This window comes from Actinacidiphila sp. bgisy160 (genome assembly GCF_965342435.1).
In the GTDB taxonomy this organism is placed as follows: Bacteria; Actinomycetota; Actinomycetes; order Streptomycetales; family Streptomycetaceae; genus Actinacidiphila.
This window is the reverse complement of the sequence record NZ_CBDRCM010000018.1, coordinates 1-55,953: the sequence shown is the minus strand read 5'-3', so window position 1 is coordinate 55,953 and position 55,953 is coordinate 1. Positions and strand designations below refer to the sequence as shown.

Genomic DNA, 55,953 nt, shown 5'->3' with positions numbered 1-55,953 from the left:
CAGGGGCTGGCCGTCAGCTCGGGCGACCACGGCAACGTGGCGGCGGGCGGCCTGGCCACCGCGGGCGGCATCGGATGGCTCGCCCGTACGTACGGGCTCACCGTCGACCGCGTCCGCGCCGTCGAGCTCGTCCTGGCCGACGGGACCGCCCTGCGCGCCGACGCCACGCACCACCCGGACCTGTTCTGGGCGGTGCGCGGGGCGGGTGCGGGCGTGGGGATCGTGACCGCCTTCGAGATCGAGGCGATGGAGCTGGGGGACATCGGTGTGGCCCAGCTGGTCTTCGAGGCCGACCCTGCGGGCGGGGCGCTCGCGCAGTGGGCGGCCGCGATGGCCGCGGCCCCCCGCACGCTCACCTCCGCCGCCCACATCCTGTCCAACGGGTCCGCCCTGGCGCTGTCCGTCACCGTCGCCACGGCCGACGACGACCCCGGCCGCGTTCGTGAAACCCTCGGCCCCCTGCTGGCCGGGCGGCACCGGCCGCTCCAGGCGACCGCGCAACTGGCCCCGTACACCGCGCTGGTCTCCACCGCCCACCAGCACGCGAACACCGGCCAGCAGCCCGTGGTGAGCACCAACTCGCTGCTGCCGGCCATGGACCGGGACGCGGCGCGCGCCGTCATGGCGACGGCCGGCGACCGGCGGCGGCCGGCCTTCGTCCAGCTGCGCTCGCTCGGGGGCGCGATCAACGACGTCCCGGCCGGCGCCACCGCCTACGCCCACCGCACCCAGCAGGTCCTGGCGCAGGGCAACCTCTTCCCGCCGCACGGGCCGGACGACCTGCACCGCCTGTGGGAGCCGGTGCGTGAGCTCGGAACCGGCAGTTACGTGAACTTCGAGAGCGGCACCGGCCCCGGCGTCTTCGGCCGCGCCTACCCGGGCGCCACCGGCGTGCGGGTGCGCGAGCTGTGGCGGCGCCACGACCCGGACGGCGTCCTGCGCCCGCTCACCCCCGGCTGACCGGGCCGGGGCCGGGCCGGCGGCGCTCCGCGAACGGCCCGCCGGGCCCGAAGGCCAGTGCCGCGAAGCGCCGGCCCATCCGTCGGTAGCCCGCGGCGTTGGGGTGCAGGTCGTCGGGCAGGTCGGCGACGTCGCCGGGCCCGAACAGCCGTCGGCCGTCCAGATAGTGCAGTCTCCGGTCGCCGGAGGCGGCCCGGGCGGCGACGATCCGGGCGAGCTCGGCACGGATGACGGTGAGCGTGAGCGCGCCGCCGGGGACGTCCGCGGGAGAGCCCATGGCCACCACTCGCGGGACGGGGGCCGACAGGTCGGGCGCGGTGGGGCCGGGGGTGGTCTCCACGATCGGGCAGCTGATGGGCGAGACGACCAGCAGCGGCGTGTCCGGGTGACCGTCGCGGACGGTGTCGAGGAAGCCGTGCACCGCCGGGCCGAAGGAGCGCAGCCGGAAGGCGTCCCGGTTCACGATGTTGATGCCCAGCTTGAGGCTGATCAGGTCGGCCGGCAGGTCCCGGATGGTCCGGGCGACGTACGGGTCGAGCATGGCGTTGCCGCCGAGCCCCAGGTTGAGCAGTTCGGCCCCGGCCAGGGCCGCGGCCAGCGCGGGCCAGGTGGCGGTCGGGGACTCCGCCGCCGCGCAGTGGCTGATGGAGCTGCCGTGGTGGATCCAGCGCCGCCGGCCGGTCGGGCGCGGCGGCAGCACGTCGGCGTCGGCCCACAGCCCGACCAGCTCGGTGCGGGTCTGCTGCGGCAGCCACAGCTCGACGTCCTTCTCGCCGCCGGGCAAGTCGCGGAACCGGACCCGCCCCGGCGCCCCCGGCTCGCGCCGGGAGGGCTCGGCGAAGAGGTCCGGCTTGTGGAGCACGTCCCCGGGCGGGGCGGGGGCGCTGCCGGCCCGCCTGCCGTCGACGACCAGGTCGACGACCCCGGCGGGCAGTGGTTCCGAGGTCCCCGCCAGCTGCCAGACCGAGGTCAGCAGCTCCAGCTCGACCACCCGGGCCGCGGTGCGGAACGCCAGCCGTACGCCGGAGGGCAGGGCGGTCATCTCGTCCATGAAGACGTCCGGGTACTGCGCGCGCGTCCAGGCCGGGAGACGGCGCGGCAGCAGTCCGGCGATCGTCCGCTCCAGGTCGAGCGCGCCGCGGATCTCCACCGGGCCCCCGGTCAGTGGGACCGGGCGCAGGGCGTGCGTCGCTGTTGTCACGTTTTCTCCCTGCCCGGGACGAGCCGTGGGCACACGGCCGCGCCATCGGATCCCACGCCCGGCGCCGCGCCCGCGCCGATGGGCATGGGCACCGGCAGGCCTTCACGGGACCAGGACGACCTTGCCCATCGTGCCCCGGCCCTCCAGGGCCGTGTGCGCGGCGGCGGCCTCGGCGAGCGGGAAGCGCTGCACGACGGGGGTCAGCCGCCCGGCCGTCCACGCGGCGAGGGCCTCCTCCTCCAGCGTCCGCAGGCCGATCCGCAGCATGGCCGGACCGAGGACGACCCCGGAGGTGATGCCGCGCGCGGTCAGTTCCGCGGGCGTGAATTCCAGTGGCCCGCCGGACGCCCAGCCGTAGACCACGTGCCGTCCGCCCGGGCCCAGCAGGTCCACCGCCCCACGGCCGAGGTCCCCGCCGACCGCGTCGAGGACGACGGTGCCCGGCCGCCCGCCCAGGGCCGCCCGGGCCGTGCCCGTCCAGCCCTCGGCGGAGTAGTCGACGGCGGCGTCCGCGCCCAGCTCCAGGACGCGCGCGGTCTTGGCCGGCCCGCCCGCGAGGCCGAGGACGGCGGCGCCCGCGTTGTGCGCCGCCTGTACCAGCAGACTGCCCAGCCCGCCCGCCGCCGCGGTGACCACGACCGTGTCGGCCGGGCCGAGCGGTGCCTGGCGCAGGATGCCCATGGCCGTGCGGCCGGTGCCGATCATGGCGACGGCCTCGGCGGCGTCCCGGCCGTCCGGCAGTACGTGGAGCTTCTCGACGGCGGTGACGGCGAGTTCGGCGTAGCCGCCCGGCACCATGCCCAGGTGGGCGACGACGCGCCGGCCGAGCCACTCGGGGCCGACGCCCTCCCCGGCGGCCTCCACGGTGCCGGCCACCTCGCGGCCCGGGACCGTGGGCAGTTCGGGCAGCGGGTAGGGGCCCTTGGGGTCGCCGGAGCGGATGGCGGTGTCGATCACGTGAACGCCGGCGGCGGCGACGGCGATGCGCACCTCGCCGGGCCCCGGCTCCGGGTCCGCGGTCCTCTCGTAGCTCAGGTTTTGGGCCGGGCCGAACGCGTGGAGACGGATGGCGTGCACGGTGCTTCCCCCTGGACACGGAACAGTGGGCGGTCGGATGATCCGCACCGCCCACTGTTCAACCTCAAGCGGGGTTGAGGTCAAGCAGTCGCGCTGGCCGCCCGGTCGCCCACGCCGAGCAGATCGGGCGGGTCAGGCGAGGAGCTTCGCCTTCGCCTTGGTGTACTCCTCCTCGGTGATGTGGCCCTGGCTCTTGAGCTCGGCGAGTCTGGAGAGCTGGTCGACGTTGCCGCCCGCCGCTCCGCCCTCGCCCTTGGCGGCCTCCCTCACGTACTGCTTGAAGGCCGCGTCCATTTCCTTCGCCTGCTTCTGGTCGCGTTCGGCCATGCCCTTGCCCCTGGCGATCACGTAGATCAGCACGCCGATGAAGGGCAGGAAGATCAGCACGATGATCCAGCCGGCCTTGGCCCAGCCGCCGACCGTGTGGTCCCGGAAGAGGTCCCCGATGATCCTGAAGAGCAGGAAGAACCACAGTACCCAGCAGAAGATCAGGAGCATCGTCCAGAAGAGGTTCAGCAGAGGGTAGTCGTCCATGCCCCAAGTGGACGGCGGCCGAACGGGTCCCGCACGCGGGCTTGCGCCGTTCGGGCTACAGCCGGGGGAAACGCGCGGCCAGGTCCCAGATCACGGGGTTGGCGTCCAGGCCTTCGTGCATGTCGGTCAGGTCGGCGATCAGGTCGTGCAGGAAGTCGCGGGCCTCGCGGCGCAGCTCGGCGTGGGCGAGCGAGAGCGGCCGCTCGTCCGGCGCCCAGTCGGCGCTGACGTCCACGAAGCCGAAGCGGCGCTGGAAGCGGATCCGGTCCGTGGACTCGGTGAAGTCCAGCTCGGCGTACTGGGGGCGGGCGGAGCGGCTGCCGAGCGGGTCGCGGTCCAGCTGTTCGACGATGTCGCACAGCGCCCACGCGAAGTCCAGGACCGGCACCCATCCCCAGGCTGTGGACAGTTCACGGTCGGCCGACACGTCCGCCAGGTAGACGTCCCCGCAGAACAGGTCGTGGCGCAGCGCCCGCACGCCGGCGGTGCGGTAGTCGGTCTGCGGGGGGTCGGGGAAGCGGCGGGAGAGCGAGTAGCCGAGGTCGATCACTCGCCGATGGTACGCGGCGGCGCCGACGGCAGGTCCTTGTGGAGGACGGAGCAGGGGCGGCCCATCTGCCGGTCCTCGCGATGATCGATCACGCGGTAGCCGAGCGTCCGCCAGAACGCCAGTGCTCCCGGGTTGGCGTCGAGCACCGCCAGGCGCACGCCGTCCCGTCCCTGCGCGCTCAGCCGCTCCTCGACCAGCCCGGCGAGTTGGCGTCCCAGGCCCGAGCGGTGCCGGCCGCCGTGCACCATCAGCAGGCCGATCCAGGGGTACGGGTCGAGGGGATCCGGGTGCTCGGCGAGCGTGACGGCGAGACCGGCCAGGCTCCCGTCGGCGTCGTCGCGGGCGAGCAGCACTTCCGCGGCCGGGTGGGTCAGTTCGGCGTTGACGCTGCTCGCGACCTGCTCCGCGGAGACGGCTTCGGGGTCGGGGAAGTCGCCGGTGGCGCGGTGGAAGCCGGGGTTCGAGGCGTACAGCTGCGTCAACCCGGCGAGGACGCCGGGCGGGAGGGAGCCGTCCACCGGGACGAGGGGTTCGAGCACCAGCATGCCCCGCACGCTAGTCGCTTGCGGGGCATGGGGCGCCTTATTGACTGGGGTTCGTCAGGCTCTCGGGGGCCCTCGGCGTCAGATCCCGACACCGAAGTCGGTGGCGATGCCGGCCAGGCCGGAGGCGTAGCCCTGACCGACCGCGCGGAACTTCCACTCGGCGCCGTTGCGGTAGAGCTCGCCGAAGACCATGGCGGTCTCGGTGGCGGCGTCCTCGCTCAGGTCGTAGCGGGCGATCTCGGCGCCGCCGGCCTGGTTGACGATGCGGATGTAGGCGTTGCGGACCTGGCCGAAGTTCTGGCTGCGGGTCTCGGCGTCGTAGATCGAGACGGGGAAGACGATGCGCTCGACGTCGGCGGGCAGTGCGGCCAGGTTGACGTTGATCGCCTCGTCGTCGCCCGCGCCCTCGCCGGTGCGGTTGTCGCCGGTGTGGACGATGCTCTGGTCCGGCGTCTGCTTGTTGTTGAAGAAGACGAAGTAGGCGTCCGCGTAGACCTTGCCGCTCGGGTTGAGCGCGATGGCGCTCGCGTCGAGGTCGAAGTCGGTGCCGGTGGTGGTGCGCACGTCCCAGCCCAGGCCCACCGTGATGGCCGCCAGGCCCGGTGCTTCCTTGGTGAGCGAGACGTTGCCGCCCTTCGACAGGCTTACAGCCATGGGAGTCCCCTCCGTGATGTCGGTCATTCGTGCCGACGACGACGCTACCTTCACAGGGGAGAACGTCGTGAGAGGGCGGCACGGTTCCTTTGCGGCGAAAACCGCCTCCAGTGCCATGTCCCGGAAAATCCTGTGACTCCGGCGGCCGTCGGCGGGATCATGGGAGGCATGTCCGGGCCGCCCCCTCTCGTCGTCCGCGGCTCGGTCTCCCTGCCGGAGGCCGAGCTGACGTGGCGTTTCTCCCGGTCGTCCGGACCGGGCGGCCAGCATGTGAACACCTCCGACAGCCAGGTCGAGCTGCGATTCGATCTCGCCAATTCCGAGTCGCTGCCCGCGGTGTGGAAGAAGCGCGCCCTGGAGCGGCTCGCCTCCCGCCTGGTGGGCGGCGTCCTGGTGGTACGGGCCTCCGAGCACCGCTCGCAGTGGCGCAACAGGGAGGCGGCGATGACGCGCCTGGCGGTGCTGCTCGCCGAGGCGACGGCGCCGCCGCCCAAGGCGCGCAGGCCCACGAAGATCCCGCGCGGGATCAACGAGCGGCGGCTGAAGGAGAAGAAGCGCCGCGGCGAGACCAAGCGCGGCCGCGACCCGCGGGGCTGGTCCTGAGCCCTGGCGGCGTCCCGCGCGGCCCGGCCGCGCGCCTCAGCCGAGGTGTCGGTAGCGGCCCCGGAAGTACAGCAGCGGCGCGCCGTCCGCACTGGGGGTGCGCGCGGTGAGCACGCGGGCGATCACCAGGGTGTGGTCACCGGCCGGGACGCGCTGCTCGGTCTCGCACTCGAGCACGGCCAGGCCGCCGCCGAGAATCGGCGCGCCCGAGACCTCACCGCGGTAGTAGGCGACGTCCTCGAAGAGCAGCCGGTCGCTGATGCGGCCGCGCAGGGCGAAGCGACCGGCGATGTGCCGCTGGCTCTCGCTCAGCACGGACACCGCCCAGCGGCGCCGACGCTCCAGCAACTCGTCCATGCGGGATCCCTCGCGCAGGCTCACCATCACCAGGGGCGGCTCCAGCGAGACCGAGACGAAGGCGGTCGCGGTCATGCCCACGTCCTCGCCCCGCGGGCCGTCCTCGGGGTCGTGGGCGGTCACCAGGACCACCCCCGCGGCGAGGCGGCTCATGGTGGCGCGGAAGGCATCGCTGTCCACGCCGGGGAGGGGTGGCTCGGAACCGTCGGGCACGGTCCCAGGATGCGGGATGCGGGGCGCGGAGGTGATTGACTGTGACACGCCCCGACGCTAGCCGGACTGCCGGAACATCCGCATCGGACTTCGGATCGAGCCAGGTCCTAGGACCTCCCGGCCATACCCGCTTCCGGTCGTGCAACCCCCGCTCACCTGCTCGATTGTGTTCAATGGGTGAAGGGAAAGTACCGGCCTGCTCTACGCTGCGTGATCGGAACACGACAATCAGATGTGACTTGAGTCACAAGGGGCATGAATTGTTGACCCTGTGTACCGGTCGAACTGCTCGCTGTGATTCAGTTGCGGTGGGAATTGGACCACAACGGACCACAAGCAGTCTCAGGAGTTGTCGTCGAGGGCCCGGGGAGAGCGCATGGACACCGAGTCGGAGCCGTATGTCCGCCTCGCGACCCTGCGCCAGGTGCACCAGGTCGTGGCGGACCTCAACTGCGCGCGCAGCCTCGCCGACACCCTGCAGGCCGTGGCCGACGGCGTCGTCAGGGGCCTCGGCTTCGAATTGGCCGTGGTCAACCTCGTCCGTCCGGACGGTGACCTGGTCGTCGCCGCCGTCGCCGGGAGCGCTGCAGCGGAGGCCCTGATGGCCGGCCGGGTCGGCTCGCGCGCCTCCTGGGAACGCCGGCTCACCATGGGGGAGCGCTGGGGCACCCTGCGCTTCATACCCCACCACGAGGGCTGGGTCCTGGACGGCGACGACGTTCCCAGCTGGCCCGGCGACGGCCCGCTGCCCCGCTTCCCCGACGAGTGGCATCCCGAGGACCGCCTCCTCGCCCCCATGCACGCCAATCCGGCCGGTGGCGGCGAACTGATCGGCGTCATCTCCGTCGACCGTCCCGTCGGCGGCCGCCGGCCCGGCCCGTGGGGCCGCGAGGCCCTGCAGATGTACGCCTTCCAGTCCGCCATCGCCATTAGCAACGCGCGTCTACGTGCAAATATGCAACGCGCCCTGGTGCGTCTGGAACGCGAGCAGCAGGCGCTGCGGGCCAGCGAGGAGAGCTTCCGGCAGGCCTTCGAGTACGCCCCCAGCGGCATGGCCATCGCCGAGATGGGCGGCGACCAGCACGGCAAGCTGGTCCGCACCAACGACGCGCTGTGCCGGCTGCTCGGCCGTCCGGCCGCGGTGCTGCGCCGCCACTCCTTCTCCGACCTCGTCCACCCCGAGGACGTCGGCGTCCTGCTGCGCACCAGCGCCGAGGGCGGCCGCGCCGAACTGCGGCTGCAGCGCCGCGACGGCAGTTACGTCTGGGTCAGCCTGCGCAACTCCGTGGTCGCCGACACCGCCGACGGGCCGCGTTTCCTGCTCACCCACGTCGAGGACATCGAGGAGCGCAAGGGCCGCGAACTCGCCCTCGCCCACCGCGCCAGCCACGACTCGCTCACCGGACTGCCCAACAGTGCCGAGCTGCGCGCCCGGCTGTCCGGAAAGATCTGCGCGCGTCCGCAGGCCCCGGACGCCGACGGCCACACCGCCGCCCACGCGGGCGCCGACGAGTTCGCCTACACCTACGACTACGACCCGGTCGAGAGCGCCGCCCGGCTGAGCGGCTTCGACCACCACACCCACACCGTCCCGCCGTCCGACGAGGCCGACGGCAAGGGCCTCGCCGTCCTCTTCTGCGACCTGGACGGGTTCAAGTCGATCAACGACCGCTTCGGCCACCACACGGGCGACGCCGTGCTCATCGAGGTCGCCCGCCGCCTCACCAGCGCGGTGCGCGACGGCGACACCGTGGCCCGGCTGGGCGGCGACGAGTTCGTCGTCCTCGCCGACGGCCTGGGCCGGGAGGACGCCGAGGACCTCGCCGTCCGCCTGCGCAACGCGATCATCCCGCCGATCCGCTTCGAGGGCCGAGCGGTCCGGGTCGGCGCCAGCTTCGGCATCGGATGGGCCGGCTGCGGCATGACCGCGGACGAGGTGCTGCAATCCGCGGACCAGCGCATGTACATCGAGAAGCGCTCCCGCAACGGCACCCGCAGCCACCGCCGCGCCGCGGGCTGACCGCGCGGCGGACGCACCCCGGGCGGCCCCGCGCCTCCTCCTCGACGGAGGGCTCGGGTCCACCTTGGGGAGTACCCCGGATCGCTCCTCCGGTTGACTCCCGCACGCATCCGGGATGCCTACGCTGGGTTACGTGCAGCGTCTCTACGATTTCCTCCGCAGGCACCCGACCTGGGTCGACACCTTCTGGGCCCTCGTCCTGCTCGGGTTGTCCTCGCTGTGGATCGCCGCCGACGCGAGGCACGCGCACACCCGGGTCGCCGCCCTGCCGCTGGCGCTCGCACTGTCCGCCGTGATCGCGCTGCGCCGCCGCATGCCGGAGAAGATGCTGCTGCTCGCCGTCCTCGTCGGCGCGCTCCAGCTGGTGCTGGACGTCCAGGTCAACCCGGGCGACTTCGCCATGCTGGTGATCATCTACACCGTCGCGGCCAACGGTGCCCGCTGGGCGTCCCGGCTCGCCCTCGTCGGCGGCCTGTGCGCCTCCACCATTTCCACGCTGCGCTGGCCCAACGAGAGCGAGGGCCACTGGGCCGACGCCGTCGCGACCGTCTTCCTCGCCGTCCCCTTCCTGCTGGCCTGGGTGATCGGCGACAGCCTGCGCACGCGTCGCGCCTACTACGCAGAACTGGAGGAGCGCGCCGCCCGCCTGCAGCGCGAACGCGAGGCCCAGTCCAAGGCCGCGGTCGCCGCCGAACGTGCCCGGATCGCCCGCGAACTGCACGACGTCGTCGCCCACAACGTCTCCGTCATGGTCGTCCAGGCCGACGGCGCCGCCTATGTGCTGGACGCCTCCCCCGAGCAGGCCAAGCAGGCCCTGGAGACCATCTCCACCACCGGCCGCCAGGCACTCACCGAGATGCGCCGCCTGCTCGGGGTGCTGCGGGCCGGCGACGACGGTGGCGGGGAGTACGTGCCGCAGCCGGGCGTCGACCAGCTGACCGACCTCATAGAGCAGGTCCGGGGCGCCGGCCTGCCGGTCGCCTTCGAGCTCGAGGGGGAGTCCCGGCCGCTCGCCAGCGGCGTCGAGCTCACCGCGTACCGCATCGTCCAGGAGGCGCTCACCAACACCCGCAAGCACGGCGGGCCCGAGGCGCGCGCCACGGTCCGCCTCACCTTCGGCGACAGCGACCTCAGCCTCCTCATCGAGGACGACGGGCGCGGCGCCCAGCAGGAGCTCTACGAAGGCGGCGGCGAGGACGGCCAGGGCCAGGGACTCATCGGTATGCGCGAACGCGTCGGCATGGTCAGCGGCACCCTGGACGCCGGGCCCCGCCCCGGCGGGGGCTTCCGCATCAACGCGGTGCTCCCGGTGAAGGCGTCCCGCTAGCGGGAACAACCGACCACAGGCAAAGGGAAAGAGGACCCGACCCATGGCGATCCGCGTGATGCTCGTCGACGACCAGGTGCTGCTGCGCACCGGCTTCCGCATGGTGCTGCAGGCCCAGCCCGACATGGAGGTCGTCGCCGAGGCCGGGGACGGCGCCCAGGCCGTGGAGACGCTGCGCACCACCCCGGTGGACGTGGTGCTCATGGACGTCCGCATGCCCCGCCTGGACGGCGTCGAGGCCACCCGCCAGATCTGCGGCGCCCCCGACCGCACCCCCGACGACGGCGGCCCGCGAGTGCTCATCCTGACCACCTTCGACCTCGACGAGTACGCCTTCTCCGCCCTGAAGGCCGGCGCGAGCGGCTTCATGCTCAAGGACGTCCCGCCGGACGAGCTGCTCACGGCGATCCGCGCGGTCCACAGCGGCGACGCGGTCGTCGCCCCCAGCACCACCCGGCGCCTGCTCGACCGCTTCACCCCGCTGCTGCCGAGCGCGAGCCAGCCGACGCACAAGGAGCTGGACCGGCTGACGGACCGCGAGCGCGAGGTGCTGATGCTGGTCGCCCAGGGGCTGTCGAACGGGGAGATCGCGGCGAAGCTGGTGCTCAGCGAGGCGACGGTGAAGACGCATGTCGGGCGTATCCTCACGAAGCTGGATCTGCGGGACCGGGTGCAGGCGGTCGTCCTCGCGTACGAAACGGGCCTGGTCCGCGCGGGCAGCGGCGGCGCCTGAGCGTGCCGCGTGTGCGGCGCGGTGGTGGTTGCGGTCCGGTTGCCGTGTGCGGGCCGTTCGCGCCTGCGGCGGGCACCCTCCCGCCCTCCCGCTCCCCCCTCGCGCACCCCCCGCGAGGCGGTCACCGGTCGGGGCGCCGCACGCAACGTCACGCGTCGGCGCGAACCCCCGCGAGGAAGCGCGCGAAGTCCGCCACCGCGTCGGCGACCGCCGCCGCGTCCCACTCCAGCGCCGACGCCCCCACCGTGACCTCCGTCATCGCGACTCCCGGCACGTCCGCCCCCGCCCAGCGCCCGAAGAGCGCCGTCTTGGTCTCCTCGGCCTGCCGCACCGCGGCCTCGTTGAGGACGTCCGGGGACTCCGCGAGCCACACCTGGAACTGGTGCGTGTGCGGCACCTCCGGGTGTACCCGGACCCACCCCGTCCCCGCGAGCGCGTCCCGCAGGGCCGCCGCGACGATCTTCGCGTGGGCCACGTACTCCGGCAGGCGCGGCAACTCGTGGTCGAGCCCGTCGAGCGCGGCCAGCACCGCGGGCCACTGCTGGAAGACGAGCCCGCCGTAGCGGTGCCGCCAGGTGCGGGCCTCGGCGGCGAGGTCGGCCGGGCCCGCCAGCGCGGCGCCGGAGACGCCGCCGAGGGACTTGTAGAAGGAGACGTACACGCTGTCGGCGAGCGCCGCGATCTCGTCCAGGGGGTGCCCGAAGTGCGGCGGGCACTCCCACAGGCGGGCGCCGTCGAAGTGGACGACGGCGTCGCGCTCCCGCGCCGCGGCCACGGTGGCGGTGAGCTCGTCCCAGGTGGGGAGGACGAATCCGGCGTCCCGGAGCGGCAGTTCCAGCATGAGCGTGCCGAAGGGCTCGTCCATGCCGCGCACTTCGTCCGCGTCCGGTATCCGGCGGGCCGTGGTGGGGTGGACGGTCCGCAGTCCGCTCAGCGCGGCCAGCGCGCCGCGCTCGTGCACCTCGGGGTGGGCCAGCGGGTGCAGCCCGACCACCGGGTTGCCCGTGCGGCCCGCCCAGCAGCGCAGGGCGACCTGCTGGGCCATCGTCCCGGTGGGGAACCAGACGGCCTCCTCCGTGCCGAGCAACCCGGCCACGCGCTGCTCCAGCTCGGCGACGATCCCGTCGCCGTACATGTCCAGGGGGCCGTCCAGACCCTCCCGTCCGGCCAGCCGCGCCAGCCGTTCCCGCATCGTGGCGGGTTTCCCGTGGGACAGCACCCGGTCGCAGGAGCGTACGGCGGCGATGCGCCGCGCCTTCTCGTCATCGGCAGAGGTCATGGACCGATCCTGCCGCCCCGGAGGGCGCCGCGAAACATTCGCGTAGCATTGACGAGAACGTCCGGTACCCCCGTGAGGACTGGAACGGAAGGCCAGCGCAGCGTGAACGCATCGCACAACCAGGGGCCCCTGCCCCCCGACGTGGAGGCCCGCCCCGCGCGGCTCACGGTCGGTGTCGTCGGCGCGGGCCGGGTCGGTCCCGCGCTCGCGGCCGCGCTGAGACTCGCCGGGCACCACCCGGTCGCTGCGTCGGGCGTGTCCGACGCCTCACGGCGCCGTGCGGCCGCCCTGCTGCCCGACGTGCCGCTCGTGGAGCCGGCCGAGGTGCTGGCCCGCTCCGAGCTCGTCCTGCTGACCGTGCCGGACGACGCGCTGCCCGGGCTGGTGGCCGGCCTCGCCGAGACCGGGGCCGTACGGCCGGGCCAGTTGCTGGTGCACACTTCGGGCCGGTACGGCGCCGGCGTGCTGGGGCCGGCGTTGCGCGCGGGCGCGCTGCCGCTGGCCCTGCACCCCGCGATGACCTTCACCGGCACCTCCGTCGACGTGCAGCGGCTGGCAGGCTGCTCCTTCGGTGTCACGGCCCCAGCGGAGCTGCGGATGGCGGCCGAGGCGCTGGTGATCGAGATGGGCGGCGAGCCCGAGTGGATCGAGGAGTCGGCGCGTCCGCTCTACCACGCGGGCCTGGCGATCGGCGCGAACCACCTGGTCACCCTGGTCGCCCAGGCCATGGAGCTGCTGCGCGCCTCCGGTGTCACCGAGCCCGGCCGGATGCTGGGCCCGCTGCTCGGCGCCGCCCTGGACAACGCCCTGCGCTCCGGTGACGCCGCGCTCACCGGGCCGGTGGCCCGCGGTGACGCGGGCACGGTCGCCGCGCACCTGGCGGAGCTGCGCCTGCACGCCCCGGAGATGGTGGCCCCGTACGTCGCGATGGCCCGCGCCACGGCGGACCGCGCGCTGGCCGGCGGAATGCTGAAGGCGGAGTTCGCGGAGGCACTGCTGGGCGTCCTGGCGGACGGCGCCGAGGGGGAAAAGCGATGACCAGGCTGGTGCACACCGCGAGCGAGTTGCGGGAGGCGGTCGAGGGCCGGCCCGGCGAGGTCGGGGTCGTCATGACCATGGGCGCACTGCACGAGGGGCACGCCACGCTCGTGCGGACCGCCCGCGAGCGGGTGGGGGACGGCACGGTCGTCGTCACCGTCTTCGTCAACCCGCTGCAGTTCGGGCCGAACGAGGACTTCGACCGCTACCCGCGCACCCTCGACGCGGACGTCGAGATCGCCGGGCGGGCCGGCGCGGACGTCGTCTTCGCGCCCGCCGTCGACGAGGTCTACCCCGGCGGGCAGCCGCAGGTACGGATCAGCGCCGGGCCGATGGGCGAGGGCTACGAGGGCGCCTCGCGCCCCGGGCACTTCGACGGCATGCTGACCGTCGTCGCCAAGCTGCTCCACCTGACCCGGCCGGACGTCGCCTTCTACGGGCAGAAGGACGCCCAGCAACTGGCCCTCATCCGCCGCATGGTGACGGACCTGAACTTCCCGGCCGAGATCGTCGGCGTGCCCACGGTCCGCGAGCCGGACGGCCTGGCCCTGTCCAGCCGCAACCGTTACCTCTCCGACGGCGATCGCGTGATCGCCCTCACCCTCTCCCGCGCCCTGTTCGCGGGCCGCGACGCGCTGGACGACGGGCCGGACGCCGTACGGGACGCGGCGCGGACGGTGCTGGAGAAGGGCGAAGGCCTCGCGGTGGACTACCTCGCCCTGATCGACCCGCGCGACTTCACCGAGGCCGCCCCCGGCCACACCGGGCCGGCGGTGCTCGCCGTCGCCGCCAAGGTCGGCACGACCCGGCTGATCGACAACATTCCCCTGGAGTTCGGAGCCCGCCGATGAGCGGCACAGGTACAGGCATACGGCTGCACGCCCCCGCACCCGGCTGGGCGCACGAGGCGGACGTGGTGGTGGTCGGGTCCGGGGTCGCCGGGCTGACGGTCGCGCTGCGCTGTGCCGCGCAGGGCGCCAAGGTCACGGTCGTCACCAAGGCCCGGCTCGACGACGGTTCCACGCGCTGGGCGCAGGGCGGCATCGCCGCCGCCCTCGGCGAGGGCGACACCCCGGAGCAGCACCTGGACGACACCCTCGTGGCGGGCGCGGGACTCTGCGACGAGGAGGCCGTGCGCACCCTGGTCACCGAGGGCCCCGACGCCGTCCGCCGGCTGATCGCGACCGGCGCGCACTTCGACACCAGCGAGGCGACCGGCGAGATCATGCTGACCCGGGAGGGCGGCCACCACCGCCGCCGGATCGCCCACGCCGGCGGCGACGCTACGGGTGCGGAGATCTCCCGGGCGCTGATCGAGGCGGTGCGTGAAGCCAGGATCGAGTTCATCGAGAACGCGCTCGTGCTGGACCTGCTGACCGACGCCGAGGGCCGGGCGGCGGGCGTCACCCTGCACGTCATGGGCGAGGGGCAGCGCGACGGCGTCGGCGCCGTCCGGGCCCGCGCCGTGGTGCTGGCCACCGGGGGCATGGGGCAGGTCTTCTCGGCCACGACCAACCCGGCGGTGTCCACGGGCGACGGAGTGGCGCTGGCGCTGCGCGCCGGGGCGGAGGTCTCGGACCTGGAGTTCGTGCAGTTCCACCCGACGGTGCTCTTCCTCGGCCCGGACGCGGAGGGCCAGCAGCCGCTGGTCTCCGAGGCGGTGCGCGGGGAGGGCGCGTTCCTGGTGGACGCCGACGGGGTGCGCTTCATGCAGGGGCAGCACGAACTGGCCGAGCTGGCGCCGCGCGACATCGTCGCCAAGGGCATCACGCGCCGCATGCAGGAGACCGGCGCCGAGCACATGTACCTCGACGGCCGGCACTTCGGTGCCCGGATGTGGGAGCGGCGCTTCCCGACGATCCTCGCCGCCTGCCGCGCCAACGGCATCGACCCGGTGACGCAGCCGATCCCGGTGGCCCCCGCCGCGCACTACGCCTCCGGCGGCGTCCGCACCGACCTGCACGGCCGCACCACGGTGCCCGGCCTGTACGCGTGCGGCGAGGTCGCCTGCACGGGCGTGCACGGCGCCAACCGGCTGGCGTCCAACTCCCTCCTGGAGGGGCTGGTCTTCGCCGAGCGCATCGCCGCCGACATCGCGGAGCACCCTGCGGCCCCCGGCCCCCCGGTGGTCCCGGACCCGGCCCGCTTCCCGCTGCTGCCCTCCGAGGCCCGCTTCGATATCCAGCGGATCATGACCCGCGGCGCGGGCGTGCTGCGCAGCGCGGACAGTCTGGACGGTGCGGCGGCCGCCCTGAGCCGGATGTACGCCGACGCCGAGGAGCTGCTGGAACGCGACGGCAAGACGGCCGAGCCCTGCGTGGAGAGCTGGGAGGCGACCAACCTCTGCCTGGTCGCCCGGGTCCTGGTCGAGGCGGCCCGCCGCCGTGAGGAGACCCGCGGCTGCCACTGGCGCGAGGACCGGCCCGGGCGCGACGACGCGCACTGGCGCCGGCACATCGTCGTCCGGCTCCCCTCCGGTGGTGCGGGGCTGCCCGCCGCACCCACTAGTCTCACCATCCGCACCACCCCCACAGCGGACCTCCCACCGACCCGTCCTGGAACGGAGCACCTGCGATGAGCACGCCCGACCTCCCCCTCCTGCAGATCGGCGGTGCCGGCGGCGGTGGCTGCGGCGACGGCTGCGGCTGCGGTTCCGGCGGCGACTACGCGCACGACCCGAGCGAGTGCGGTCTCGACCCCGACCTGGCGCGGCTGCTCGTCGACGCAGGGCTGGACCCGGTGCTGGTCGAGGACGTCGCGCACCTGGCCATCGAGGAGGACCTGGACGGCGGGGTGGACGTCACCACCGTGGCCACCATTCCCGAGGACGCCCTGGCCACCGGTGACTTCACCGCGCGCGAGGCCGGCGTGGTCGCCGGGCTGCGGGTCGCCGAGGCGGTGCTGTCCATCGTGTGCACCGACGAGTTCGAGGTCGAGCGGCACGTCGAGGACGGCGACCGGGTCGAGGCGGGTCAAGTGCTGCTCTCGGTGCGCACCCGTACGAGGGACCTGCTGACCGCCGAGCGCAGCGCCCTCAACCTGATGTGCCGGCTGTCCGGGATCGCCACCACCACGCGCCGCTGGGCCGACGCGCTGGAGGGCACCAAGGCGAAGGTTCGCGACACCCGCAAGACGACCCCGGGCCTGCGCGCGCTGGAGAAGTACGCGGTCCGCTGCGGCGGCGGCGTGAACCACCGCATGTCGCTGTCGGACGCCGCCCTGGTCAAGGACAACCACGTGGTCGCCGCGGGCGGCGTGGCGGCCGCCTTCAAGGCCGTCCGCGACGAGTTCCCCGAGCTGGCGATCGAGGTCGAGGTCGACACCCTGCACCAGGTCCGCGAGGTCCTGGAGGCGGGCGCGGACCTGATCCTGCTGGACAACTTCACCCCCTCCGATACGGAGGAGGCGGTCGCCATCGTCGCGGGCCGCGCCCTGCTGGAGTCCTCCGGACGGCTCACCCTGGACAACGCCCACGCCTACGCCGCGACCGGCGTCGACTACCTGGCCGTGGGCGCCCTGACGCACTCCTCGCCGATCCTCGACATCGGACTGGACCTGCGGTCCGAGGGGTCGGAGCGGGACTGATGCTGCTCACCATCGACGTCGGCAACACCCACACCGTCCTGGGGCTGTTCGACGGGGACGAGATCGTCGAGCACTGGCGGGTCTCCACCGACCCGCGCCGCACGGCGGACGAGATGGCCGTCCTCATGCAGGGCCTGATGGGCATGCACCCGCTGCTCGGCGAGGAACTGGGTGACAACATCCACGGGATCGCCATCTGCTCCACGGTCCCCTCCGTGCTGCACGAGTTGCGCGAGGTGACGCGCCGTTACTACGGTGACGTGCCCGCGGTCCTGGTCGAACCGGGCGTCAAGACCGGCGTGCCGGTTCTCGCCGACAACCCGAAGGAAGTCGGCTCGGACCGGATCATCAACTCCCTGGCCGCCGTGCACCTCTACGGCGGGCCGTGCATCGTGGTGGACTTCGGCACGGCCACCACCTTCGACGCGGTCACGGCGCGCGGCGAGTACGCGGGCGGCGCCATCGCCCCCGGCATCGAGATCTCGGTGGACGCCCTGGGCGCCCGCGGCGCCCAGCTGCGCAAGGTGGAGCTGACCCGCCCGCGCAGCGTCATCGGCAAGAACACCATCGAGGCGATGCAGTCCGGCATCCTGTACGGCTTCGCCGGCCAGGTGGACGGCGTGGCCGAGCGGATGGCCCGGGAACTCGCCGACGACCCGGACGACGTGACGGTCATCGCCACCGGCGGCCTGGCGCCGCTGGTGCTGGGCGAGTCGGCGGTCATCGACGTCCACGAGCCCTGGCTGACCCTGATAGGCCTCCGGCTGGTCTACGAGCGGAACGTGTCGACGACCTGACGACAGACGACCTGACGGCCCGGCAGGTGTACGGGGGACGCTCGCGGCGCGCCCGGCCATATCTGGTTACGCGTATTTTGTCCGCTTAGTACGTAAAGTCAGACCATGCCCACGCCACACGGGTCCCGAGGCGGAATGGCGTTCAGCGCGGATGAACTGCGCGTGCTCCGGCGCGCCCTCTCAGCGGCCCTCCAGTCCAGCTCCATGATGCCCACTCCCGACGAGGTCAGGGACTATCTGCGCCTCGCCGAGGACGTCGACGAGGCGGCCCGCGAGGGCGGGCGGCTGCGGACCTTCCAGCTCGCGGAACTCGCCCGGTACCGGGCGGCGCTGCCGGGCAGCGCCGCCGGCTACCTCGAACGGCTGACGGGGGCGCTCGACACGGGCTACGTGCCCCTGCCGGACGACCTCGCCGCGCTGCGCCGACTGCACGACGCGCCGTGCACGGACGCCGAGGCGCACCGCAGGCGGGCCGTGCTGCGCCGCTGCGAGCACCTGGCGGAACTCGACGTGCGCGCCCGCCTGGAGGCTCGCATCCCCGCTCCCTCGCAGCCCTGCGGCACCCCCTCCACCGGCAGGGCCCGGCTGCGCGCGCTGCCCGGCGGACGGGCGGCCTCGGACGATCCCAAGCCGGGACCGAAGCCCGAGCCGAAGACGCCCCCCACCGAGCCGGCCGCGCCGGAACCCGGTGAGGAGAAGCGCAAGGTGCCCACACCGGCCGAGATCTTCCCGCCGCGCCGGCGCACCCCGCCGCCGCCCGAGGAGCGCGCCACGGGCTGACGCGAAGCCACCGCACAACCTGCGGAGACGTCACGGCTCCTTCCCGTGACGTCTCCCGTGCGTTCGGGGGCGCGCCACCCGACTGCCGACTTCCCTCAAGGGGGACCCGGCATGAGCCCCATGGCCCCGCTCGGCCTCGTCCGCAAGGCCCAGGCCCCGGCGGCGAAGGACGCGGGCGGGCCGGCGGCGGCCCGGTCGCTCGCCGCGCAGGAGGGCTGGGACGTCGACTGTGGTGGACCGGATGGGCCAGAAGAACGACGCGGGCGCCCTCGCGATCACGGCCGAGGCGCCGTCCGGTTCGGGGGGAAGCACCTTTGGCGGTTCCGGCGCGGGCCCCGTGCGGCCCCCTGGTGGCCGGCTCGGCGGCGTGCGCGGCCCTGGGGGGCTTCCTGATGGCGGCGGCCCGCCGCAGGGCGCGTACGGCGGCGTAGCCGCCGCGGGTGACGCGCTCGTGGCCGTCCGCACGGCGGCGGGCCGGGGCCACGGCGTGACCGGCCGGGCGGACTGCCCCGGTGGTGGTCCCCCGCGGGCCGCGCCAGGGGACGTGGCTACCCTGGTGCCATGGACTACGTCTCCGCGCTCGTGCCCCCCACCGTGATGGCCATCGCGTTCACCTTCCTCATCCGGACGCTGATCAGGAGCCAGGGCGGGGTCAACAAGGCCAAGGAGGACGCGGTGGTCGACGCCGCGCTGTCCGGGGCCCAGCCCCCGGCCCAGCGCTCGGGCGGCACCGCGAAGCGGGCATGACCTCAATATTTCCGGCATTCCGGGCATTGGGTCAGTCCGTAAGCAACTAGTATTCGGGTGTGCCCCGTCCATTGGGAGACCTCGAAGACGCCGTGATGACCCGGGTGTGGCGCTGGAACCGCCCGGTGACGGTGCGCGAGGTGCTGGAGGATCTCCGCCGGCAGCGTTCGATCGCGTACACGACGGTCATGACCGTAATGGACAACCTTCATCAGAAGGGCTGGCTCCGGCGGGAAGCCGAAGGGCGCGCCTATCGCTATGAGGCGGTTTCCACTCGGGCCGCTTACTCGGCGGCTCTCATGCACGAGGCGTGGGCCGCGAGCGACAACCCCGCGGCGGCCCTTGTCGCCTTCTTCGGCATGATGTCCGCGGAACAGCGAGAAGCGCTCCGTGACGCAATGCGTGTGGTGCAATCCGCTGATCCGGGTGACCCCGGGGACACGGACGGATCGGACGGGCGATAGCGTCCGCACATGCGCGCCGCATCAAATGACGTCACCATCCGCCGGGCCCGGACGGCCGACGTGCCGGCTGTCCGGCGACTGCTCGACGCCTATGTCCGCGACCGCATCCTGCTCGACAAGCCGACCGTGACGCTTTACGAGGACATCCAGGAGTTCTGGGTGGCCGAACACGACCAGGACGCCGAAGTGGTGGCCTGCGGCGCCTTGCACGTGATGTGGGAGGACCTCGCCGAGGTGCGTACCCTCGCGGTCGATCCGGCGCAGCACGGCAAGGGGGTCGGGCATCTGGTGCTGGAGAAGCTGCTGCAGACCGCGCGGTGGCTGGGAGTGCGGCGCATTTTCTGCCTCACCTTCGAAGTGGACTTCTTCGCCAAGCACGGCTTCGTGGAGATCGGTGAGACGCCGGTCGACGGTGACGTCTTCGGTGAGCTGCTGCGGTCAAAGGACGAGGGAGTGGCCGAGTTCCTCGACCTCGAACGAGTGAAACCCAACACCTTGGGCAACAGCCGGATGCTGTTGCATCTGTGAGGCTGCCCAGGGCGTCCGTCCGGCACAACAGTATGTCCGAATCGTTCCGCGGAAGACCGCGGGGATGCCTACCGGGCCGGGAGCAGTTCGGGCAAGGGGTTTGAGTTTTCCGGGAAAAGGCGGTTTGCTTTTACCGGTTATCCGTATTCGATGAAAGGGAAGCCGGTGGCACAGAAGGTTCAGGTCCTTCTTGTTGACGACCTCGACGGCGGCGAGGCGGATGAGACCGTGACGTTCGCACTCGACGGAGTGACGTACGAGATCGACCTCACCACCGACAACGCCGACAAGCTGCGTGGTCTCCTCGGTCCGTACGTGGACAAGGGCCGCCGCACCGGTGGCCGGGCCGGCCGTGGCCGCGCCGTGAAGGGCGCCGCCCGCGGCGGCGCCACGAGCCAGGACACCGCGAAGATCCGCGCGTGGGCCAAGGAAGAGGGTTACGAGGTCAACGACCGTGGCCGCGTGCCCGCGCAGATCCGCGAGGCGTACGAGAAGGCGCACGGCTGATCGGTCCGGGCGAGACGCAGCCGGACCCGGTGGCAGGCGGTCGCGAGCGCGGAGACCAGGGCCGCGAGGCCCACGGTCCCCCCGGAGCGTCCGTCCGCCGCGGGGGCGGGCTGCGTGCCGAACGCCATCCCGGGCAGGGAGAGCGGCGCGCCGGCGTGGCGCCCGCCGTCCGCAACGGGCGGCCGGAGCCAGGCGGGCGCGCCGTCGTCGTAGGCGGCCTCCCGCCCGCGCAGCGGGACGAGGTCGAGCGGGATGCCGCTCCACTCCAGCCAGTCCAGCAGGCCGGGCAGCTCCTCGGCGCTGCCCGGGGCGACGAAGAACCGCATCCGGTGCCCCGCCAGGGCGACCGGACCCGTTTGGGGTGCCGGGAAGCGGCCGAGCACCTCGTGCCCCGCCGCCGCCGGTACGTCGAGCGCGTCCGCGTGTTCCAGGGTCGCCGGGACCCGTGAGGCCTGCATGTCCTGCGCAACGTCCTCCGGGGGCCCCGGGTTACGAGCCGGGTCACCGGGAGTGTCCGGCGGGCCGGATTCGTCACCCTACGTGAATCCACGCGACGCAAGTCTGTTCGCCTATAGCAGACAGCGGGCGTGCTCCCGGCATGGACTGTCCGTGCGGGCGGGTAAGAAATACCTAGTGGGAACGGACGACGGCCATGTCGGACAGGCGGGGCGTTCGCCCTCGGCGTACTGGATAAAGGGCTATCCGCCTGGCCTGCGGGAACATCGTCTCGCACCATCGGGTTGTGGCTGTTGTCGACGGCGCGGGGGTTAACGACCTCGCAAGGTGTCGACGGTTGAAGTGAGCTGCCCCGCTGTGCGGGACTAGCATGCGGAAGGACAGGGAGGGGACACGCCCCTAACTGCCCGACCGCTCTGAGGAGCGATTAACGATGTTCGAGAGGTTCACCGACCGCGCGCGGCGGGTTGTCGTCCTGGCTCAGGAAGAAGCCCGGATGCTCAACCACAACTACATCGGCACCGAGCACATCCTCCTGGGCCTTATCCACGAGGGTGAGGGTGTCGCCGCTAAGGCCCTGGAGAGCCTCGGGATTTCGCTCGAGGCGGTCCGCCAGCAGGTCGAGGAGATCATCGGCCAGGGCCAGCAGGCCCCGTCCGGTCACATCCCCTTCACCCCCCGGGCCAAGAAGGTCCTGGAGCTGTCGCTCCGCGAGGCCCTCCAGCTCGGCCACAACTACATCGGCACCGAGCACATCCTGCTCGGCCTGATCCGCGAGGGCGAGGGCGTCGCCGCCCAGGTCCTCGTGAAGCTGGGCGCCGATCTCAACCGGGTGCGGCAGCAGGTCATCCAGCTGCTCTCCGGTTACCAGGGCAAGGAGGCCGCCACCGCCGGCGGCCCGGCCGAGGGCACCCCCTCGACCTCGCTCGTCCTGGACCAGTTCGGCCGCAACCTCACGCAGGCCGCTCGTGAGACCAAGCTCGACCCGGTGATCGGGCGCGAGAAGGAGATCGAGCGCGTGATGCAGGTGCTGTCGCGCCGCACCAAGAACAACCCCGTCCTCATCGGCGAGCCCGGCGTCGGCAAGACCGCCGTCGTCGAGGGTCTGGCCCAGGCCATCGTCAAGGGCGAGGTCCCGGAGACGCTGAAGGACAAGCAGCTCTACACCCTGGACCTCGGCGCCCTGGTGGCCGGCTCCCGCTACCGCGGTGACTTCGAGGAGCGCCTGAAGAAGGTGCTCAAGGAGATCCGCACCCGCGGCGACATCATCCTGTTCATCGACGAGCTCCACACCCTGGTGGGTGCGGGCGCCGCCGAGGGCGCGATCGACGCCGCCTCGATCCTCAAGCCGATGCTCGCCCGCGGTGAGCTGCAGACCATCGGCGCCACGACGCTCGACGAGTACCGCAAGCACCTGGAGAAGGACGCGGCCCTGGAGCGCCGCTTCCAGCCCATCCAGGTCGCGGAGCCGTCGCTGCCGCACACCATCGAGATCCTCAAGGGCCTGCGGGACCGCTACGAGGCCCACCACCGCGTGTCCATCACGGACGCCGCCCTGGTGGCCGCGGCGACCCTCGCCGACCGCTACATCTCGGACCGCTTCCTGCCGGACAAGGCGATCGACCTGATCGACGAGGCCGGTTCCCGGATGCGTATCCGCCGGATGACCGCTCCGCCGGACCTGCGCGAGTTCGACGAGAAGATCGCCGACGTGCGCCGGGAGAAGGAGTCCGCGATCGACTCGCAGGACTTCGAGAAGGCCGCTTCCCTCCGCGACAAGGAGAAGCAGCTGCTCTCCGCGAAGACCAAGCGGGAGAAGGAGTGGAAGGCCGGCGACATGGACGTCGTCGCCGAGGTCGACGAGGAGCTGATCGCCGAGGTCCTGGCCACGGCCACGGGCATCCCGGTCTTCAAGCTCACCGAGGAGGAGTCCTCGCGTCTGCTGCGCATGGAGGACGAGCTGCACAAGCGCGTCATCGGCCAGAAGGACGCGATCAAGGCCCTCTCGCAGGCCATCCGCCGCACGCGGGCCGGTCTGAAGGACCCCAAGCGCCCCGGTGGCTCGTTCATCTTCGCCGGCCCGTCCGGCGTCGGTAAGACCGAGCTCTCCAAGACGCTCGCCGAGTTCCTGTTCGGCGACGAGGACGCGCTGATCCAGCTCGACATGTCCGAGTTCAGCGAGAAGCACACCGTCTCGCGGCTGTTCGGCTCCCCGCCCGGATACGTCGGCTACGAGGAGGGCGGCCAGCTCACCGAGAAGGTGCGCCGCAAGCCGTTCTCGGTCGTCCTCTTCGACGAGGTCGAGAAGGCCCACCCGGACATCTTCAACAGCCTGCTGCAGATCCTGGAGGACGGTCGCCTGACCGACTCCCAGGGCCGGGTCGTGGACTTCAAGAACACGGTCATCATCATGACCACCAACCTCGGCACCCGGGACATCTCCAAGGGCTTCAACCTCGGCTTCGCGGCCGCGGGTGACGTCAAGACCGGGTACGAGCGGATGAAGGCCAAGGTCGGCGAGGAGCTCAAGCAGCACTTCCGCCCCGAGTTCCTGAACCGTGTGGACGACATCGTGGTCTTCCACCAGCTCAGCGAGGAAGACATCATCCAGATCGTCGACCTCATGATCGCCCGGGTGGACGAGCGCCTCAGGGACAAGGACATGGGCATCGAGCTCAGCCCCGAGGCCAAGAAGCTGCTCGCCAAGAAGGGCTACGACCCGGTGCTGGGCGCCCGGCCGCTGCGCCGGACGATCCAGCGCGAGATCGAGGACGTGCTCTCCGAGAAGATCCTCTTCGGCGAGCTGCGTACCGGTCACATCGTGGTCGTGGGCACCGAGGGCGAGGGCGAGGAAACCAAGTTCACCTTCCGGGGTGAGGAGAAGGTCGCCGTCGCCGACGCGCCTCCGGTCGAGGCGGCCGGCGGGCCGAACCTCAGCAAGGAAGCGTAACCGCAAGTAATCGCACGCGACCGACCCCGTCCGCACATTAGTGCGGCGGGGTCGGTCGCGTTTTGTGTTCCTGATGAACCCACCCTTGTTACGCCGGTTGCATTTGTGGAAAGGTGAGCGATGTTCAGCACGGACCCTTCCTTCTCCGTGCCCCGGCCGGTGTCGTGCCGTCATTCCGGCAGGCATTCGAAAAGATCAGCCGAGAGTGAGGAGAGGCCGCCTTGCCCCCTCACCGGCGCCCCGGCCTCACCTCCCCCCATGTAGGTGCTTCCCGCGCCGGCGCGTTGGTGCGTACTTTTTCCGGCGGGGCGAACGCGGAAGGAAACTCTCGTTGAAGGAATCCCCGCACCCGAATTCCGCGCACCCCGGCCGGTTGTTCCGCGTACCGGACGAGGCGCTGTCCGGAGAGATCGGAAAGTCCCTGGGAAAGGAAGGCGCGCACCAGCCGTTCGAGGAGTTGCTGGCCCGCCATTGGCGGCCGGTCTCCGAGTACGCGGAGTTGTGCACGGTCTCCGGGCACGCCGCCGGGATACTCGCGGCGGCCGCGTTCACCCGGGTCTTCGTCGACACCCTGCGACTGACCGGGCCCACGGCCGCCTGGCGCCCCGAACTGCTGATCACCGTCCACAAGATCGCCGAGGAGTGGGCCGTCGACCGCCGGCGCGCCTGGCTCCACCGGCGGCTGCGCCCCCGCCCCGACCAGAGCGACACCCGCCTGGCGGTACCGGAGAACCGCCGGCTGGCGAACCGGGCCTTCATGCGGCTTCCCGAGCCCGCGCGCTGCCTGCTCTGGCACGCCGAGGTGGACGCCGAGCCGCTGGACGTGCCGGCCGGGCTGCTGGGCATCGACCCGGGGCGGGCCGCGGCCCAGCTGGAGCTGGCTCGTACCCGCTTCCGCGAGGCCTGCGTCCAGGCGCACCGCGACCTCGCGCCGTACGAGGCCTGCCTGCCGTTCAGCCGGCTGCTGGACATCTCCATCCACCGCGGTGGCGCCGGGCTCGTACCCGACCTGCAGCGCCACATCGCGCGGTGCGACCACTGCCGGTACGCGGCCGAGCAGCTCGACCACTCCGGGGACCGGCTCGGCGTGCTGATCGCCGAGGCCGTGCTGGTCTGGGAGGCGCGGGGCTACTACGACTCCCGCCCCACCCGCCGGGCGGCGCGTGACAATGATGCCGGGAGCGGCTCCGGCGGTCCCCCCGGACGGCGCCGCGGCGGCCGCAGGCGCCGGGCCACGGCCGGCGGCCGCCGGCGGCTCGCCGCGACCTTGCTGGGCATCGGCGGCTGCGCCGTCGTGACCGCCCTGGCCATCGGTCTCACCGGCGGCGACGGCGGGACCGACGACCGTGCCTCCGGTACGGCGCCCACCACGGCCACGGCGTCCCCCACCGCCTCGGCCTCGGTCACCGCCTCGGACAGCGCGCCCGGCTCGGGCACGGTCACCGCCGAGCCCGTCCCCGGCGACGGACTCCGCGGCCGGCTCCGGAACAACGACAACGACCTGTGCATCGACCTGTCCGGCCGCCGGACCGTCCTCGGCACCGAGGCGGCCACCGCGCGCTGCGACTCCGGTGCCACGCAGTTCTGGTCGTACGAGCCGGACGGCCTCATGCGGAGCGTCGCCCAGCCCGCGTACTGCCTCAACTCCCACCACGGCCCCGCCCTGGAACTGGGTCTGTGCACGGCGTCCTTCGTCACCGGTGCGGAGGACGTGCGCTACGACCTCACCCTGACCGGGGACCTCATCCCCCGCTGGAACCAGCAGCTCGCGGTCGCCCCCGCGGGCCGCGGGCCGGGTGCGGAGGTCGTCCTCAGGCCCCGCGACGGCCGGCCCGTCCAGCGCTGGACCTTCGACACCTCCATCGCTCCGCCCCGCTTCCAGTCGGTGGCGTACACCACGGACGCGCAGCTGCTCGCCGGCTCGACCCGGGTGGCCGCGCTCCCCTCGGTGCCGCCGAGTCAGACGCCGTCGGCCGAGGTCTCGCCGACCTCCGGTGAGGACCCCTGCGACGGGTACTGCGGCGGTGGCGGCCGCGGCGGCTGGCGTCACGGCGGCTGGGACGGCTGGGGGGACCGGGACGGCGCGCGCCCCTGAGGCGGTCCCGGGACGGCCGGTGACGCCCCGACGCGGTGACGGGACGACGGTCACGCCCAGGGGGTCGCGACCCGCTCGCGCGGGCGGGCGAGCGGGTCGCGACCGCCATGCGCAGGACGTTCTCCCACCGGCCGTCGACGGCGAGCGCGGCGAGCCACCCGAAGTCGCCCTCCTCGGACAGCGGCACGGGTGCCCGGACAGTCCCTGGGAGACAGGGCCTGTCGCACCGGCTCGGCGGCCAGTGGCGCGCATGCGCACAGGCCGGTCCACGAGGCCCGCGCCGGGGCCCTCGGCCGCGAGGAGTCTCGTGACCAGAGGACCCGCGACGGGCGATGTCGGCCGTACGCCCACGGCCGGAGGATTTACCTCCCCGCCCCCTGCCATGCGGCTCGCGCTCTTTTCCTATTCGCGCGCCCCGCGTACTCCCGGATTTCCTGTTCCGTGTGACGCGGGCCACGGGACCTAGGTCCCGACGTGAAATTCCCTTTGGTCCCGGGGCCGGTGACGTGACCCACGTGACCTGCGCCACGTACGAATCGCCTTAGGAGAAAGAGGCCCTGCGGCAAATGCACGTCGAGGGGTGCGTGAGGTGCAATCCACGAAAGACGGTAGTAGACGGAGGGGTTTGTCGGGAGACGGAATGCCGGGTTACCAAGGGGTCGCGGCGAACACGTCGCAATGTTCTTGTCCGGCTATTTCCGCGAGGTAATTCCGTATGCGTATGCCCAAGATCTCGAACTCCGTCTTCCGTGGCCGTCGCACCGTCGTCACCGCCGGCGTGTGCGCCTCGCTGGCACTCGGTGCGGCAGGGACGGCCATGGCGGAGACGCGGGGCGAGAGTCTGCTGGGCCTCGGTGCGGCCGGGAAGCTGGCGGACGCCACCCGGGCGCAGGCCGACGTGCAGCAGCGCGCCGCCCAGGCCGTGAAGGCCGACCGTCAGGCGCGTGCCGAGCTGCACTGGAAGCACAAGAACCACCTGGCGCAGGCCGCGAAGAGCGCCCCGCAGCAGCAGAGCCGCAGCAACAGCGGCTGGTCGGTGCCGGTCGAGAAGTACGCGCTGTCCGCCGGCTACCTGCAGAGCGGCGCCCGCTGGGCCCACAAGCACTCCGGCCAGGACTTCGCCGTGCCGATCGGCGCCGGCGTCCGCGCCGTGAGCGCCGGCACCGTGGTCGAGGCGGGCTGGGGCGGCGCCTACGGCAACAACATCGTGATCCGCCACGCCAACGGCATGTACTCGCAGTACGGCCACCTGTCGAAGACGCAGGTGCGCGTCGGCCAGCACGTCGGCCAGGGCCAGCAGATCGCGCTGTCCGGCAACACCGGCAACAGCACCGGTCCCCACCTGCACTTCGAGATCCGCAAGACCCCGTACTACGGCTCCTCCGTGAACCCGCTGCCGTACCTGCGGGCTCACGGCGTCTCGGTCTGACCCCGGTAGGTCTGGGCGATCAGCTCCTGGGCGACCTCGAGGACGGCGGCCCGCTTGTCCTCGGGGTCGCCCTCGAGGTTCTGCATGGCGAACACCCCCGCGTGCATCGCGAAGACCGCGGTGATCGAGCGCACCTGGTCGGTCAGTGGCGCGTCCGGGTCCCTGAGCAGGGAGTGGACGGCGAGCAGCTTGGTCTTGAAGGTCTCGCCGATGCTGAGGTCACGGACGGTGGCCTGGTTCTCCTGGACGAAGCGGAAGAGCGGGCCGGCGCTCCACAGCGCGTCCGCGTAGCGGCGCAGCACCTCGCGCTTGGTCTCCAGGGTGCGCGGCTGCTCCGCGGCCCAGGAGATCAACTCGTCGACCGGTGAGGCCAGGTCCTCGACGATGCTGTTGAGGATGTCCTCCTTGGTCCTGAAGTGGTAGTACAACGCCGCTTTGGTCACGTCCAGGTGCTCGGCGATCTCGCGCAGGGACGTCTTCTCGTATCCCTGCTCGGCGAAGAGTTGCAGCGCGACGTCCTGGATGCGGCGTCGCGTATCACCTCTGCGTGCGTGGGGCGTTGCCATGGGCGAACTTTAACTTACTTGACGCCCGGCTAGTAAGCCGCATACTGTCAGGGTGCCCCAGGCAACTAGCCGGGCGGCAGGTAAGCAACCGAAGACAAGCATGAAACAAGTAGGGGAGCTTGTGATGGCGGAGACCGCCGAGACCCCACAGCGCAGCGTGCGCGTGGTGTTGTTCGGGCTCATGATCGCGATGCTGCTCGCGATGCTCGACAACATGATCATCGGCACCGCGATGCCCACCATCGTGGGCGAGCTGGGCGGCCTGGAGCACCTTTCCTGGGTGGTCACCTCGTACACGCTCGCCACCGCCGCGTCGACCCCGGTCTGGGGCAAGCTCGGCGACATGTACGGCCGCAAGGGCATCTTCATGTCGTCGATCGTGATCTTCCTGATCGGATCGGCGCTGTCCGGCATGGCGCAGGACATGGGCCAGCTGATCGCCTTCCGCGCCGTGCAGGGCCTGGGCGCCGGCGGTCTGATCGTCGGTGTGATGGCGATCATCGGTGACCTGATCCCGCCGCGGGAGCGCGGCAAGTACCAGGGCATGATGGCCGGCGTCATGGCGGTCGCCATGATCGGCGGTCCGCTCGTCGGCGGCAGCATCACCGACAACTGGGGCTGGCGGTGGAGCTTCTACATCAACCTGCCGCTCGGCGTGGTCGCCCTCTTCATGATCTCGGCGGTGCTGCACCTGCCGAAGAAGCACATCAAGACCAGCATCGACTACCTCGGCACGGTGCTGCTCACGGTCAGCATCACCTCGCTCGTCCTGCTCACCACCTGGGGCGGCAACCAGTACGCGTGGGGCTCGCCCCAGATCCTGGGCCTGCTGGTGCTCGGGCTGGCCGCGCTGGCCGCCTTCCTCTATGTGGAGACCCGCGTCGCGGAGCCGGTCATCCCGCTGCACATCTTCCACAGCCGCAACTTCTCGCTGATCTCGGTGATCGGCTTCCTGGTCGGCTTCGTGATGTTCGGTGCGATGACCTTCCTGCCGCTGTACCAGCAGACCGTCCAGGGCGCCTCCGCGACCAACTCCGGGCTGCTGCTGCTCCCGCTGCTGCTGGCGATGATGGTCGTCTCGCTGATCGCCGGCCGGATCACCACCCAGACCGGCAAGTACAAGATCTTCCCGATCGTCGGCGGCGGTCTGATGACCGTCGGCCTCTACCTGCTGTCGACCATGGACACCGGCACCACCCGCTTCGTCTCCGGTGTGTGGATGGCCGTGCTCGGCGCGGGCATGGGCTTCCTGATGCAGATCACGATGCTGATAGCGCAGAACAGCGTCGAGATGAAGGACATGGGCGTGGGCTCCTCGTCCTCCACCCTGTTCCGGACGATCGGCGGCTCCTTCGGTGTCGCCCTCTTCGGCGCGATCTTCACCCACCAGGTGCAGAACACCATGACCGACCGCCTGGGCGACGCCGCCTCGGGCGCGGCGTCAGGCTCCGCGCAGTTGGACCCGGCGGGCCTGGCCAAGCTGCCGCCGGCCGTCAAGGACGCCTACCTCCACGCCGTCGCGGGCGGCACGCACCACGTCTTCCTGTGGGGCGCCGCGGTCAGCGTCATCGGCTTCCTGCTCGCCTTCTTCGTCAAGGAGATCCCGCTGCGTTCGGCGCCCACCGCGCCCACCACCGAGGAGGCGGTCGCCGCCGTCGAGGTGGTCTGAGCCACCCGGCCCACCCCGCCACCCGCTGCCGATGCTCGCACGGGGGTCGTTGTCCGACCCGCGTGCGGGCATCGTCGTATGGGGGGAGAACCGGCGGCCGTCGAGGACGCGGCACAGGACTGCCCCTCCCGGCCAGGGCAATGTCAATCGCGGGGCAGCAGCAGCCGGGCGACCGCGCCGCCGCCCTCCTCCTGGGGCACGTTGCGGAAGGTGAGACGGGCGCCGAGGACACGGGTCTGGCCGGTGGCGATCGTCAGCCCCAGGCCGTGGCCGCTGCCGGCCCGGTCGCTGCTGCCCGTGCGGAAGCGGCTCGGGCCGTCGCGGAGCAGGTCGCCGGGGAAGCCCGGGCCGTGGTCACGGACCTCCACGTACGGGCCGTCGACGGTGACCTCGACGGGCGGCCGGCCGTGCCGCGCGGCGTTCGCCAGCAGGTTGCCCAGGACGCGCTCCAGCCGGCGCGGGTCGGTGCGGACGACGGCGTCTCCGCGGACGGTCACGGTCGCCTCGGGGGCCGCGGCCGCGACACGGCGCCGTACGAAGTCGCCGAGCGCCACGCCCTGGAGGTCGGCCTGCTCGGCGGCGCCGTCCAGCCGGGCCACCTCCAGGACGTCCTCGACCAGGGTGCGCAGCGCCTGCGACCGGTCCCTGACCAGCTCGGCGGGGCGTCCAGGCGGCAGCAGTTCGGCCGCGGTGACCAGCCCCGTCACCGGTGTGCGCAGCTCATGGGCGATGTCCGCGGTGACCCGGCGTTCCGCCTCCAACCGGCCGGCCAGCGCGTCCGCCATGGCGTCCACGGCGCGCGCCAGTTCGTCCGTCTCGTCCCGGACCCGGCCGCCGATCGCGTCGCGCACCCGTACGTCGGTCTCCCCGTCGGCCACCCGGCCCGCCGCCTCGGCCGCCTTGCGCAGCCGCCGGGACAGCTGCCCGCCGATGAGCACGCCCAGCGCCGTGCCGCCCACGACGACCGCCGAGGAGCCGATGACCAGCGCCTGGTCCAGGTCCTCCAGGACCGAGAAGCGGTCGGTGAAGGCCGTCCTCAGCGACAGGATCTTGCCGTCCGCCAGCGGGGTCTCCGCCCACACCACGGGAGCGCCGCCGGTGCCGGAGACATACGTGGCCCGCTTGCCCTCCCGGGCCAGCCGCTTCAGCGGCGCGGGCAGGTCCGGGTCGTCCAGCCGGGCGTCGATGGTGAGCCGGCCGGTGGACTCGTAGATCCGCTGGGCGAACTGCACCCGCTCGTTCTGCACGTCACGAGAGTTGTCGATCATGCTGGCCCGGGCGGCGTTGTGCACGACCAGACTCAGCACCAGCGCGACCAGCGCGGAGACCACGGCGATCGCTACGCAGACCTTCCAACGCAGCCCGATCTTCGCCAGCGGACGCCCCCTTCTCGTCGCCGGCCCCCCTGGACGCGCGGTCACCGCGTCAGCCCCTGAGCTTGTAGCCGAAGCCGCGCACCGTCTCGATGCGCTCCTGCCCGACCTTCGTCCGCAGCCGCTGCACATGGACGTCCACCACCCGGGTGTCACCGCCCCAGTCGTAGTCCCAGACCCGCTCCAGCAGCCGGTCCCGGGACAGCACCGTCCCCGGTGCCGCCGAGAACTCCAGCAGCAGCCGCATCTCCGTCGGCGTCAGCGCGATCCGCTCACCGGCGCGCCGCACCTCCATCCCCTCCGGGTCCACCTCCAGGTCCCCGAAGGTCAGCACCCCGGTCCCGGCCGGGGGCTCGTCCGCCGCGGCCACCCGGAAGCGCCGCAGCACCGCCCGCATGCGGGCGGTCAGCACGGCCCCGTCGAAGGGCTTGGTGACGTAGTCGTCGGCGCCCGCCTCCAGGCCCAGGACGACGTCGATCGCGTCGGCCCGCGCCGAGAGCATGATCACCGGAACCGTCGACTCGTCCCGGATACGCCGGCACAGGCTCACCCCGTCCAGGCCCGGCACCATCACGTCCAGCAGCGCCAGGTCCGGCTGCCGCGCCCGGAACGCCGCCAGCCCGGCCAGGCCGTCCGACACGGCCGTCACCACGAATCCGTCGCGCTCCAGCGCCAGGGTCGTCGCCTCGCGGATGACGTCGTCGTCCTCGACGAACAGGACGTGGGTGTCAGTCATGCGGACCGCTCCCCGTCTCGTCGTCCGCCGTGTAGTCGCGGTGGGAGAACGCGACCTCCTCGAACCGGGAGCCGTTCCACTGGTAGGTGGTGACGTCCTCGCCCGAGGGGTTGGAGACCGCGTCCTGCGGCTCGTACACCTGGTGGGTCACCTTCAGGGTGCCGTCGCCGATCTCGGCGAAGACGGGGGGCTGCTCGTCGGCGAAGACGTTGACGTACGCGCCGCCCACCCGGCGGTAGACATAGCTGCCGATGCCCACGTTGTCCGCGCAGGTCGAGACGTTGACCACCAGGTCCGTGCCGTCATCGCCGGTCAGCCGCCCGGAGCGGCGGTCCACCGGGTACGTCTCCTGTGCGGCTTTCGGGCGGTCTCCGGTGGCCGCGGACGGCGCGGCGCAGGCCACCAGGCTGTCCCGGATGTCCTGGGCCACCTTGGGGTCGTGCTTCACCAGGCGCATCACGTCGCCGGCGCCCATGGTGTCCTTCGCCCGCGGGCCCGCGGACCGCCCGGAGTCCAGGGTGCGGGCGTCGGGGGCCGGTGGTGACACCGAGGGGGACGGCAGGGCGGGGGAGGCGACCGAGGCGGTGCCCTCCTCGCGCACTCCGCCGGCGTCGCGGCAGCTGGTCACGGCGACGAGTGCCCCGCACACCGCGACGGCGGCGGCAGCGGCACCCACCGGGACTACGCTGCGGCGCACACGTCCTCCGTCCTGCCCGTGTCGGGCTCCACGGGCCTTCCGTACCCGTTGCTCTGCCGCTCCAGCTCGGCGCGCAGCCGCGCCAGCGCCCGGTGCAGCGTGCTCTTCACGGTACCCACCGACATGCCCAGCGCGTGCGCCGTCTCCTCCGTGCTGAGCTGCCGGTAGTGGCGCAGCAGCACCACCTGGCGCTGCTTGGGGGCCAGCATGCCGAGCGCCTCCAGCAACATCGCCCGGTCGGCCCGCTGCTCGGCGCCGTCGTCGACGGAACCCTCCGGCAGCTCGGAGGTCGGCACCTCCTCCAGCCGGCGGGCGCGCCACCACTCGGTACGCGTGTTGATCATCACCCGGCGCATGTAGGCGTCGGCCAGGTTCTTGTCGGCGATGTCGCCCCAGCGCGGATAGGTGCGGGCCAGCGCCGTCTGCACCAGGTCCTGGGCGTCGATCGGGTCCGGGACGAGCCGGCGCGCGCTGCGCAGCAGGGCGTCCTGCCGGTTCCGCACGTACTCCTCGAAGTCCATCACCTGGGCTGTCCCCTGGGCATTCGCCGCCATGGCGTCCCTCCGTCCGGCGCGCTTGATTACGACCCGGCCGACGCTACGGAGCGGATGTACGGCTTTCGCGACCACCGCCGCACGGCGAACCCACAGCCACCCATCGGTTGTGTAACGACGGGGCCGTCCGGGCGGTGCGGCACTCAGCCGGGCAGCCGGTACAGACCGTCCTCGAGGGGCTCCACCAGGCCGTCGGCGACCAGGCCGTCCAGGGCCCGGGCGCGCTGGACGGGCTCGTGCCACACGGCGTCCAGCGCGGCCTGCGGCACCGGCCCCGTGGCCTCCCGCAGGACGGCCAGCAGTCTGCCCCGGACCTGGCGGTCGGTGCCGGCGTACCTCTGGCCGCGGCGGGGCGGGCCGTCGTGCGCGGGGGAGCCGGCCAGCCGCCAGGCACACTGCGCGGCGATCGGGCAGCGCACGCACTCCGGGCCGCGGGCGGTGCAGATCAGGGCGCCCAGTTCCATCGTGGCCGCGGCCCAGCGGGCGGCGGTGGCCTCGTCGGCGGGGAGCATCCGGTGGGCGATCCGGCGCTCGGCGGCGGTCGTGGCGTTCGGCGGGTACTCCACACCGGCCACGGCGCGCGCGAAGACCCGGCGCACATTGGTGTCCAGCACGGCGTGCCGCTGCCCGTACGCGAAGGAGGCCACCGCGGCGGCCGTGTACTCGCCCACCCCCGGAAGGGCCAGCAACTCGGCGTGCTCCGTGGGAACTTCGCCGCCGTGCAGCTGGGCGATCGCGGTCGCGGCGGCGTGCAGCCGCAGCGCCCGGCGCGGATAACCGAGCCGGCCCCAGGCGCGCACCGCCTCGCCGGGGGGTTCCGCCGCGAGGGCGCCCGGGCTGGGCCAGCGTTCCAGCCACTGCCCGTACACCGGCAGCACCCGGCTGACCGGGGTCTGCTGCAGCATGAACTCGCTGACCATGACGCCCCACGCGCCCGCCTCGGGCCGGCGCCACGGCAGGTCGCGGGCGTTGTCGTCGAACCAGTCGATCACGGGGTCGTGCAGCTGCTGGTGGTCGAGGTCGTCGTTCATAGCGTCTCCGATCCTATGTCCCCGGGGCCGTCGCGGCGGGCAGCGCGAACGGGTGAGGGACTCCCCGGGACGGAGAGGAGATCTGCTGATCAATCACACAAGTCGCCGGCGTGCCGCGCGTGCCTTGGTCCGATTCAAGGGAAACCGCATAAGGTTTGCGCGTGGGCTCTGTGCGCAATCCCGTGGGACCTCTCCCGTCCTCCATCTACTGGCGGCGACGGGCGGTTGTGCTGCTCCTGCTCGCGCTGCTCACCGTCCTGGCCGTATGGGCCGTCAACTCCCGTGAAGGCGGCGGGAACAGCGCCAACGGGCCGGACGGCCGTTCACCCGCGCCCTCCATCACCCCCGGTCCCTCCGCGAGCGGTCCGCTCAACAGCTCGCGCCCCGGCGGCTCGGTCGGCGGTGGCGGTGGCGACGACGGCGGCGGCGGTGACGCCACGGACGGCGGCGCGGGCGACTCCGGTGCCACGGACGGCAGTTCGCAGGGCGCCGACTCCGGTGCCACCGACGGCGGCGCGGACGCCGCTGCCGCGGGCACGGGCGGTTCGGGTGGCAGCGGCAGCGGCGGGGCGCAGTTGCCCGCGGGGTCCTCGCTGCCGGACTGCGGGCCGGGCGTCTCACTGAGCGTGCGGAGCACCGACAACGCCTACGAGCCCGGTGAGCGGCCCCGGTTCACGCTGACCGCGACCAACCCCTCCGCCACCGCCTGCAAGCTGGACTTCGGCCCGGACTCGGCCGTCTTCTCCATCACCGACGTCAACGACCGCCACGTGTGGGCCAGCGACGACTGCCCCAAGAGCCGGGCCCCGTACCTGCTGCAGGTCCCGGCGGGCGGCTCGACCTCGTACGACGTCGAGTGGGACCGCCGGACGAGCTCCCCGAAGTGCGCCACGCCCAAGGGCCGGACGGCCCCGTACGGCACCTATCTGCTCGAGGTGAAGCTCCCGGGCCGTTCCGCGAAGCAGACGTCCTTCGTCCTGAAGAACGTCTAGTGGGTCAGACGTAGCGCTCCAGGATCGAGGACTCCGCGAGGCGCGACAGCCCCTCGCGGACGGAGCGGGCCCGGGCCTCGCCGACACCGTCCACCGTCTGCAGGTCGTCCACGCTCGCGGCGAGCAGCTTCTGCAGCCCGCCGAAGTGCTCGACCAGCCGCTCCACGATCGTGTTCGGCAGCCGGGGCACCTTCGCCAGCAGCCGGTACCCGCGCGGCGAGACCGCGGAATCCAGCGCCTCCGGCGAGCCGGCGTAGCCCAGCGCCCTTGCCACGGTGGGGAGTTCGAGCAGCTCGCCCTGGGGCAGCGAGTCCAGTTCGGTGAGCGCCTCGGCGACCGTGCGGCTGCGCTTGGCGGTCGGCTCCGGCACGTAGTCGCGCACGACCAGCTCGCGCTCGGGTTCGACGCCCGCGATCAGCTCGTCCAGCTGCAGGGAGAGCAGCCGGCCGTCGGTGCCCAGCTCGACCACGTACTCCGCGATCTCGGTGGCGATGCGGCGCACCATCTCCAGGCGTTGTGCGACCGCCGTGACGTCCCGGACGGTGACCAGGTCCTCGATCTCCAGGGCGGAGAGCGTGCCCGCCACCTCGTCCAGGCGCAGCTTGTAACGCTCCAGGGTGGCCAGCGCCTGGTTGGCGCGGGAGAGGATGGCCGCCGAGTCCTCCAGGACGCGGCGCTGCCCGCCCACGTAGAGGGCGATCAGCCGCATCGACTGGCTGACGGACACGACCGGGAAGCCGGTCTGGATGGAGACCCGCTGCGCGGTGCGGTGGCGGGTGCCGGTCTCCTCGGTGGGGATCGACGCGTCCGGCACCAACTGGACGCCGGCCCGCACGATCTTGGTGATGTCCCGGTCGAGGATGAGGGCGCCGTCGAGCTTGCACAGCTCGCGCAACCTGGTGGCGCTGAACTCGACGTCCAGCACGAAACCACCGGTGCACAGCGATTCGACGGTCTTGTCCATACCCAGGACGATCAGGCCGCCGGTGTTGCCGCGCAGAACCCGCTCGAGACCGTCCCGAAGGCCGGTCCCGGGGGCCACGGCGCTCAGGGAGGCGCGCATCAGGCCGTCACCGGCGGAGCCCTCGCGACTCCCCGCCTTGCCGGGAGCTGCCGCCCGGTCGTTGGCTGCCACTGCTCTCCTCCGGTCGTACGGATGCCCGGATGGGCGAGACCAGGGCAAAGTTTACCGTCGGAAGGGTCAGGGACGTGGGGCCCTCTTGGGCAGGACGCGCAAGGCGTCCCCTATGTCCGTCACCTCCGTCACCTTCATCCCCGCCGGGATCTTCCCCGGGTCCGGCGGCACGAGGGCGTGGGTGAAGCCCAGCCGGGCCGCCTCGGCGAGCCTGCGCTGCACCCCGGTGACCCTCCTGACCTCGCCCGCCAGGCCCACCTCGCCCACCGCGACCAGGTTCTTCGGCAGCGGCGTGTCGATCGCCGCGCTGGCCAGGGCGAGCGCCACGGCCAGGTCGGCGGCCGGCTCACCGAGCTTCACGCCGCCTACGGTCGCGGTGTAGATGTCCTGCTTGCCGATCGACCGGATCCGGCCCCGCTGCTCCAGCACCGCCAGCATCATCGACACCCGTGAGTTCTCCAGGCCGGAGGTCGTACGGCGCGGGGAGGGGATCTGGGTGTCGACGGTCAGCGCCTGCACCTCGGCGACCAGCGGGCGCTTGCCCTCCAGCGTGACGGTCAGGCACGTGCCGGGGACCGGCTCGTCGCGGCGGGTCAGGAAGAGCCCGGACGGGTCGGCCAGGCCCGTGATGCCCTCGTCGTGCAGCTCGAAGCAGCCGACCTCGTCGGTGGCGCCGTAGCGGTTCTTGATGCCCCGGATCAGGCGGAGGCGGGCGTGCCGGTCGCCCTCGAAGGACAGCACCACGTCCACCAGGTGCTCCAGCAGCCTGGGGCCCGCGATCGCGCCGTCCTTGGTGACGTGGCCGACGAGCAGCGTCGACATGCCGCGCTCCTTCGAGGCGCGGATCAGGGCGCCCGCGACCTCGCGCACCTGGGCCATGCCGCCGGGGGCGCCGTCGATCTCCGGGGAGGCGACCGTCTGCACCGAGTCCAGGATCAGCAGGGACGGCTTCACGTCGTCGAGGTGGCCGAGGACGGCGGACAGATCCGTCTCGGCGGCCAGGAAGAGGTGGTCGGAGAGCGCCCCGATGCGGTCGGCGCGCAGCCTGACCTGCGAGGCGGACTCCTCGCCCGTCACATACAGGGTCCGCGTATGCGGCCCCGAGGCCTTCGCCGCCACGTCCAGCAGGAGCGTCGACTTGCCCACGCCTGGCTCGCCGGCGAGCAGCACCACGGCCCCGGGCACCAGCCCGCCGCCCAGGACCCGGTCCAGCTCCGGCACACCCGTGCCGCGCGCGGTGGCCTGCCTCCCGTCCACCTGGCCGATCGGCATCGCGGGCGTGGTCACCCGGCCCGGCGCGGTCGTCCGCACCGCCGCCGCGCCGCCGTACTCCTCGACCGTCCCCCACGCCTGGCACTCGCCGCAGCGGCCGAGCCACTTGGCCGTCGTCCAGCCGCACTCCGTGCAGCGGTACGACGGACGGTCCTTGGAAGCGGGGCGGGTACGGGCAGCCATGTGCCGCACGCTATCGGGTGGCACCGACAACGCGGCACCGCGCGGGGCGCGGGCGCCCGCCGCCCGCTCCGGAAAGCGCTCGCGCACGTGGCCGGAGGGGTCACTCGACGGGGTGAGCGGCGTGTGCTCTTTCGGGCGGGATCACCACCCATTTGGATTAAAGCTCGCCGTGATGCCTGGGGGCGTACGGGTCGTGGCCCTACCGTCACGGAGTGATGAGCAGCAGGTCTGACACACCCTCCCAGACAACCGGCGCGCACCGCCGACACCGCGCGCCGGTCCAGCGTGGCCGCGCCGCGCCGGGTGGCACCGCCTCCCCGGCGCGGCGGCGGCCACGCCCGCAGGGGACCCTGCCCGCGCAGCCGCCCGCCCACTATGAGCCGTACCTGGACGGGCTGTTCACCTACTGCCTCTCCGTGCTGTGCGAGCACGACTCCGCCGCCGCCGCCCTCGGCGACGTGCTGGCCGTGGCCGAACGCCAGCGCGCCCGGCTGCGCGACGCGGAGCTGCGCAGGCCCTGGCTGTACGCGCTGGCCCGCTGGGCCTGCCTGCGGACACTGGCCGAGGGGCGGCCGGTATCGGTGAAGGCGTCGGCCGACGTGGCCGCCCGCAGACGCGGCGAGCTGGCGGCGCTCGCCTGGCCCGAGGCGGCCGGCACCACGCCCGAGCAGCGCGAGGCACTGGAGCTCGCCGTCCGGCACCAGCTGGCGCCGGACGAGGTGGCCCTGGTCGTCGGGCGCGAGCCGGACGCGACGCGGGCGCTGCTGGCGCAGGCGGCCTGCGAGGTGGAGCGCACCCGGGCGGCGCTCGCCGTGGTCGAGCTCGGCAACTGCGCGGCGGTCGCCCGCCTCGCCGGGGACGCGCGGGTACTGCTGGGCTCGGCGCTCCGCCGCGAGCTGGTGACCCACGTCGACACGTGCCCGCACTGCCGGGTCACGGCGGAGCGCGCCGTGGCGACGGGCCCCTGGCCGGGCCTGGCCACCACCGCCGCCACCGCCGTGCTGTCGACGGTCGAGGCACCCCGCTCGGCCGCGTACGCCGCCCTGCTGCACGCCATGCGGGGCGGCGTCGGACGCACCCGCCAGGCCACCCCGCGCTTCGACCGGCACGGCTTCCCGATGGACCTGAAGGAGCGGATGGCGCGGCGAGCCCGGATGCGGCACCGCGCGGTGACCTCCACGGTGGTCGCGGCCGTCGTGGCGGCGCCGGTGCTCGCGCTGTGGGCGGCCTACCACGGGGCGCCGCTGGCCCCCGAGCACAAGGGGGAAGGTTCCCTCAGCGCCGGCGAGGGCCTCGACGGCGTGCAGTACGAGAAGGCCGGTGTCGCGGGCACCGCCGACGCGCGCGAGCGGTCCACACGCGGCGGCCAGGGCCGCCTGTCGGTCTCCGTCGTGTCCGCCGCCCCCTCGGCGTCCGCCGCCGCCTCGGCCGGTGCCCGCGGTCCCGCCTCGCCGTCGGGCGACACCGCGGACGGCGACGACCGCTCGGTGCCTCGCACGGGCCGGCTGCTCGTGGAGGCCCGCTCGCGCGGCCACATGACCGTCGTCACCCTCACCGCCGAGGGGTCAGCGCCGGTCCGCTGGAGGGCGGCCACCTCCGATCCGTGGCTGCGGCTGAGCCGGAGCCACGGCAGGCTGCGCCCCGGGGAGAGCATGACACTGACGGTCCTTGTGGACCGCTCGCGGGAGCCCGTGGGGCCGTGGACGGCACGTATCTGGTTCGACCCGTCGGGCGCGGTCGTCACGATCGAGGGGCGGGGGAGGCAGTCGCCGTCCCCTGAGCCCTCTCCGACCCCGTCCGCACCCGACCCGTCACCGAGCGACCCGCCGAGTCAGAGCCCCCCGGCCTCCCCGTCCCCCGCGGAGGGCGAGGACTAGACACGCCCTAGAGGCCCTAGAGGCCCTGGCGCCCAGGCGTCCGCGCTCTTGTCCGCGTGCTAGTCCGCGTCCTCGTCCTCGTTCCGGGCCTGGGGGCCCGGCACCGGGTCCGCGGGGTGCGGCGCCATCGGCAGCAGCGAGTCGAGCCGCTGCTCGCACAGCCCGACGAGCCGGTCGTAGCCCTTCGGCCCCATCAGCTCCGTGAGCTCCGCCCGGTACGAGCGGTAGACCGGTTCGCCCGCGCCGTGCGCCGAGCGCGCCCCCGTGCACCACCAGTGCAGGTCGTGGCCGCCGGGGCCCCAGCCGCGCCGGTCGTACTCGCCGATCGAGATCATCAGCACGCGCGTGTCGTCGGGGCGGTCCACCCAGTCGTACGTGCGCCTGATCGGCAGCTGCCAGCACACGTCCGGCTTGGTCTCCAGCGGCTCGCGGCCCTCCCTGAGCGCGAGCGTGTGCAGCGCGCAGCCGGCGCCCGCGGGGAACCCGGGGCGGTTGAGGAAGATGCAGGCACCCTGGTGCCGCCGGGTCTGCCGGTCGCCGTCCTCGTTGACCTCGGCCCAGCCGCCCTCCTCGCCAACGTCGTGGAACTGCCACAGCTCCGGGGTGAGCCGCTCCACGTGCCGTGCGACGCGCTTCTCGTCGTCGTCGTCCGAGAAGTGGGCCCCGAGGGTGCAGCAGCCGTCGGAGGCCCGGCCCGCCTGGATGCCCTCGCAGCCGCGGCCGAAGACGCAGTTCCACCGTGAGGTGAGCCACGTCAGGTCGCACCGGAAGACCTGTTCCTCGTCGGCCGGATCGGGGAACTCGACCCACGCGCGCGGGAAATCGAGACCCACCTCGTCCGCCACGTCCGCCACGTCCGGGTGATGCTGCCGCTTCGTCGCCTTTTTCGCCTTCGCCACGATGTCAGGGTAAGCATGTGAAGCTTCTCGAGTGGTCACCCGCGCACGTGCCCATACCCCGCATGTCCTCGGTCCGGGCGCGTCGCAGTAGCGTTCCGGGCATGAGACTCGGTGTCCTCGACGTGGGTTCGAATACCGTCCACCTTCTGGTCATGGACGCGCACCCTGGCGCGCGTCCGCTCCCCGCGTACTCCCACAAGGCGGAGCTGCGGCTGGCGGAGTTGCTGGACGAGGACGGCGCGATCCGCGAGGACGGCGTGCGGCGGCTGGTCGCGCAGGTCGCCGAGGCCCTGGTCGTCGCCGAGGACAAGGGCGTCGAGGACGTCCTGCCGTTCGCCACCAGCGCGGTGCGCGAGGCCACCAACGGCGAGCAGGTGCTCGCCCGGGTGGCCGCGGAGACCGGGGTCAACCTGACCGTGCTGTCCGGGGAGGACGAGGCACGGCTCACCTTCCTCGCCGCCCGCCGCTGGTTCGGCTGGTCCTCCGGCCGGCTGCTCATGCTGGACATCGGCGGCGGCTCCCTGGAGGTCGCCTACGGCATGGACGAGGACCCGGACGCCGCGGTCTCGCTGCCGCTCGGCGCCGGCCGTCTCACCAGCGGCTGGCTCCCCGACGACCCGCCCACCGTGGACGATGTGCGGCGCCTGCGCAAGCATGTGCGCGCCGAGATCGCCCGCACCGTCGCGGAGTTCAGCCGGCTCGGCGCACCCGACCACGTGGTGGGCACCTCCAAGACCTTCAAGCAGCTGGCCCGGATCGCGGGCGCGGCGCGCTCCGCCGAGGGCCTGTACGTGCAGCGCACGCTCAGCCGCAAGGCGCTGGACGCGTGGGTGCCCCGGCTGGCCGACATGACGGAGAGCGCCCGCCGGGAACTCCCGGGCGTGTCGGAGGGCCGCGCCCGCCAGCTGCTGGCCGGGGCGCTGGTGGCGGACGCGGCGATGGACCTGTTCGGGATCACCGAGCTGGAGGTCTGCCCATGGGCGCTGCGCGAGGGCGTCATCCTGCGCCGCCTCGACCTGATGACCAGCGACCGGGGCTGAGGCGGGGGCACGCCGCGCCGCCCGCGCGCCCCCGCGTGTCGATCGCGTCACGTCGGCCGGGTGCGATGTGCCGTTCGGCCGACCGGCCGCCGTACGCTGTTTCCCGTGGCAGCCCCTGACCCTGTGGACCCGAACGGACACACCGTGCGCGTACCGGACGCGAAGGTCGCGTTGTCCACGGCCTCGGTCTACCCCGAGTCCACGGCGACGGCCTTCGAGATCGCGGCCCGGCTGGGCTACGACGGCGTCGAGGTGATGGTGTGGACCGACCCGGTCAGCCAGGACATCGAGGCGCTGCGCCGCCTGTCGGACTACCACGGCATCCCGGTCCTCGCGGTGCACGCCCCCTGCCTGTTGATCACCCAGCGGGTCTGGTCGACCGACCCCTGGGTGAAGCTGCAGCGGGCCCGGGCGGCGGCGGAGAAGCTCGGCGCCTCGACCGTGGTCGTCCACCCGCCGTTCCGCTGGCAGCGCAGCTATGCGCGGGAGTTCGTCGCCGGCATCTGGCGGATGGCGAACGAGACCGACGTCCGGTTCGCCGTCGAGAACATGTACCCGTGGCGCTACCGCGACCGGGAGATGCTCGCGTACGCCCCCGACTGGGACCCGACCAAGGACGACTACCGGCACTTCACCATCGACCTGTCCCACACGGCCACGGCCAGGACCGAGACCCTGGAGATGCTCGACCGCATGGGTGACCGGCTCGGCCATGTCCACCTGGCCGACGGCAACGGCTCCGGCAAGGACGAGCACCTGGTGCCCGGACGCGGCAAGCAGCCCTGCGTGGAGGTCCTGGAGAGGCTGGCCTCGCGGGGCTTCGACGGCCACGTGGTGATCGAGGTCAACACCCGGCGCGCGATGTCGGCCGCCGAACGCGAGGCGGACCTCGCCGAGGCGCTGGCCTTCACCCGGCTGCACCTGGCCGCGGCCGCGCGGGTGCGCTGATGGCTCCGGAGGGCGGGACGGGCAGGCGCGGCCGCGGCCGCCCCGCGGGGAGCCGCTCGGGCACCGCCGAGACCCGGGAGCGGATCCTCTCCGCGGCCCGCCAGGAGTTCTCCGCCCGCGGCTACGACAAGACCTCGATCCGCGCCATCGCCAAGTCCGCGGGCGTGGACCCGGCGCTGGTACACCACTACTTCGGGGCCAAGGAGCAGGTCTTCGAAGCCTCGATCGAGTTGACCTTCGAGCCCGCGTTCGGCGTCCCCGACGTCCTCGCCTCCGGCCCCGAGGGCGTCGGGGAGCGGCTGGCCCGCTTCTTCGTCGCCATCTGGGAGAACCCGGTCTCCCGGGCCCCGATGCTGGCGATCGTCCGCTCCGCCGTCACCAACGACGCGGCCGCGGCCGTGCTGCGCGGCATCGTCCTGCGGCGGCTGCTGGAACGCGTCGCGTCGGAGCTCGAGGTCCCCGACCCCCGGCTCCGCGCGGAACTCGCGGGTGCCCAGATGATCGGCATCGTGATGATGCGCTACGTCATCAAGCTCGAGCCGCTGGCGTCGGCGGACATGGAGGAGGTCGTCGCCCTCGTCGCGCCGACCCTCCAGCGCTACCTGACCGACCCCGGACCTGTCACGGACTGATCCGCGGCGCGGCGAAACGGGTCGACAATGGGGAGAGCGCCCCGTCGCCGCCCCGTCGCCGCCCCGTCGCCGCCCCGCGACGGACGCGGAGGGCCGGCACCGGATCGTCATCCACACAGTGGACTCGCCGTCCGTAATACGGACATGCCGCCGCGCGCCGCGACCGGAGGCGTACGCTCGAAGGCTCCGGATGGAAACGTAGGGAGTGGTCCCCGTGCCCGAGCTGAGGTCCCGCACAGTCACCCACGGCCGCAACATGGCGGGCGCCCGCGCCCTCATGCGGGCCTCGGGCGTAGCGAGCGAGGACATCGGCAAGCCGATCATCGCCGTGGCCAACAGCTTCACGGAGTTCGTGCCCGGGCACACCCACCTGCAGCCCGTCGGCCGCATCGTCAGCGAGGCGATCAAGGCCGCGGGCGCCGTGCCGCGCGAGTTCAACACGATCGCCGTCGACGACGGCATCGCCATGGGTCACGGCGGCATGCTCTACTCGCTGCCCTCCCGCGACCTGATCGCCGACTCCGTCGAGTACATGGTCGAGGCGCACTGCGCCGACGCGCTGATCTGCATCTCCAACTGCGACAAGATCACCCCGGGCATGCTGATGGCCGCCCTGCGCCTCAACATCCCCACCGTCTTCGTCTCCGGCGGACCCATGGAGGCCGGCCGGGCCACCCTCGTCGACGGCACGGTGCGCACCCTCGACCTGATCGACGCGATCGCGGACGCCGTCAACGACAGGGTCTCCGACGAGGACATCCTCCGCATCGAGGAGAACGCCTGTCCCACCTGTGGCTCGTGTTCCGGCATGTTCACCGCCAACTCGATGAACTGCCTCACCGAGGCGATGGGCCTGTCCCTGCCCGGCAACGGCTCGGTCCTGGCCACCCACACGGCCCGCAAGGCGCTGTACGAGGACGCCGGCCGCACCGTCGTCCACCTCACCCGGCGCTACTACGAGCAGGACGACGAGTCCGTGCTGCCGCGCTCCATCGCCACCTTCGCGGCATTCGAGAACGCCATGGCCCTCGACATCGCCATGGGCGGCTCCACCAACACCATCCTCCACCTGCTCGCCGCGGCCCAGGAGGCGGGCGTCCCCTTCGGCCTGACCGACATCGACGCCGTCTCGCGCCGCGTGCCGTGCCTCGCCAAGGTCGCGCCCAACGTCGCGAAGAGCCGTACGTACTACATGGAGGACGTGCACCGCGCCGGCGGCATCCCCGCCCTGCTGGGCGAGCTCCACCGCGGCGGCCTGCTCAACGAGGACGTCCACGCCGTCCACTCTCCGTCGCTCGCCGACTGGCTCAAGACCTGGGACGTCCGCGGCGGCTCCCCCTCGGCCGAGGCGGAGGAGCTCTGGCACGCCGCCCCCGGCTGCGTCCGCTCCGCCGAGGCCTTCTCCCAGTCCGAGCGCTGGGCGGCCCTCGACCTGGACGCCGCCGAGGGCTGCATCCGCTCCGTCGACCACGCCTATTCCAAGGACGGCGGCCTCGCCGTGCTCCACGGCAACCTCGCCGCGGACGGCTGCGTGGTGAAGACCGCCGGCGTCGACGAGTCGATCTGGACTTTCGAGGGCCCGGCCGTGGTCTGCGAGTCCCAGGAGGAGGCCGTCGACAAGATCCTCCGCAAGGAGGTCAAGGAGGGCGACGTCGTCGTCATCCGCTACGAGGGCCCCAAGGGCGGCCCCGGCATGCAGGAGATGCTCTACCCCACCTCCTTCCTCAAGGGCCGCGGTCTCGGCAAGGCCTGCGCCCTCGTCACCGACGGCCGCTTCTCCGGCGGCACCTCGGGCCTGTCCATCGGCCACGCCTCGCCCGAGGCGGCCTCCGGCGGCACGATCGCCCTGGTCGAGGACGGCGACCGCATCCGCATCGACATCCCCGGCCGCAGCATCGAACTCCTCGTCCCGGAGGAGGAACTGACCGCCCGCCGCGCCGCCCTCGGCGGCGTCTACGCCCCCAGGGCCCGCGACCGCAAGGTCTCCCTGGCCCTGAAGGCGTACGCCGCGATGGCCACCAGCGCCGACAAGGGCGCCGTCCGCGACGTGTCGAAGCTCGAGGGCTGACGCCGGACCCCGGACCAGCCGTCCCCGGGACCCCTTCCGCCGGTCCCCACGATCACCAGCGGGAGGGGTCCTTCGCGTCCACGGCGAACACGCTCCCGTCGGGCGCGGTCGCGAACACCTTCCCGTCGGCGACGACGGGGGCGGGCGGGTCCAGTACCTGACGGCTGCGGTTGCCGTTCATGCGTGGCGGGGTCTGCCCGAGGAAGCGGCCGTCCGCTGTGTGAAACGCCAGCAGGCGCCCGTCGGCCGCGACGAAAAAGAGGTGGTCGCCGTCGACGACGGGCGGGGACGCGTAGCTCACCGATGTCTCCACCGTCCATCGCTCCGCGTCCTCACCGCCGGTTCCGTCGGTGTCGACCGAGACCAACGCCCCGTTGTAACCGATCGCGTAGACCCTGGAGCCCTGCACTGCGATACGTGCACCGGGGAGCGGCACACCGAGCCGAATCCGTTGCAGCGTTCCCGCGCCGGGCGTGTAACGCACGATGGCGGTGGTCCGGGACTCGGCATCGGACACGCTGAAGTAGACGCTGCCGTCGACCACGCCGATCGGGCTGAGGTTGCCTGTGAGGCGTTTCTGTCCGCGCCTGTCACCGTCGTTCGGATTGAGCGCGGTGACCAGCGTGGTGTTTCCGTCACCTGCGACTTCGATCGCGTAGATGACATCCGAAGCTCGGTCCACGGTGAAGATCGGCTGGGAGTGGCCCGGGAGCGGCTTCCGCCACTTCTTCGTGCCCGTCAGTCCGTCGACCGCGGTCACGACGGCTCCGGGCGAGACCAGGAGAATCTGCGCGCCCGTGTCCAGGAAGCGGCCGTTGTAGGGCGACAGATCGAGGTCCCACCAGGTCTTCCCTGTGGACGAATCGATGGCTTCGAGTCGGTTCCGGCGGGCGATGTGGGCATGGAGGACATCCCCCGACAACAGAGGCGCGGTGGATGGTTCGTCCGTCGAGCCGTCGGTTGCCACGCGTCGTGACCACTGGAGCAGGCCGCTGGCGGGATCGAGTTTCGCGGCGAGGACCCCTGGTTGCGCGCAGTACAGGGCTCGCCCGCTGTAGGAACAGGCGGGCATCGCGGTAGTGGACGCGTCGTTCCGGAGGACCGAATGCCACGGCGTGAACCGTTTCGTCTCCGGCCCGATGGCGCTGTGGCTCGCCGTCGTTTCTCCGCCGTCGCGACCCGCGTGGCGCTGTACGGCCAGCACCGCGCCGGTGCCGAGGAGGGCCAACGCGACTCCTGCCGCGAGGGCTTGCCGCTGTCGGTTCGCAAAGCGCCCCGCCGTGTGTTCCCGGCTCCTCTTCGGCAGGCCGGCGCGGTCGATGCGTTCGTCGGCTCCTGGCGGGCGCTGGGCGGGGAGGAAAAGGTCCCCTTCCTCCAGAAGCGTGAATGCTTGGGTGTTGTAGGACGCCGACACTGCTCTGAGCTCCGCCATCAGGGCATCCGGGGCCGGCCGTTCCTCGGGGTTCTTCGCCAGACAGCGTTCGATCAGCGGCCGGAGATCGGCCGGTACGCCGGTCAGGTGTGGTTCCTCGTGCACCACTTGGTAGGCGACGACATACGGACTGTCGGAATCGAATGGGCTCCGTCCGGTCGCCGCGTGCACGAGCACGGAACCCATCGCGAATATGTCTGCGGCCGGTCCCACCGAGCGCGGCTGGCGGAACTGTTCGGGTGCCATGAACGGGGGCGTACCGATCAACTTGCCCGTCTCGGTCCTCAGGTCACTGTCGGACGGTCGTGAGATGCCGAAATCGATCACCTTGGGGCCGTCCGAAGCCAGCAGCACGTTGCTGGGCTTCAGATCCCGGTGCACCACGCCCACCCGGTGGATGTCGCGCAGGGCTTCGGCCAGTCCCGCCATCAGGTACCGCACTTGGGCAGGCGACACCGGTCCGTTCCGCTTCACGAATTCAGCCAGAGTGGGCCCGGGCATGTAGAGGGTGGCCATCCAAGGCCGTTCGGCGTCGGGGTCGGCGTCCACCACCGGAGCGGTGAACGCGCCGCTCACCCGCCGAGCGGCGGCGACCTCCTGCCGGAAACGCGCTCTGAACTCCGGGTCGGCCGCCAACTCCTGGTGCACGACCTTCACGGCCAAGCGCAGGCCGGACGTGGAGCGTGACAGATGCACCACGCCCATCCCGCCGGAGCCGAGCCGCCTTTCCAGGCGGTACTGCCCCGCGTATTCGGGAAATTCCGCTTCCCGGTCAGTTCCGGGTCTCCGCAGTGGCGGCATGACCCACCCCCGTGTGTTCGTCCACAGCCGCAACTTGGTGAGCCTAGTGGATTGCCGTTACGACGACGGCTCGGATTGCTAGCCTGCACCTGACAGAGAGTTAATCTCCACGGGGGAGGGCCGATGTCCGAGAGCAACTTTGACGATGCTGCGGGAAGGATGGTTGTCGCGGACGCCGAGGCGACTGCCGTTGCCGACATCGTCACCTACCCGGTGGCGCCGGGTTGCCGTCTCAACGTCCGGAGCGGGCCCGGGACGGGTTACCAGATCGTGAAGGTCCTGCCCTATGACGCCCGCGTGCCCATCTACTGCCAGGCCAACGGCACCACTGTCAGTGGCTACTACGGCACGTCGAACATCTGGGACCGAATTGGTCCCGGGCAGTACGTCTCCGACGCGTATGTGCACACTGGCAGTGACGGTTACGTCGCGGCACGCTGCGGATAATTGTCGTACTCCGTCCCGAAGGCGCGTGAGTCAGAGAAGAACAGGCGCGCCGTGCCGGCGGTCGGCGTGGCCGCGATGGCAGGGACCGTCCTCCTGGTGCTCGGGGGCGTGGCGGAGGGGTCCGCGGTGGGGGCGCCCATCATCTACGACCAGGCCGCGCCCGACGTGCGACTCAACGTCCGCAACGGACCGGGCTCGGGCTACCGGATCGTCACGACCTCACCGTACGGCGCCGAGGCGTCGGTCTTCCGCCAGACGCAGGGTACGACGGTCAGCGGTTACTACGGCACGTCGAACATCTGGGACTGCATTGGTGACGGCCAGTTCGTCTCCGACGCGTACGTCCGGACCGGCAGCGACGGCTACATCGCCCCCCGCTGCAGCTGACGCAGCCGTACCTCGTGCTCCATCGCGCCACCAGGCACTCGCTCGCCGGAGAGCCCGGTGGTGCGTGTCGGCAGCGACGGGTACGTCACCGAGAGCGCGTCTGACAGAGCCCGCGCGGTGGGTCGCGCCCGGGTCCCCCGGGGAAGAACAACCCCCATGACCACACAGCCGGCCCACCGCGTGCTCGCCCAGTCGTTCAACACCGTCGCCGCGCAGTACGCCGCGGCCCGCCCCGGTTACCCCGGTGAGCTGTTCGACGCCGTCGAGGAGATCAGCGGCCGTCCCTTCGCCGGGGCCACGGTCCTGGACGTGGGCGCCGGGACCGGAATCGCCACGGCGTTGATACGGGCGCGCGGGGCGGACGTGACGGCCGTGGAGCCCGGGGCGGGGATGGCCGCGCAGTTGCGGGCGGGGCAGCCGGACGTGCCGCTCGTGCGCGGGGACGGGGACGCGCTGCCGTTCGCGTCCGGGGTGGCGGACTTCGTGACGTACGCCCAGGCGTGGCACTGGACGGACCCGGCCAGGTCCTCCCCCGAGGCCGCACGGGTGCTCCGGCCGGGCGGCGCGCTCGCCCTGTGGTGGAACGTGCCGGACACCGGAGTCGCCTGGGTGCGGGAACAGGAGGAGCGGCTGGCCCGCGCGGTCCCCCGCTACCACGAGAACGGCCTGACGGGGACGGCGGAGGACATCCTCCGCTCGCTCGGCACCCGCCTGGGGATGCGCGCCCAGACCCGCGTCCTGCACTGGACACGTACCGTCCCGCTGGACACGCACCTCACGATGCTCGGCAGCCGTTCCTACTTCGCCGTGCTCGCCCCGGACGCCGCCCGCCGCATCCTCGACGACGAGCGGCGCGCGCTGCTGGCGCTCTTCCCGGACGGCCGGGTGATCGAGCCCTACAAGGTCGATCTCACGGTGGCGGTGAAAAGGACCGACGGGCCCTAGCTAGCCGGCCCGCCGCTTCCCCGCCACCGAACCGACGACGCCGACCACCCCCGCGACGAGGACCCCTCGCCACAGGCCGTCCCAGAGGCTGCCGAAGAAGCCCTCCGAGGTCAGGATCCGGCGCATCACGACGTCGGTGACGAGCAGCATCCCCGCGGGCACCAGCGCGACGCGCCAGGGGTGGGCGGCCGCCCAGCGGCGTATGCGGCGGTCGGCGCGCGGGCCGCGCCCGGTCACCGCGCCGGCGCCGCCGACGAGGAAGAAGAGCATCAGCGCGACGGACACGGCGCCCGCGACGACGCCGAGCCCGAAGTCGCCACTGAAGGCGGAGGCGGCGAGGGACACCCCACCGCCGATCGCGCCGACGGCCGCCGCCGGGCGCCAGGGGCCGAGGGTGGCCGAGGCCACCGCGAGCTGACGCTTCTCGACTCCGGTCACGTCCCGGGATACATCGGTAGAACGCCTCATATGGCCACGGTCACTCCGCTTCGCTCCCGAAGCCATAGGGGATGACCCTGAGACGGCCCGGAACCGTGGGTCAGGGGCGACGCCCCCGTCCCGCCCGGTCCCGGGCCGCCGCGTCACACCGGTGCGCCCTGCACCCGGACCGGCGTCACCCCCTCCTCGTTGTGCCGCTCGGCCCAGCCGAGCAGCGCCATGCCGCAGGCGTGGTCGAGGTGCCGCAGCCGGCGCAGGTCCAGTTCCATCGGGCGGTCGCGGGGCAGTGCCTCCAACTGCTCCAGCAGCTTGGGCAGCCGCAGGAAGGTGGCGTTGCCCAGGACGCGGACGACGATCGGGCCCTCACCCTTGTCGTGGATCTCCACATGGGTCTGCGAGGTTTCCCAGGCCGCCTTGAACACGGCCGTCAGCAGCCCGATGAGCACTCCCTCGAACAAGTTGGTGGCCGCGATCGCCGTCGCGGTCACCAGCAGGACGACGGCCTCGCCCCGGTGCTCGCGCCACAGCGGCACGATCTCCTTCACCGGTACGAGCTTCCCGCCCGCGTGCACCAGCACGCCCGCCAGCGTGGCCACCGGGATCACCCCGAGGGCGCCGGGGAGCAGCGCGGCGAACAGCAGCAGCCACAGGCCGTGCAGCACGCGCGCCGCCTTCGTGCGGGCACCCGCGTGCACGTTGGCGGCGCTGCGTACGATCACCGCGGTCATCGGCAGCGCACCGAGCGCCCCGCAGACGGCGTTGCCCGCGCCCTGTGCGATGAGTTCCTTGTCGTAATCCGTGCGCGGCCCGTTGTGCAGCCGGTCCACCGCGGCGGCGCTGAACAGGCTCTCGGCGGAGGCGATCAGCGTGAAGGCCACCACGGTGCCGATCATGGACAGACTCGCCAGCCCCGCGAACTGCTCGGCGCCCGGCGGCTGGACGACGTCGAGCAGGCCCGCCACCTCGACGCGCTCGACCGGCAGGTCGAACAGCGCGGCCGCGCCCGTGGCCAGCGCGACCGCGGCCAGTGGCCCCGGCAGCAGCCGTGCGGCGCGCGGGATGCGGGGCCAGACGACGAGCACCACGATGGTGCCGCCGCCTACGGCGAGCGCGGTGAGCGCCGCGGGCGAGGCGAGGGTGGCCGCGACCAGTCCGGGTAATCCGGCGATCTTCGCCGGGCCGCCGGCCGGCGCCGCGGTGTCGGTGAGCGCGTATACCTGTCCGGCGATCAGCACCAGGCCGATGCCGGCCAGCATGCCCTGGACGACGGCGACGGAGATGGCCCGGAACCAGCGGCCCAGCCGGAGCGCCCCCATGGCGAGCTGCAGCCCGCCGGCGCAGAGCACGAGCACGCCCAGCGAGGGCAGCCCGAACTCCTGGATCGCCTCGTAGACCAGGACGGTGAGTCCGGCGGCCGGGCCGGACACCTGGAGGCTGCTGCCGGGGAGCATCCCGGCCACGATGCCGCCGACGATGCCGGTGACCAGGCCGAGTTCGGCCGGTACCCCGGAGGCGACGGCCACGCCCACGCACAGCGGCAGGGCGACGAGGAAGACGACCAGGGACGCGGTGACGTCGGCGCGCAGCGACCGCGGGCGGGGCAGTCGCGACGCGGCGCGCATGATGCGGCTCACCGGGCGGGGGCGGGGGTGGGGGTGAGGAAGCCGCGGACGGGCCGGACAGGCCCGGCGGCTGGTGGGGGGAGGGCGGAACCAGAGGTGGGGGATGGGGGGATGAAGGTCTTCACGAGGGTGTCCTCCATTGCGCCCCGGCGCCGGCGTGGGCGGGGCGTACGTGGTCGAGCAGTGTGGGGGGGCGGTCTCTCCCGGACCGTGAGCGCCGCGTACGCGTGCATGTGTGCATGTGCGTGCACGTGGACGCGCGGGCGCCGGCGCGGGCTCAGGCCGGGGTCGGGCCCGGGCCGCGGGCGACGACCGCGGTCAGGAGGGAAGAGCAGGCGGCGGGCCGTGCCTCAGCAGCGGAACGCGCCGTGGGCGAGCGGTAGTTCTCCGGATCTGGAGAGGGGTACCGCCTGCCGGGCGGTCCGCGGCGCCGTCACGGCGGCGGACACCTGGGCGTCTTTTACCGGAACCGTCTCATCGGTTCCGGTGCCGCCCCGCGGGGCCGGTGCTGGGGCCGGGACGCTCACGGTCCCGGGCAGCACCAGGCGTATGCCGTTGCTCCCGTGCCGCCGTGCCAGGCAGTTCCGGGTCTCGGCCTCCGCGCGCGCCACCGTCGTACCCGCACCTCGGCCGGAGGCGGGAGCGGGCTCGGCGGTGGCGCAGCCTATCGCCGCGAACAGGGAGAGCAGCAGTGCCGCCATGACGGCGACAGCGCGCGCAACTCCCTTGGCCGATACCACAGGTGCCCCCGTTCCGATGCGAAGCCGCCCTCCATTTTGCGCAGGCAGCCACTCCATTTTGCAAGCTCTTTAGGTAAACGGAGCGTAAATGATCGGTCACTCAAACGAATGCATCCACTGCTCCTTGACGCCCAGACGCGCCGCGGAGCATTATTCACCGCATGATGAATAAAGCCGAGGAGCCCCGGGAACCCGGCCCCGGACCCGCCGTTCACGCCTTCGGGCTCACCGTCGTCCGAGGCGGCCGCACCGTCCTGGACGCCCTGGAGTTCACCGTCCCCCGTGGCGAGATCACCGGCCTGCTCGGCCCCAGCGGCTGCGGCAAGTCGACCCTCATGCGCGCTGTCGTCGGCACCCAGGCCTGCGTCACCGGCACCCTCGACGTCCTCGGCCTGCCCGCCGGCCACCGCGACCTGCGCCCCCGCATCGGCTACGTGACCCAGGCCGCCTCCGTCTACCGCGACCTGACCGTCCGCCAGAACCTCGAGTACTTCGCCGCCGTCCTCGGCGGGGACGCCCCCGGCCACGTCGAACGCGCCATCGCCGACGTCGGCCTGGCCTCCCACGCCACCGCCCTCGCCGGCAACCTCTCCGGCGGACAACTGGGCCGGGTCTCCCTGGCCGTGGCGCTGCTCGGCAGCCCCGAACTGCTCGTGCTGGACGAACCCACCGTCGGCCTCGACCCCGTCCTGCGCCGCGACCTGTGGGAGCTCTTCCACCGCCTCGCCGCCGAACGGGGCGCCACCCTCCTCGTCTCCAGCCACGTCATGGACGAGGCCGAGCGCTGCCACCGGCTGCTGCTGATGCGCGAGGGCGGCATCCTCGCCCACGGCGCCCCCGAGGAACTGCGCGCCCGCACCGGCGCCCGCACCGTCGAGGACGCCTTCCTCCACCTCGTCGACGAGGCCGCCGGCAAGCTCCCCCACCAGGCCGGGGAGGCCGCCCGATGAGCACGCGCCGCACCCTCGCCACCGCCCGCCGCGTGCTGCTGCAACTGCGCCACGACCCGCGCACCATCGCCCTGATGGTCGTCGTGCCCTGCGTGCTGCTCACCCTGCTGTCCTGGGTCTACGACGCCAGCCCGCGCACCTTCGACACCGTCGGAGCCTCGCTGCTGGGCATCTTCCCGCTCATCACGATGTTCCTGGTCACCTCGATCGCGACGCTGCGCGAACGCACCTCCGGCACCCTGGAACGCCTGCTGTCCATGCCGCTGGGCAAGGGCAACCTGCTGGCCGGGTACGCCCTCGCCTTCGGCGTCATCGCCGTCGTCCAGGCCGCCCTCGCCACCGGGCTCGCCGTCCTCGCGCTCGGCCTCGACGTCACCGGCTCCGCCTGGCTGCTGCTCCTGGTCGCCCTCGCCGACGCCTGCCTGGGCACCGCCCTCGGCCTGTTCGTCAGCGCCTTCGCGGCCAGCGAGTTCCAGGCCGTGCAGTTCATGCCCGCCGTGCTGCTGCCGCAGCTCCTGCTCTGCGGACTGCTCATGCCGCGCGACCGGATGCAGCCGGTGCTGGAGGCCGTCTCCAATGTCCTGCCGATGTCGTACGCGGTCGACGGCATGCAGGAGGTCCTCACCCATACGGGCGTCACCGGTGACTTCGTCCGCGACCTCGCCGTGGTCGCCGGCAGCGCCGCGCTCGCGCTCGCCCTCGGCGCGGCCACGCTCCGCCGCCGTACGGCCTGATCCCCGGCGGTGACCGCACCGTGGACGGCACGGCCGCCGGGCCGCCCACGGTGCGAGTATGGGCCCATGACGCAGAAAGTCGCGGTGCTCGGCACCGGCAAGATCGGCGAGGCCCTGCTGTCGGGCATGCTCCGTGCCGGCTGGAAGCCGGAGAACCTCCTGGTGACCGCCCGCCGTCCGGCCCGCGCCCAGGAGCTGCGCACCCGCTACGGCGTCGAATCGTGCTCCAACGAGGAGGCGGCCAAGACCGCGGACACCCTCATCCTCGCTGTCAAACCGCAGGACATGTCCTCCCTCCTGGAGGAGCTCGCCCCGCACGTCGCCGCCGACCGCCTGATCATCAGCGCCGCGGCCGGCGTCCCCACCTCCTTCTTCGAGGAGCGCCTCGCGCAGGGAATCGCCGTCGTCCGCGTCATGCCCAACACCCCGGTCCTGGTCGACGAGGGCATGTCCGTGATCTCCGCGGGCAGCCACGCCGCCGAGGAGCACCTGCTGCGCACCGAGGAGATCCTCCAGCCGGTCGGCAAGACCCTGCGCATCCCCGAGTACCAGCAGGACGCCGCCACCGCGCTCTCCGGCTCCGGCCCCGCGTACTTCTACTACCTGGTCGAAGCCATGACCGACGCCGGCATCCTCCTCGGCCTGCCCCGCGCCCAGGCCCACGACCTGATCGTGCAGTCCGCGATCGGCGCCGCCGTGATGCTCCGCGACAGCGGCGAGCACCCGGTCAAGCTCCGCGAGGCCGTCACCTCCCCGGCCGGCACCACCATCAACGCCATCCGGGAACTGGAGAAGCACGGCGTGCGCCACGCCCTGATCGCCGCCCTGGAGGCAGCCCGCGACCGCAGCCGAGAGCTGGCCTCCGGCAACGGCTGACCGGCCCGACCCGGCGAGGATGCCGCAGGCCGCGCGCCGGCGGTCAGCCCGGCGGCAGCAGCCCGATCGCCCGGTAGGCCGCGTCGACGGCCGGGCGGGCCAGCACCCGCGCGCGCTCGGCACCCTCCCTGAGCACCCCGTCCACGTAGCCGGGGTCGGCCACCAGCTCCGCGTGCCGCTCCCGCAGCGGCCGCAGCTCCTCCACCACGGCCTCGGCGGTGTCCTTCTTCAGGGCGCCGTACGAGTCGTACCCCGCCGCGAGGTCCTGCGGCGACCGGCCCGCGCAGGCCGACAGGATCTCCAGCAGGTTCGCCACCCCCGGCCGCTCCCGTGGCTCGTACTCCACGTCCTGCCCGCTGTCCGTCACCGCCCGCAGCACCTTCCTGCGGACGACCTCCGGCTCGTCGAGCAGGTAGACGATCCCCGGACCGGTGTCCTGCGACTTCCCCATTTTCGATTCCGGGTCCTGCAGGTTCATCACCCGTGCCGCCACCTGCGGCAGCACCGCCCGTGGGACGGTGAAGACATGCCCGTACCGGTGGTTGAAGCGCACCGCCAGATCGCGCGTCAGCTCCACGTGCTGCGCCTGGTCGTCACCGACGGGCACCTCGTCCGCCCCGTACGCCAGGATGTCCGCCGCCATCAGCACCGGGTACGTCAGCAAGGACAGCCGCACACTGCCGCCCCGCCGCTGCTCCCGGGCCGCCTTCTCCTTGTACTGGACCATCCGCCGCATCTCCCCGTCGGTGGCCGTGCATTCGAGGAGGTACGCCAGCCGGGCGTGCTCGTCCACATGGCTCTGGACGAAGAGCGTGCAGACCCGCGGGTCGAGCCCGGCCGCCAGCAGGAGTGTCGCCGCCTGCCGGCTCAGCCGCCGTACGCGCGCCGGATCGTGCTCAACGGTGAGGGCGTGCAGGTCCACGACGCAGAACAGCGACTCGGCCCGGTGCTGATCCACAGCGGCCCACTGCCGCACGGCGCCCAGGTAGTTGCCCAGGGTCAGGTGCCCCGTCGGCTTGATCCCGCTGAAGACCCTCGTCATCGGTGTTCCTCCCGGCTTGGGACCGCCGCGGTCGGCGAGCCGGAGCGGAAACACCGACGGCCGCCGAAGCGGCGGCCGTTGGACGCATGCGCTGAGCGTCGGCCGCCGTCAGGCGGCCCACCACAGGTACGAGTGCGCATGCTCGGTCATGCAGCGAAGGTAACGCGCAAACCAGTTGACGGCCACAGGTTTGAAGCACCGCGGGGCGTGGTGTAGTGTTCTCAAGCTGCCTCGGACGGGGTCACCTTTCCAGGGGCGGCCACTCCAGCCGCCCGGCGGCAACCCACTGCAGCACGACTTCCCTGCGGGGACGATTTCGGCGTGCCGAAATCCGATCCGAATGGCTCGATTATGAGCCGCCGGGGAAATCCGCTAACGTAGTGGACACGCCGGAAGGCGCGAAACGAAAAACCCCGCTCCAACAGGGGGCCGGAAACG

53 protein-coding genes (1 of these 53 only partly in view) are annotated in these 55,953 nt (G+C 72.5%); 31 read left to right on the top strand and 22 right to left on the bottom strand.

Annotated elements, in window-relative coordinates; genetic code table 11:
• On the top strand, positions 1-960 hold the 3' portion of the coding sequence (locus ACRWNP_RS16905; protein ID WP_431962067.1) for an FAD-binding oxidoreductase. Its footprint begins 378 nt before the window's first position; the window shows 960 of its 1,338 coding nt (coding positions 379-1,338); its start codon lies off the left edge, out of view; the stop codon is at positions 958-960.
• Here the strand turns inward: ACRWNP_RS16905 and ACRWNP_RS16900 are convergent.
• From ACRWNP_RS16900 to ACRWNP_RS16875, 6 genes are all read right to left on the bottom strand, one after another.
• Positions 947-2,161: a GDSL-type esterase/lipase family protein gene (locus ACRWNP_RS16900; protein WP_431962066.1), complete on the bottom strand. Its 1,215-nt coding sequence runs from the start codon at positions 2,159-2,161 to the stop codon at positions 947-949. The genes ACRWNP_RS16905 and ACRWNP_RS16900 overlap by 14 nt on opposite strands.
• Before the next feature lie 102 nt (positions 2,162-2,263).
• A complete protein-coding gene (locus tag ACRWNP_RS16895; RefSeq protein WP_431962065.1) occupies positions 2,264-3,238 on the bottom strand; it encodes a zinc-binding dehydrogenase in 975 nt (324 codons plus the stop codon).
• Between the two features lie 132 nt (positions 3,239-3,370).
• Positions 3,371-3,772 (bottom strand): SHOCT domain-containing protein, encoded by a 402-nt coding sequence (locus tag ACRWNP_RS16890; protein ID WP_431962064.1) that lies wholly within the window; start codon positions 3,770-3,772, stop codon positions 3,371-3,373.
• A 55-nt stretch (positions 3,773-3,827) separates the two neighbouring features.
• The gene (locus tag ACRWNP_RS16885; protein ID WP_431962063.1) at positions 3,828-4,322 is read right to left on the bottom strand and encodes a hypothetical protein; all 495 of its coding nucleotides are present in this window, start codon (positions 4,320-4,322) and stop codon (positions 3,828-3,830) included.
• Entirely contained in the window at positions 4,319-4,867 is a 549-nt protein-coding gene (locus ACRWNP_RS16880) for an N-acetyltransferase family protein (protein ID WP_431962062.1), read from the bottom strand. Before ACRWNP_RS16880 ends, ACRWNP_RS16885 begins: the two co-directional genes overlap by 4 nt.
• A 78-nt stretch (positions 4,868-4,945) precedes the next feature.
• Entirely contained in the window at positions 4,946-5,521 is a 576-nt protein-coding gene (locus tag ACRWNP_RS16875; protein ID WP_431962061.1) for a TerD family protein, read from the bottom strand.
• 168 nt (positions 5,522-5,689) lie between these two features.
• Here ACRWNP_RS16875 and arfB point away from each other — a divergent pair, with 168 nt between their 5' ends.
• The gene (arfB, locus tag ACRWNP_RS16870; protein WP_431962060.1) at positions 5,690-6,124 is read left to right on the top strand and encodes an alternative ribosome rescue aminoacyl-tRNA hydrolase ArfB; all 435 of its coding nucleotides are present in this window, start codon (positions 5,690-5,692) and stop codon (positions 6,122-6,124) included.
• 36 nt (positions 6,125-6,160) lie between these two features.
• Here the strand turns inward: arfB and ACRWNP_RS16865 are convergent, their stop codons facing one another.
• Positions 6,161-6,634 (bottom strand): flavin reductase family protein, encoded by a 474-nt coding sequence (locus tag ACRWNP_RS16865; protein WP_431962182.1) that lies wholly within the window; start codon positions 6,632-6,634, stop codon positions 6,161-6,163.
• A 436-nt stretch (positions 6,635-7,070) separates the two neighbouring features.
• On the opposite strand from ACRWNP_RS16865, the gene cdgB reads away from it, so the two are divergent.
• The 3 genes from cdgB to ACRWNP_RS16850 all read left to right on the top strand — a co-directional run bounded on the left by cdgB (position 7,071) and on the right by ACRWNP_RS16850 (position 10,774).
• Positions 7,071-8,714 carry a diguanylate cyclase CdgB gene (cdgB, locus tag ACRWNP_RS16860; protein WP_431962059.1) on the top strand — a complete coding sequence of 548 codons (1,644 nt, stop codon included), beginning with the start codon at positions 7,071-7,073 and terminating at the stop codon, positions 8,712-8,714.
• Between the two features lie 133 nt (positions 8,715-8,847).
• The gene (locus ACRWNP_RS16855; RefSeq protein ID WP_431962058.1) at positions 8,848-10,041 is read left to right on the top strand and encodes a sensor histidine kinase; all 1,194 of its coding nucleotides are present in this window, start codon (positions 8,848-8,850) and stop codon (positions 10,039-10,041) included.
• 43 nt (positions 10,042-10,084) lie between these two features.
• A complete protein-coding gene (locus ACRWNP_RS16850) occupies positions 10,085-10,774 on the top strand; it encodes a response regulator (protein WP_431962057.1) in 690 nt (229 codons plus the stop codon).
• A 148-nt stretch (positions 10,775-10,922) separates the two neighbouring features.
• On the opposite strand, the gene ACRWNP_RS16845 is transcribed toward ACRWNP_RS16850, so the two are convergent.
• Positions 10,923-12,053, bottom strand: coding sequence for a threonine aldolase family protein (locus ACRWNP_RS16845; protein ID WP_431962056.1), 1,131 nt, complete (start codon positions 12,051-12,053; stop codon positions 10,923-10,925).
• Positions 12,054-12,155: 102 nt separating this feature from the next.
• Here ACRWNP_RS16845 and ACRWNP_RS16840 point away from each other — a divergent pair, with 102 nt between their 5' ends.
• The 10 genes from ACRWNP_RS16840 to ACRWNP_RS16795 all read left to right on the top strand — a co-directional run bounded on the left by ACRWNP_RS16840 (position 12,156) and on the right by ACRWNP_RS16795 (position 20,499).
• Positions 12,156-13,091 carry a Rossmann-like and DUF2520 domain-containing protein gene (locus ACRWNP_RS16840; RefSeq protein ID WP_431962055.1) on the top strand — a complete coding sequence of 312 codons (936 nt, stop codon included), beginning with the start codon at positions 12,156-12,158 and terminating at the stop codon, positions 13,089-13,091.
• Complete coding sequence (panC, locus tag ACRWNP_RS16835; protein WP_431962054.1) at positions 13,088-13,942, top strand: pantoate--beta-alanine ligase; 855 nt, start codon at positions 13,088-13,090, stop codon at positions 13,940-13,942. Before ACRWNP_RS16840 ends, panC begins: the two co-directional genes overlap by 4 nt.
• The gene (locus ACRWNP_RS16830) at positions 13,939-15,669 is read left to right on the top strand and encodes an L-aspartate oxidase (RefSeq protein WP_431962053.1); all 1,731 of its coding nucleotides are present in this window, start codon (positions 13,939-13,941) and stop codon (positions 15,667-15,669) included. Before panC ends, ACRWNP_RS16830 begins: the two co-directional genes overlap by 4 nt.
• Positions 15,666-16,676 carry a carboxylating nicotinate-nucleotide diphosphorylase gene (gene nadC, locus ACRWNP_RS16825; RefSeq protein ID WP_431962052.1) on the top strand — a complete coding sequence of 337 codons (1,011 nt, stop codon included), beginning with the start codon at positions 15,666-15,668 and terminating at the stop codon, positions 16,674-16,676. Before ACRWNP_RS16830 ends, nadC begins: the two co-directional genes overlap by 4 nt.
• Positions 16,676-17,473 carry a type III pantothenate kinase gene (locus tag ACRWNP_RS16820; protein ID WP_431962051.1) on the top strand — a complete coding sequence of 266 codons (798 nt, stop codon included), beginning with the start codon at positions 16,676-16,678 and terminating at the stop codon, positions 17,471-17,473. The genes nadC and ACRWNP_RS16820 overlap by 1 nt, the downstream gene beginning before the upstream one ends.
• A gap of 105 nt (positions 17,474-17,578) precedes the next feature.
• A complete protein-coding gene (locus ACRWNP_RS16815) occupies positions 17,579-18,253 on the top strand; it encodes a hypothetical protein (RefSeq protein WP_431962050.1) in 675 nt (224 codons plus the stop codon).
• A 561-nt stretch (positions 18,254-18,814) separates the two neighbouring features.
• Positions 18,815-19,000: a hypothetical protein gene (locus ACRWNP_RS16810; protein WP_431962049.1), complete on the top strand. Its 186-nt coding sequence runs from the start codon at positions 18,815-18,817 to the stop codon at positions 18,998-19,000.
• Positions 19,001-19,059: 59 nt separating this feature from the next.
• On the top strand, positions 19,060-19,464 hold the full coding sequence (locus ACRWNP_RS16805; RefSeq protein ID WP_431962048.1) for a BlaI/MecI/CopY family transcriptional regulator: 405 nt from the start codon (positions 19,060-19,062) through the stop codon (positions 19,462-19,464).
• 9 nt (positions 19,465-19,473) lie between these two features.
• Positions 19,474-19,992 carry an amino-acid N-acetyltransferase gene (locus tag ACRWNP_RS16800; protein WP_431962047.1) on the top strand — a complete coding sequence of 173 codons (519 nt, stop codon included), beginning with the start codon at positions 19,474-19,476 and terminating at the stop codon, positions 19,990-19,992.
• A gap of 165 nt (positions 19,993-20,157) precedes the next feature.
• Positions 20,158-20,499, top strand: coding sequence for a histone-like nucleoid-structuring protein Lsr2 (locus tag ACRWNP_RS16795; RefSeq protein WP_431962046.1), 342 nt, complete (start codon positions 20,158-20,160; stop codon positions 20,497-20,499).
• Here the strand turns inward: ACRWNP_RS16795 and ACRWNP_RS16790 are convergent.
• Positions 20,430-20,957 carry an SCO3374 family protein gene (locus ACRWNP_RS16790; RefSeq protein ID WP_431962045.1) on the bottom strand — a complete coding sequence of 176 codons (528 nt, stop codon included), beginning with the start codon at positions 20,955-20,957 and terminating at the stop codon, positions 20,430-20,432. The genes ACRWNP_RS16795 and ACRWNP_RS16790 overlap by 70 nt on opposite strands.
• A gap of 431 nt (positions 20,958-21,388) precedes the next feature.
• Between ACRWNP_RS16790 and ACRWNP_RS16785 the strand changes: the two genes are divergently transcribed.
• The 3 genes from ACRWNP_RS16785 (at position 21,389) to ACRWNP_RS16775 (ending at position 27,429) form a co-directional block, all read left to right on the top strand.
• Positions 21,389-23,905: an ATP-dependent Clp protease ATP-binding subunit gene (locus tag ACRWNP_RS16785; protein WP_431962044.1), complete on the top strand. Its 2,517-nt coding sequence runs from the start codon at positions 21,389-21,391 to the stop codon at positions 23,903-23,905.
• A 331-nt stretch (positions 23,906-24,236) separates the two neighbouring features.
• Positions 24,237-26,000, top strand: a complete 1,764-nt coding sequence (locus ACRWNP_RS16780) for a ricin-type beta-trefoil lectin domain protein (RefSeq protein ID WP_431962043.1) — start codon at positions 24,237-24,239, stop codon at positions 25,998-26,000.
• 715 nt (positions 26,001-26,715) lie between these two features.
• Positions 26,716-27,429: a M23 family metallopeptidase gene (locus ACRWNP_RS16775; protein WP_431962042.1), complete on the top strand. Its 714-nt coding sequence runs from the start codon at positions 26,716-26,718 to the stop codon at positions 27,427-27,429.
• Here the strand turns inward: ACRWNP_RS16775 and ACRWNP_RS16770 are convergent.
• A complete protein-coding gene (locus tag ACRWNP_RS16770) occupies positions 27,411-27,995 on the bottom strand; it encodes a TetR/AcrR family transcriptional regulator (RefSeq protein WP_431962041.1) in 585 nt (194 codons plus the stop codon). The genes ACRWNP_RS16775 and ACRWNP_RS16770 overlap by 19 nt on opposite strands.
• A 124-nt stretch (positions 27,996-28,119) precedes the next feature.
• On the opposite strand from ACRWNP_RS16770, the gene ACRWNP_RS16765 reads away from it, so the two are divergent.
• On the top strand, positions 28,120-29,664 hold the full coding sequence (locus tag ACRWNP_RS16765) for an MDR family MFS transporter (protein ID WP_431962040.1): 1,545 nt from the start codon (positions 28,120-28,122) through the stop codon (positions 29,662-29,664).
• Between the two features lie 143 nt (positions 29,665-29,807).
• On the opposite strand, the gene ACRWNP_RS16760 is transcribed toward ACRWNP_RS16765, so the two are convergent.
• The 5 genes from ACRWNP_RS16760 to ACRWNP_RS16740 all read right to left on the bottom strand — a co-directional run bounded on the left by ACRWNP_RS16760 (position 29,808) and on the right by ACRWNP_RS16740 (position 34,055).
• On the bottom strand, positions 29,808-31,169 hold the full coding sequence (locus ACRWNP_RS16760; RefSeq protein WP_431962039.1) for a sensor histidine kinase: 1,362 nt from the start codon (positions 31,167-31,169) through the stop codon (positions 29,808-29,810).
• Entirely contained in the window at positions 31,090-31,773 is a 684-nt protein-coding gene (gene cseB / locus ACRWNP_RS16755) for a two-component system response regulator CseB (protein ID WP_431962038.1), read from the bottom strand. The genes ACRWNP_RS16760 and cseB overlap by 80 nt, the downstream gene beginning before the upstream one ends.
• Complete coding sequence (locus tag ACRWNP_RS16750; protein ID WP_431962037.1) at positions 31,766-32,470, bottom strand: hypothetical protein; 705 nt, start codon at positions 32,468-32,470, stop codon at positions 31,766-31,768. The genes cseB and ACRWNP_RS16750 overlap by 8 nt, the downstream gene beginning before the upstream one ends.
• The gene (locus ACRWNP_RS16745) at positions 32,455-33,024 is read right to left on the bottom strand and encodes a SigE family RNA polymerase sigma factor (protein ID WP_431962036.1); all 570 of its coding nucleotides are present in this window, start codon (positions 33,022-33,024) and stop codon (positions 32,455-32,457) included. Before ACRWNP_RS16745 ends, ACRWNP_RS16750 begins: the two co-directional genes overlap by 16 nt.
• Positions 33,025-33,167: 143 nt before the next feature.
• Positions 33,168-34,055: an A/G-specific adenine glycosylase gene (locus ACRWNP_RS16740; RefSeq protein ID WP_431962035.1), complete on the bottom strand. Its 888-nt coding sequence runs from the start codon at positions 34,053-34,055 to the stop codon at positions 33,168-33,170.
• 161 nt (positions 34,056-34,216) lie between these two features.
• On the opposite strand from ACRWNP_RS16740, the gene ACRWNP_RS16735 reads away from it, so the two are divergent.
• Positions 34,217-35,047, top strand: a complete 831-nt coding sequence (locus tag ACRWNP_RS16735) for a hypothetical protein (RefSeq protein ID WP_431962034.1) — start codon at positions 34,217-34,219, stop codon at positions 35,045-35,047.
• Between the two features lie 4 nt (positions 35,048-35,051).
• Here the strand turns inward: ACRWNP_RS16735 and disA are convergent, their stop codons facing one another.
• The gene (disA, locus tag ACRWNP_RS16730) at positions 35,052-36,182 is read right to left on the bottom strand and encodes a DNA integrity scanning diadenylate cyclase DisA (protein WP_431962033.1); all 1,131 of its coding nucleotides are present in this window, start codon (positions 36,180-36,182) and stop codon (positions 35,052-35,054) included.
• A gap of 66 nt (positions 36,183-36,248) precedes the next feature.
• Positions 36,249-37,637, bottom strand: a complete 1,389-nt coding sequence (radA, locus tag ACRWNP_RS16725) for a DNA repair protein RadA (protein WP_431962032.1) — start codon at positions 37,635-37,637, stop codon at positions 36,249-36,251.
• Positions 37,638-37,852: 215 nt separating this feature from the next.
• Here radA and ACRWNP_RS16720 point away from each other — a divergent pair, with 215 nt between their 5' ends.
• A complete protein-coding gene (locus ACRWNP_RS16720) occupies positions 37,853-39,514 on the top strand; it encodes a BACON domain-containing protein (RefSeq protein ID WP_431962031.1) in 1,662 nt (553 codons plus the stop codon).
• Positions 39,515-39,573: 59 nt separating this feature from the next.
• On the opposite strand, the gene ACRWNP_RS16715 is transcribed toward ACRWNP_RS16720, so the two are convergent.
• Positions 39,574-40,413 (bottom strand): hypothetical protein, encoded by an 840-nt coding sequence (locus ACRWNP_RS16715; RefSeq protein ID WP_431962030.1) that lies wholly within the window; start codon positions 40,411-40,413, stop codon positions 39,574-39,576.
• A 101-nt stretch (positions 40,414-40,514) separates the two neighbouring features.
• On the opposite strand from ACRWNP_RS16715, the gene ACRWNP_RS16710 reads away from it, so the two are divergent.
• From ACRWNP_RS16710 to ilvD, 4 genes are all read left to right on the top strand, one after another.
• On the top strand, positions 40,515-41,453 hold the full coding sequence (locus ACRWNP_RS16710; protein WP_431962029.1) for a Ppx/GppA family phosphatase: 939 nt from the start codon (positions 40,515-40,517) through the stop codon (positions 41,451-41,453).
• A gap of 144 nt (positions 41,454-41,597) precedes the next feature.
• Entirely contained in the window at positions 41,598-42,401 is an 804-nt protein-coding gene (locus ACRWNP_RS16705; protein WP_431962180.1) for a sugar phosphate isomerase/epimerase family protein, read from the top strand.
• Positions 42,401-43,033 (top strand): TetR family transcriptional regulator, encoded by a 633-nt coding sequence (locus tag ACRWNP_RS16700; protein ID WP_431962028.1) that lies wholly within the window; start codon positions 42,401-42,403, stop codon positions 43,031-43,033. Before ACRWNP_RS16705 ends, ACRWNP_RS16700 begins: the two co-directional genes overlap by 1 nt.
• 214 nt (positions 43,034-43,247) lie before the next feature.
• Positions 43,248-45,101 (top strand): dihydroxy-acid dehydratase, encoded by a 1,854-nt coding sequence (gene ilvD / locus ACRWNP_RS16695; protein WP_431962027.1) that lies wholly within the window; start codon positions 43,248-43,250, stop codon positions 45,099-45,101.
• Positions 45,102-45,153: 52 nt separating this feature from the next.
• Here ilvD and ACRWNP_RS16690 read toward each other — a convergent pair whose 3' ends face one another.
• Positions 45,154-47,334 (bottom strand): serine/threonine-protein kinase, encoded by a 2,181-nt coding sequence (locus tag ACRWNP_RS16690; RefSeq protein WP_431962026.1) that lies wholly within the window; start codon positions 47,332-47,334, stop codon positions 45,154-45,156.
• 159 nt (positions 47,335-47,493) lie between these two features.
• On the opposite strand from ACRWNP_RS16690, the gene ACRWNP_RS16685 reads away from it, so the two are divergent.
• From ACRWNP_RS16685 to ACRWNP_RS16675, 3 genes are all read left to right on the top strand, one after another.
• Positions 47,494-47,781, top strand: coding sequence for an SH3 domain-containing protein (locus ACRWNP_RS16685; RefSeq protein WP_431962178.1), 288 nt, complete (start codon positions 47,494-47,496; stop codon positions 47,779-47,781).
• 75 nt (positions 47,782-47,856) lie between these two features.
• Entirely contained in the window at positions 47,857-48,168 is a 312-nt protein-coding gene (locus tag ACRWNP_RS16680; protein WP_431962025.1) for a hypothetical protein, read from the top strand.
• 156 nt (positions 48,169-48,324) lie between these two features.
• On the top strand, positions 48,325-49,113 hold the full coding sequence (locus ACRWNP_RS16675; RefSeq protein WP_431962024.1) for a class I SAM-dependent methyltransferase: 789 nt from the start codon (positions 48,325-48,327) through the stop codon (positions 49,111-49,113).
• On the opposite strand, the gene ACRWNP_RS16670 is transcribed toward ACRWNP_RS16675, so the two are convergent.
• Together ACRWNP_RS16670 and ACRWNP_RS16665 are read right to left on the bottom strand one after the other, a co-directional pair.
• Positions 49,114-49,551: a hypothetical protein gene (locus ACRWNP_RS16670; protein WP_431962023.1), complete on the bottom strand. Its 438-nt coding sequence runs from the start codon at positions 49,549-49,551 to the stop codon at positions 49,114-49,116.
• A gap of 143 nt (positions 49,552-49,694) precedes the next feature.
• Positions 49,695-51,173 carry a SulP family inorganic anion transporter gene (locus ACRWNP_RS16665; protein WP_431962022.1) on the bottom strand — a complete coding sequence of 493 codons (1,479 nt, stop codon included), beginning with the start codon at positions 51,171-51,173 and terminating at the stop codon, positions 49,695-49,697.
• Positions 51,174-52,074: 901 nt separating this feature from the next.
• On the opposite strand from ACRWNP_RS16665, the gene ACRWNP_RS16660 reads away from it, so the two are divergent.
• The 3 genes from ACRWNP_RS16660 to proC all read left to right on the top strand — a co-directional run bounded on the left by ACRWNP_RS16660 (position 52,075) and on the right by proC (position 54,473).
• Positions 52,075-52,863, top strand: coding sequence for an ABC transporter ATP-binding protein (locus ACRWNP_RS16660; protein WP_431962021.1), 789 nt, complete (start codon positions 52,075-52,077; stop codon positions 52,861-52,863).
• On the top strand, positions 52,860-53,597 hold the full coding sequence (locus tag ACRWNP_RS16655) for an ABC transporter permease (RefSeq protein ID WP_431962020.1): 738 nt from the start codon (positions 52,860-52,862) through the stop codon (positions 53,595-53,597). The genes ACRWNP_RS16660 and ACRWNP_RS16655 overlap by 4 nt, the downstream gene beginning before the upstream one ends.
• A gap of 66 nt (positions 53,598-53,663) precedes the next feature.
• A complete protein-coding gene (gene proC, locus ACRWNP_RS16650) occupies positions 53,664-54,473 on the top strand; it encodes a pyrroline-5-carboxylate reductase (RefSeq protein ID WP_431962019.1) in 810 nt (269 codons plus the stop codon).
• Between the two features lie 43 nt (positions 54,474-54,516).
• Here the strand turns inward: proC and trpS are convergent, their stop codons facing one another.
• Complete coding sequence (gene trpS / locus ACRWNP_RS16645; RefSeq protein ID WP_431962018.1) at positions 54,517-55,515, bottom strand: tryptophan--tRNA ligase; 999 nt, start codon at positions 55,513-55,515, stop codon at positions 54,517-54,519.
• Between the last annotated feature and the right edge of the window lie 438 nt (positions 55,516-55,953).

Coding starts and splice junctions, on each gene's coding strand:
- ACRWNP_RS16810 (WP_431962049.1), top strand. CDS start 18,815: ATGGACTACGTCTCCGCGCTCGTGCCCCCCACCGTGATGGCCATCGCG.
- panC (WP_431962054.1), top strand. CDS start 13,088: ATGACCAGGCTGGTGCACACCGCGAGCGAGTTGCGGGAGGCGGTCGAG.
- nadC (WP_431962052.1), top strand. CDS start 15,666: ATGAGCACGCCCGACCTCCCCCTCCTGCAGATCGGCGGTGCCGGCGGC.
- cseB (WP_431962038.1), bottom strand. CDS start 31,773: ATGACTGACACCCACGTCCTGTTCGTCGAGGACGACGACGTCATCCGC.
- ACRWNP_RS16790 (WP_431962045.1), bottom strand. CDS start 20,957: ATGCAGGCCTCACGGGTCCCGGCGACCCTGGAACACGCGGACGCGCTC.
- ACRWNP_RS16775 (WP_431962042.1), top strand. CDS start 26,716: ATGCGTATGCCCAAGATCTCGAACTCCGTCTTCCGTGGCCGTCGCACC.
- ACRWNP_RS16875 (WP_431962061.1), bottom strand. CDS start 5,521: ATGGCTGTAAGCCTGTCGAAGGGCGGCAACGTCTCGCTCACCAAGGAA.
- ACRWNP_RS16820 (WP_431962051.1), top strand. CDS start 16,676: ATGCTGCTCACCATCGACGTCGGCAACACCCACACCGTCCTGGGGCTG.
- ACRWNP_RS16880 (WP_431962062.1), bottom strand. CDS start 4,867: ATGCTGGTGCTCGAACCCCTCGTCCCGGTGGACGGCTCCCTCCCGCCC.
- ACRWNP_RS16655 (WP_431962020.1), top strand. CDS start 52,860: ATGAGCACGCGCCGCACCCTCGCCACCGCCCGCCGCGTGCTGCTGCAA.
- arfB (WP_431962060.1), top strand. CDS start 5,690: ATGTCCGGGCCGCCCCCTCTCGTCGTCCGCGGCTCGGTCTCCCTGCCG.
- ACRWNP_RS16700 (WP_431962028.1), top strand. CDS start 42,401: ATGGCTCCGGAGGGCGGGACGGGCAGGCGCGGCCGCGGCCGCCCCGCG.
- ACRWNP_RS16850 (WP_431962057.1), top strand. CDS start 10,085: ATGGCGATCCGCGTGATGCTCGTCGACGACCAGGTGCTGCTGCGCACC.
- ACRWNP_RS16770 (WP_431962041.1), bottom strand. CDS start 27,995: ATGGCAACGCCCCACGCACGCAGAGGTGATACGCGACGCCGCATCCAG.
- ACRWNP_RS16800 (WP_431962047.1), top strand. CDS start 19,474: ATGCGCGCCGCATCAAATGACGTCACCATCCGCCGGGCCCGGACGGCC.
- ACRWNP_RS16760 (WP_431962039.1), bottom strand. CDS start 31,169: ATGTGCAGCGGCTGCGGACGAAGGTCGGGCAGGAGCGCATCGAGACGG.
- ACRWNP_RS16675 (WP_431962024.1), top strand. CDS start 48,325: ATGACCACACAGCCGGCCCACCGCGTGCTCGCCCAGTCGTTCAACACC.
- ACRWNP_RS16815 (WP_431962050.1), top strand. CDS start 17,579: ATGCCCACGCCACACGGGTCCCGAGGCGGAATGGCGTTCAGCGCGGAT.
- cdgB (WP_431962059.1), top strand. CDS start 7,071: ATGGACACCGAGTCGGAGCCGTATGTCCGCCTCGCGACCCTGCGCCAG.
- ACRWNP_RS16665 (WP_431962022.1), bottom strand. CDS start 51,173: ATGCGCGCCGCGTCGCGACTGCCCCGCCCGCGGTCGCTGCGCGCCGAC.
- ACRWNP_RS16710 (WP_431962029.1), top strand. CDS start 40,515: ATGAGACTCGGTGTCCTCGACGTGGGTTCGAATACCGTCCACCTTCTG.
- ACRWNP_RS16720 (WP_431962031.1), top strand. CDS start 37,853: ATGAGCAGCAGGTCTGACACACCCTCCCAGACAACCGGCGCGCACCGC.
- ACRWNP_RS16890 (WP_431962064.1), bottom strand. CDS start 3,772: ATGGACGACTACCCTCTGCTGAACCTCTTCTGGACGATGCTCCTGATC.
- radA (WP_431962032.1), bottom strand. CDS start 37,637: ATGGCTGCCCGTACCCGCCCCGCTTCCAAGGACCGTCCGTCGTACCGC.
- ACRWNP_RS16845 (WP_431962056.1), bottom strand. CDS start 12,053: ATGACCTCTGCCGATGACGAGAAGGCGCGGCGCATCGCCGCCGTACGC.
- ACRWNP_RS16745 (WP_431962036.1), bottom strand. CDS start 33,024: ATGGCGGCGAATGCCCAGGGGACAGCCCAGGTGATGGACTTCGAGGAG.
- ACRWNP_RS16685 (WP_431962178.1), top strand. CDS start 47,494: ATGGTTGTCGCGGACGCCGAGGCGACTGCCGTTGCCGACATCGTCACC.
- ACRWNP_RS16740 (WP_431962035.1), bottom strand. CDS start 34,055: ATGAACGACGACCTCGACCACCAGCAGCTGCACGACCCCGTGATCGAC.
- ACRWNP_RS16865 (WP_431962182.1), bottom strand. CDS start 6,634: ATGAGCCGCCTCGCCGCGGGGGTGGTCCTGGTGACCGCCCACGACCCC.
- ACRWNP_RS16660 (WP_431962021.1), top strand. CDS start 52,075: ATGATGAATAAAGCCGAGGAGCCCCGGGAACCCGGCCCCGGACCCGCC.
- ACRWNP_RS16690 (WP_431962026.1), bottom strand. CDS start 47,334: ATGCCGCCACTGCGGAGACCCGGAACTGACCGGGAAGCGGAATTTCCC.
- ACRWNP_RS16680 (WP_431962025.1), top strand. CDS start 47,857: ATGGCAGGGACCGTCCTCCTGGTGCTCGGGGGCGTGGCGGAGGGGTCC.
- ACRWNP_RS16830 (WP_431962053.1), top strand. CDS start 13,939: ATGAGCGGCACAGGTACAGGCATACGGCTGCACGCCCCCGCACCCGGC.
- trpS (WP_431962018.1), bottom strand. CDS start 55,515: ATGACGAGGGTCTTCAGCGGGATCAAGCCGACGGGGCACCTGACCCTG.
- ACRWNP_RS16785 (WP_431962044.1), top strand. CDS start 21,389: ATGTTCGAGAGGTTCACCGACCGCGCGCGGCGGGTTGTCGTCCTGGCT.
- proC (WP_431962019.1), top strand. CDS start 53,664: ATGACGCAGAAAGTCGCGGTGCTCGGCACCGGCAAGATCGGCGAGGCC.
- ACRWNP_RS16765 (WP_431962040.1), top strand. CDS start 28,120: ATGGCGGAGACCGCCGAGACCCCACAGCGCAGCGTGCGCGTGGTGTTG.